Raw genomic sequence first — 51,561 nt, forward strand, 5'->3', positions numbered from 1 at the left:
ATTAATAGTAGCTATTTATCATATATAAATTGACTAACAAAGGAAAAAACTGTAAGTAGTAATTAAATTAACTTTAAATAATATAAAGCTGACTAATAGTAACTTCATTGCAGCTTTATATTATTTAAAGTTAACTGTATTATTAGACATACTTTCTACTATTGCTAAGGATTGAAGTTCTACACCACATTCCTCTATCATTTTTCTTCCACCTTGAAATGACTTTTCAATTACAATTCCCATACCAGAGACTTCTGCCCCAGATTGTCTTACTATATTAATCAAACCCAGTGCTGCACTTCCGCTAGCAAGAAAATCATCAATAATAAGAACTTTATCATCACTATTTATGTATTTCTTTGAAATCCTTATTTTATAAGTTTTTTCTTTAGTAAAAGAATATACTTCTGCTTCATAGGTATCTTTATCAAGATTTGTTGCATTATGTTTCTTTGCGAATATAACAGGAATATTATTAAAATGCTGTGCTGCTATACAAGCTATACCTATACCTGATGCTTCCACTGTAAGTATTTTAGTTATTTCTTTATCTCTAAATCTATTTCTAAACTCTTTTCCCATTTCATTAAAAAGTGGTATATCCATTTGATGATTTAAAAAACTGTCCACCTTCAAAATTCTGTCTTCAATTACAACTCCATCTTGTAATATTCTCTTCTTTAAAAGTTCCATTTAATCTAATCCCTTCTTTAATATAATATAAAAAATCTATAAGTTTAACACAGTTACCTAATAATTTTGTTTATTTCAACACTTCAAATTGCATATTGTAAAGTCCTGCATATATGCCGTTTTTCGCAATTAATTCCTTATGATTTCCCTTTTCCTGTATTCCCTCATCTGTAAGAACTATTATTTCATCTGCATTTCTTATGGTACTTAATCTGTGTGCAATGACAATAGTTGTCCTATCTTTTGAAAGTTCCTCTAAAGACTTTTGAATAAACTTTTCACTCTCATTATCAAGAGCTGAAGTAGCCTCATCTAATATTAGCATTGGAGGATTCTTAAGAAATACTCTAGCTATAGATAATCTTTGCTTTTGACCACCAGAAAGTTTAACGCCTCTTTCTCCCACAAAAGTATTATAGCCATATTCTAGAGTCAAAATAAAATCATGTATATTTGCTTTCTTAGCAGCTTCTATTATTTCTTCCTCTGAAGCATCCTGTTTACCATAAGCTATATTTTCTTTTATAGTTCCACCAAACATGTATACATCCTGCTGCACTAATCCTATAGAATTTCTCAATGAACTTAATTTTATATCCTTTATATCAATTCCATCTACAGTTATCCTACCCTTAGTTGCTTCATAAAATCTTGGTATAAGATTACAAAATGTAGTTTTACCTCCTCCAGAAGGACCTACCAGGGCAATATTTTTACCAGCTGTTATATCTAAATTTATATCATCTAAAATAATAGTTTTAGCATCATATCCAAAAGAAACATGTTCAAATTTAATATTACCTTTTGGATTATCAATTTCCACTGCATCCTCTTTATCTATAATAGTTGGCTTTGTATTAATGATTTGTAAAAACCTATCAAAGCCTGTAATTCCCCTTTGAAATTGTTCAGTGAAATTTACTAATTTATCAATAGGATTTAAAAATATATTTATGTATAAGATGTAAACTACGAGATCTGATATACTTAATAGAGATTTACTTATAAATATTCCACCTGCAAGTATAGCTGCAAGATATAATATTCCTTGAAAAAAACCATTCCCACTATAGTATTTACCCATTATAAAATAGCTTTCTTCTTTAGTCTTTAAAAACTCTTTATTACCTTTTTTGAATTTCTTTGCTTCAACTTTCTCATTGGCAAAAGACTTTACAACTCTTATGCCTGAAAGACTATCCTGTACAACAGAATTTACATCCGCAATTGTCTCTCTGTTTCTCATGAATACATCTTTCATTCTATTGTTATAGAAAATAGAAAAATAAACCATTAATAATGTAATAAATAAAAGAATAAGCGTTATTGGAACATTAACATTTAAAAGTATAATAAAAGATCCTGTTATCTTTAAAATAGAAATAAATAAATCCTCTGGTCCATGGTGAGCTAATTCAGATATATCAAAAAGATCTGTTATTATTCTAGACATAAGTGTCCCAGTGTTATTATTATCGTAATATGAAAATGGTAATTTTTGAAAGTGATCAAAAAGATCCCTCCTCATATTTGCTTCCATCTTAGCTCCCATAATGTGTCCCCAAGATGTTATAAAATACTGACAAAAATATCTTATAATATACATTATTAATAAAGCTAAACCTATTATTAAGACATATCTTAGTATCTTATTTGCGTCTTTTAAAACATATACATTATTTAATAAAAATCTTACTATAATAGGGAAAACAAGATCTATTGCAGACAAAATCAATGCACAAAACATATCTGCAAAAAATAACCTTTTATAAGGTTTATAGTATTGAAAGAACTTATTCAAACTCTTCATTTTTATCCTCCTTGACTAATTTGTATATAAATATCTCCTATTTAATAATTACAACAACTATTTCTGCCATAGAAATTCTTTTTGGAGATTAATTCTATTATTAAATATTTGCATATATTATGAAATGCTTTAATAAAGCCATAGTAAATAAGTTAACATTTTATAAAAAAATAATCAACAGAATTTAAATTATTTTTTATAAGTCTAAATTTACAGCTTGGATATATTTCCTTTGTACCCTCCAATTTCCTTGAATATCATTATCTAAATTACACAATATACTATTGTAACACAAACAATTAATCAAAAGGAGATGGAACACATGTCAAATAGAAGTAATAGAGTTTTGGTACCCGAAGCAAAGGAAGCTTTAAACAAATTTAAATTGGAAGCAGCTCACGAAGTTGGAACTCCTTTATCAGAAGGATACAATGGAGATCTTACTTCAAGACAAAATGGTTCTGTTGGTGGTCAAATGGTTAAAAAGATGGTTCAGGATTATGAAAACAAATTAAGTGGCAAATAATCTTATAATCTTTTTAACAAACTTTAGACACGTAGATTAATCTACGTGTCTATTATTTTTAATAGATTCAAATACTTAAAAAAGCTATAAATATTTTAATTTATAAATACTTCTTAACTGTATTTAAACAACTCATATATAAGTATTTTATTAACCTTTTTGTTAGATTTTCATAAAATAAAAAATATACATTTGTAGAATTTATGATTTGTAATATACTATAAATATAGAGGGGGTGTAAAATATGAATTTAAGACATTTAATTAGTCCTTTAGGAATATTAACTGGTATAAGTTTCATATTTGCTTTACTTAATTTTTATAAAATTTATTAATAAAAATTATATTAACAAATTATGTAAAGATAAAAAACAGTTTACTACCTATTATAGAAAAATAATGAAAGTTATAGTTAAAAATCACAAGTTAGCTGGTATTATCACATTTATCTTTCTAGTATTACATTTTTCTATTTCCTACATATCAAACAGAATTAAAATAACTGGACTAATAGCAGCAACAATTATGCTCATAATAGTAATTTTAGGTATATACGCTAAATTAAATAAGAAAGTAAAAGGTACTTGGCTTACTGTGCATAGAACTTTAGCTTTTATTTTAATAGTAGCAATAATATTTCACATTCTATAAATATAAGCAAAAGGGTCTGTATATCTCTCGAAAACAATTTTTGAGATATACAGACCTTTATTTCAAGTTAAAAATACATACTATGCTTGTTCTAGAGCCTGATTTAAATCATAAATTAAATCATCTACACCTTCAACACCAATTGAAAGTCTTATAAGATCTGGAGTAACTCCAGCAGCTTTTTGCTCTTCTGCATTAAGTTCTGCATGTGTTGTACTTGAAGGGTGAATTACAAGTGATTTTGCATCTGCTACATTTGCAAGTAAAGAGAATAATTTAACGCTATTTATAAATTTCTTTCCAGCTTCAAGTCCGCCTTTTATACCAAAAGTGAATATTGAACCTGCACCTTTTGGCAAGTATTTTTCAGCTAGGCCCTTGTATGGACTATCTGGTAATTCAGGATAATTTACCCATGAAACTTTTGGATGTTTGCTTAAGAAATCTACTATCTTTCTTGTATTTGATACATGTCTTTCTACTCTCAATGATAGTGATTCTAATCCTTGAAGGAACAAGAATGCACTTTGAGGAGCAAGGGTTGCACCAGTATTTCTTAAAAGTTGTACTCTAGCCTTTAAAGCAAAAGCAGGAGCTCCTAAATCTGCGTATACAAGTCCATTATAGCTCTTATCTGGTGTTGTGAAATCTGGAAATTTGCCACTTGCTTTCCAATCAAATTTACCACCATCAACTATAATTCCACCAATTGTAGTTCCGTGTCCACCAATAAATTTAGTTGCAGAGTGTACAACTACGTCAGCTCCAAATTCTATTGGTCTTACAAGGTATGGAGTCCCAAATGTATTATCTATGATTAATGGTATTTTATTTTCATGTGCGATATTCGCTACTGCTTCTATATCCAATACATTAATTCTTGGATTTCCTATTGTTTCAGCATAAACTGCTTTTGTTTTAGGAGTAATAGCTTTTCTTATATTTTCAGTATCATCTGGATCAACAAATACTACTTTTATGCCAAGCTTCTTTAAAGTTACTGAAAATAGTTCATAAGTCCCACCATATAATGTACTTACTGATACTATTTCATCGCCTGAATTAGCTACATTAAGTATAGCATATGTTATTGCTGCAAGACCTGATGCTGTTGCAAGACCAGCAACTCCACCTTCAAGTTCTGCTACTCTTTTTTCAAAAACATCAGTAGTTGGATTCATTATTCTTCCATAAACATTACCTGATTCTTTTAACTGAAACAGATTTGCTGCATTATCTGCATCTTTAAATACAAATGATGTTGTTTGATAAATGGGAACTGCTCTTGACCTTGTTGTTGGATCTACTTCTTGACCTGCATGTACTTGTAATGTTTCAAAACTATACTTTCTCTCTTCACTCATTTTTAATTACTCCTTTTATATTATATTTTATATATTTTTCATAAACGCAATTCTTAAATTCAACCTTAATTTTTATTATGTATGAATCCTACAAATCACTGTCAATGAAAATATATAATTATTTTTATTATAAGATTTTATCTAAATCATAAGGTGTTTCTTGATATACATAGTAGTTTAACCAATTGGAAAACAAAAGGTTAGAATGTCCTCTCCATTTAACTATTGGAGTCTTTTTAGGATCATCTTCCGGAAAATAATTTTTCGGTATTTGAATTTTTTCATTATTAGAAACATCTCTGTCATATTCAGCCTTTAAGGTCAAAGGATCATATTCTGAATGCCCCATAACAAAAATCTGACGACCATGCTTTGCTGCTACTATATATATACCTGCATCTTCGGATTCAGATAAAATTTTTAAAGATTTAATTTTTTCAATGTCTTTTCTTCTTACTTCCGTATGTCTAGAATGTGGAGCGAAGAATTCATCATCAAATCCTTTTAATAGATTCACATTTTTTTCAGTTATTTTATGTGAAAAAACTCCAAACATTTTTTCAGCAAGAGGATATTTTCTTATGTTGTAATGATAATATAGCCCTGCTTGTGCTCCCCAACATATATGAAACGTTGAGTAGACATTGCTTAGACTCCACTCCATAATTTCAACTAATTCATTCCAATAATCTACCTCTTTAAAATCAATCTGCTCTACAGGAGCCCCTGTAATTATCATACCATCAAACTTTTTATACTTTATATCATCAAAGGTTTCATAATATTTAAACAGATATTCTTCTGAAGTATTTTTTGAAAAATGGGTTTTAGGATATATCAAAGTTACATCCACTTGTAAAGGTGAATTACTTAGAAGTCTCAATATTTGAGTCTCAGTTGTAATTTTAATTGGCATTAAATTTAGTATTACTATACTAAGTGGTCTTATATCCTGCTTATTAGCACGATTTTCATCCATTGCAAATATATTTTCATCATTTAAAACTTTGGCAGCTGGAAGATTATCTGGTATATTTATAGGCAACTACTCACCCCCCCATAAAAATGAATACTACAATTTAATCATATTCTCGTTTTCACATTTGTTTAATAGGTTATTATAGAGAATATATTGCAAAATTACAATACAAACCATAACATTATAAATTTATTAGATTAATAGCATAATCCTATAAAAAATTTATAATTTCCTATGAATTAAAAAAGTTGTTTTTCTATAAGAAAAACAACTTAGCTAGCTAAAATAGTTTTTCTTATCTTTCAGAAACAATCTGCTGGAATTAACACCATGCATTAAAATAAAAAATGCTGGTTGTCGGGTTTCAACGGGCCAGTCCCTCTACCTCTCTCGATAAGATTTTATTTGATTTACTTTATAATAAATCAAAATATATATTTTGTCAATAATCATTTTAAATATAAAAATAATTTTTTAATTTATTCCTTTACTTCCAGATATCTTTAGTTAATTCTTTAATTTCAGCTTTTCTCTTTAAGGTTTCTGCTAGATCTATAGAAATTATTTTCCCTTTTATTTGAAGTACATCTCCTTCTTTTAATTCTTTAGGCAACTTTGACATTTTGATATTTACCATAGTTCTATCATTCTTTTCACATACAGCATACTTACCTTCAAATCTATCTACAACAACTTTCATTATATCCCCTCTATTATTTTACTAATTTTATACAATTAATTTTACAAATAATTGTATCACACTTCTAATCTATCATATTATAACCTTTTCCATTACTATAATAGAGTTAAGCACAAAAAATAATTGAATTTTCAGTGTTTAACTCTATTTTTTTGTAATTCAATAAGAAATTCTTAATTGAAAACTATTTTAATATAATATTTTTTCTAAGTAACTGTTGTACTCTATCTTCCTAAATATCCCCCATCTATAGGAATAACCGTACCATTTAGATAATCAGAAGCCTTAGAAGCTAAAAATATAGTTATTCCCTTTATATCTTCAGAAGTTCCCCATCTTCCCTGTGGTATTCTTGAAAGGATCTCATGATTTCTACCTTCATCATTTATTAGCTTTGTATTCATAGTAGTATCCATATATCCTGGTGCAATGGCATTTATGTTAATTCCTCTACCAGCCCATTCATTTGAAAATGCCTTAGTAAGCTGAGCTACTCCACCTTTGCTTGCAGCATAAGCTGGTACAGTATACCCACCAAAGAAGCTTAGCATAGATGCAATATTTATAATCTTCCCACTACCTTTTTCAAGCATTTTTATGCCAGCAAGCTTACACAATTGAAAAGTAGCTGTAAGATTTACGTTAATAACATCATCCCAATCCTCCATTGTAAATTCTTCACATTTATTTCTTCTTTGTATACCAGCACTATTTACCATTATATCTAAATTACCACCTAATTTATCTAAGCAGTAATTAAATAATTCTTCTAATCCATATCTATCGCCTATATCTCCTTTTACTGCATGGACTTTATATCCTAATTTTTTTAACTGTTCAGAAGTTCTATAGCATCTATCCGAAACACCTACAATAACCACCTCTGCTCCAGCCTCTAATAGTCCTTCAGCCATTCCCTTTCCAAGGCCACTGCTGCCTCCTGTAACGATAGCTTTTTTACCTTTTAAATCAAAATAATTCATATGTAGCTCATCTCCTAAATATAAGGCACATTCAAATAAATAACTAGTCAGTATGCTAGCCTATTTATTTTCATATGCCTAATTCTTTATTTATCATAAATTTTATCACTAAAAATGAGAAAGAAGAATCTTTATCTATTCCTCTTTCCCATTTTTAATAGTTTGAAATTAATCATTGCAAACTACTATTTATATATAACAAGTAATTAAAATACTATATAGATTTAACTATTACATATTCTTTATTTTTCCCCAAACATCTTCATCTACTGGTATTCCCTGTTCCAAGTTTCTCTCTCTAGTATTTAATGTTCTTTCTCCAGGATAGAATATTTCATTATTCTCATCAACTCTCTCAGAAGCTTTTACATCATTTAATACTTCATTTACTGCTGATTTCAAGAATTCATTTCCTGCTATCTTTTCAGCATCAATAGCTATGAATATCTGTGACAATTGATACTCTGATGAACCATCTATCTTTCCTATTTTAGTAACAGAATTACCTCCTGATAATACTGTAGCTATAAGGTCTAACAATATTGATAACCCTGATCCTTTCCAATAACCTATAGGTAGAACTCTACCAGTTTTCTCAATTTCTCCTGGATCTGTAGTTATATTTCCCTTTGAATCATAGCCTCCAGGTATTGGTAATTGCTCATTGTTTAATTTAGTTACTTCAATTTTACCATAGGAAAATTGAGCCATTGCCAAATCTACTACTACATGGTGTCCGCCTTCTCTTGGCACAGATAATATAAGTGGATTATTACCTATTCTACTATCTTTTGCACCCCAAGCCGGCATATTTGTAAAGGTATTAGTCCAGCAAATACCGATACATCCTGCATCTGCTGCCTGCCAACCATAACTGCCGCCTCTCATCCAATGATTAGTATTTTTTAATGCAATACAACCTATTGTATTTGTTTTTGCTAGTTCTATAGTTCTATCCATACAAAATTTAGCATTTAAATTTCCCATACCTATATTTCCATCCCATTTTTCAAATGCTCCCATTCCTTCCACTTTAGTTGGAACAGCATTTACATCTATAAGTCCTTTATCTATATATTCTATTACCCTTGGAAATCTAACATATCCATGAGAATAAACCCCATCACAGCTAGTCTCGGTAAATAATTGTGCTGATGTCTCTGCTCTTTCTTCACTAAATCCTTTTTTTATCAATATTCTTTTAAATTCACTTTTCATTTCTTCAAAAGAAACTCTCATAACGGTATCTCCCCTTTATATAAATAAATATTTTTTATATTATTAAATTAATGCTCTATTTATCTTTACATTAATTTTTCTAACTTTACATGGTTTATTATAAGAACACCAAGGTCTATGAACATCCTCTGGGAAAAATACAGCAAAACTACCTGGATTCATTATCAAATCGGTTTCATTTTCCACATCGGTAAAAAATATAGAATCTTTTTCTTCTAATAGTTCTTCAGTTACAATATTATTTCCAGTATCTCTAGCATAACCTATTATTTCATTACCCCCTACTGAAAATTGGATTTCCACATATTTTCTGTGTACTTCAGCTTTTGCATCACATTTTTCTTTTGTTGTTTTGTCTACCACCTGCGCAAATATGTCATCTCCCATGATACTATATACTCCAGCTTTCATATTAGCAAAATCGTTATCTTTTAAATAGTTAATCGCTTTCATTATGGGTTTTGGACAAATCTTTTCAATATCCACAATATTATCTATATTTCCAAATATCATTATTGCACCTCACAAAATTAAATTTCAAATCATAAAATTGAATTAGACTTATTGTAAATATCAAAAACTATAATAAGCAAATATATGAAAGGGCTTTCAATAAGAATTAACTTTATTATAATATATTTAAAACAACATTTCAATGTCTAATTAATTTTAGTAACATTTCTCTCTTATTTCTTCACACTAATTTCAATAATAATTTTACTTATATTTTTAAATTTGATGTGCTTAAGATTTAACAACAACATTTGATTTTATCGCATCTGTTGGTACCGTCTGATGAGCACAGTCATTTTTCTCCTTTGGTAGGGTAAGCGTAATTAAAATAGCAAATACTAAAGACAATACTAAACTGTATATACTCATATTATAGCTAAATGTTTGCATAAGTAGTCCAACTAGAAAAGGTCCTATGAATCCACCAAGATTACCCAATGCATTTATGATTCCAGTGGCACCACCGGCTACATCTGCACTAAATACTGCTGGTGGAATTGTCATAAATACAGCTGAAGCTGCCTGTAAAAATAATCCACAACCAATTAGCATTGCAAAAGATACCCATATTGATTGTTGAAGTCCTACTGATAAATATAGGCATATTGCGAATCCAATAAGAGGTAATATAACATATTTTTTTCTCTTCATAGTTTTATCTGAAAGAGCTGGGATGACAAGTAAACCAACTATAGTTGCTATATATGGAAAAATAGATAAAATTCCTACCTGGCCCATTCCTGTCTTAGTTAAATTTTTAAGAATTGTTGGAAGCCATAACGTATATCCATATACACCTGTCTGATAAAAGAAGAATATAAGTATTAATTTCCATAAAGTACTGTTAAATAATATTTCCTTTAAGGATACTTTTTTTCGTTGAGTTGTATCTAAGCACTTCTGTTCTGCTTCCAATCTTTCAACAAGATAATCTCTCTCTTCTTTACTAATCCACTTAGCAGTTTCTGGTCTATCACTGATTAATGGTAACCAAACTAAAATTAATGCTAATGATATTATTCCTTCTATTATGAATACATAGTGCCAAGTAAATTTAGTTAATATAAGTCCTGAAAGTGGTCCGGTTATAATTGAAGCTATAGGATTATTCATTATAACAAAAGCAGTTGCTCTGCCACGTTCTTCACTTGGAAACCAATGACGAACTATTGTAAGTACTGCTGGCATAACGCCACCTTCTGCAACCCCTAGTAAAAATCTAAGAATAAGCAATTGAGTTGTGGTTCTTGCAAGTCCAGACATAATGGCAAGAATACCCCAAACTACTATAGTACCCGCTATGAACTTTTTAGCACTTCCATGCTCTGCGATTTGGCCTCCTGGAACTTGAAGAAATAAATAACCCACAAAGAATATGCCTGCTGCTATTCCCGAAATACTAGCAGTCATCCCAAGTTCTTTACTCATACCTCCTGCCATGGCAAAACCTATATTAGTACGATCCATAAAAGCTACTATATATACTAAAAGAATTGGTGGAATTATGTGTATCCAACGTTTATTTGGAATTTTTACTGCTGAACTTATATTTTCACTCATATTTATACACTCCTATTTTATATTATTTTGAGCATTGATTTTGAAAGCGTTTACCTTTTGTTAAAAAATAAACATTTTACAGTAATATACCTATGAAATATGACGTAAATATTTAGATTATATTGAACTAACTGTGCTTATTTAGATATGCGTAATTCTTAAATATGACTTTAACTCTTTTTATGACTAGCTACTTTCTTTAAATTAAACTATTGAACTTATATATTAACTTTTTAAAGAACATTTTTAACTAAAATAGCTCTTTTAGAATGATTACTATTAAAAGCTTCTATTCCAAATGGAATAGAGCTTTTATCTTTTCATATTTTTGATTTGTGTTTTTCATATGACTTAAATTATACACCTGAATAAGCTGAAAATCCTCCATCTACTGGAACGACTACCCCATTTACAAAACCAGATGCTTTATTATCTATAAGCCAAAATAATGTTCCAAGTAATTCTTCACACTCACCAAATCTATCCATTGGCGTTGCACTTAATATTTTTTTAGATCTTTCAGTATAGCTTCCATCTTCATTTAAAAGCATAGCTCTATTTTGATTAGTTACAAGAAAACCTGGTGCTATTGCATTTACTCTTATTCCTACCTTTGAGAAATGTACTGCAAGCCACTGAGTAAAGTTAGAAACCGCAGCTTTTGCACCACTATATGCTGGAATTTTTGTAAGTGGAGTAAATGCGTTCATAGAAGATATGTTAACTATAGCTGCATCCTTTTTATCTATCATATCCTTTGCAAATACTTGAGTTGGAAGTAATGTACCTAAAAAATTTAAATTAAAAACAAATTCTATTCCCTTTTGGTCTAAATCAAAGAAAGTTATTTCGCCCTCTTTTTTATTTTCTATATCCTCTTTAAACAAATATTCTTTTGTGGTAGTTCCCTTTGGATTATTTCCACCTGCACCATTTAATAAAACATCACAGCTTCCCAATTTTTCATTTATTATACTCTTAGCCTTTTTAAGACTTTCAATATCAAGCACATCAGTTACAACACTTATTGCAACTCCTCCATTAGAATTTATTTCTTCTGCAACAGCACTTGCCCTCTCTTCATTTCTATCCAATACTGCTATTTTTCCACCACACTGACCTAGTGCTTTAGCAAATGTACCACATATAACTCCACCAGCACCAGTAACTACTACAACTTTATTTTTTAAATCTATTTGAAATGGTAATTTCATAATTAATCCCCCTATATATTTTTTATATTTTTCATGATTACTGTATCCATATACATTCCTATAACTGTCATATAGCATACATAATTATTAGTTTCTAATATTCACTGTAAATAAAAACATATCTGAATCTTTTAATTCTATTTAGATTGCTTTTCTAAAGTTTCCCATATACCATTTAGGTATACCGCTCCTAAAGCTCTATCATAAAGTCCATATCCTGGTCTTCCAGTCTCTCCCCAAATCATTCTTCCATGGTCTGGTCTCATTGGTCCATCAAATCCTACATCATGATAAGCTTTCATAATTTCAACCATATCCAAAGAGCCATCCGCACTTCTATGAGCTGATTCTTCAAAACTCTTATTCCCAGTAATCTTAACATTTCTTGTATGTGCAAAATGTATTCTACCTTTACTCCCAAAATAACGAATCATATCTGGTATATCATTATCTGGATTAGGTCCTAGTGAACCTGAGCACAGAGTTATTCCATTACTTGGACTATCAACTAAGTGTATAAGTCTGTCAAGGTTTTTCTTACCTGTTATTATTCTTGGAAGTCCAAATATTGACCAAGGTGGATCATCTGGATGTATTGCCATCTTAATACCTACCTCTTCTGCTACAGGAATAATTTTTTTAAGGAAATACCCCAAGTTATTCCAAAGATCTTCTTCAGTAATCTCCTTATACTTATTTAATAAATCCTTAAGTCCTTCTTTTGTATAACTTGAATCCCATCCTGGAAGGGATAATTCTCCTGTTGAAGGATCCATCTTTTCTACAGTTTCCTGCCTGTATATTAGAGCTGTTGATCCATCTTCTAATTCATAATCTAAATCAGATCTAGTCCAGTCAAATACCGGCATAAAATTATAACAAACTACTTTTATCCCCACTTTAGATAAATTCCTTAAAGTTTCACAATAGTTTGATATAAGTTTATCTCTAGTAGGTAGTCCTCTCTTTATGTCTTCATGAACTGGCACACTCTCTATGGTATCTAAACTTAAGCCCTGACCTTCTATTTTCTTTTTTAAAGCTGTTATTTTTTCTATAGGCCATACTTCACCTACTGGCACATCATAAATTGCGGATACTATTCCTGTTACCCCTGGTATTTGCTTTATCTGTTCTAAAGTTACCTTGTCATCATCGCCATACCATCTAAACGTCATCTGCATAATTTCTTCTCCTCTCTTCTCTTAAAATTAATTTTTAAATATTTATATTGAATTTAACAATTCTATTTACAAAACTGCATTGATTTTTAGATATTTTTCTGGATGTTCTGATAAATCTCTTACTGCTTCTGGTATTCCATCTAGATTAACAACCTTACTAATTATTGGTTTTACGTCTATAATTCCATCTGATATTAGTTTTAATGCTTCTGGAAACTCACCAGCACTAGTTCTTGAACCCCTAATATCAATTTCTTTTTTAGTAAATAATCCTGTTGGAAGAATTGTGTCTTCTTTAGGCCATCCTGTAAGTGCTATTCTTCCAGCATAAGAAACAAAATCAATGGTATTTCTTATTGCTACATTAGCTCCTGAAGCTTCAATTACAGCCTCTGCCATTCTACCATTTGTAATCTGTTTTATGGCTTCTTCTGCATTTTGTTCTTTTGAGTTAACGGTATATTTTATACCTAATTTATTTGCAAATTCTAGTCTTTCCCCTACAATATCTACAAGTATTGGAGTTGCTTCATATGCTATAGCAACTAAAGCAGCTAAAAGGCCTATAGGACCTGCCCCAATTATAGCTACATGTTCTCCTTTTTTCACCTCAGTTCTATGGATAGCATGAAGTGCTATTGTTAATGGTTCTGCTACAGGTACTTGTTCCCAAGGAATATTATTTGGAACTTTATTTAGTAATTTAATGGGATGAGAAAATAATTCTGTCATACCCCCATCAATATGAACTCCCAAAACCTTTAAATCTTCACAGCAATTTGTTCTATTTAAGCTACATGGATAACATTTTCCACAGTAAACATAAGGATCAATAATAACTCTATCATTAGGTTTTATTCCATCATTATTCTCTTCTATATCTATTACTTCACCAGCTATTTCATGTCCTATAATTCTTGGATAACTTACTAAAGGATTAGTACCACGATATGCTCCTATGTCAGAACCGCATATGCCTATAGATTTTACTTTTATTAAGGCTTCACCAGTTTTTCTATTTGGATTTTTAACCTCTTTAACTCCTATTTTTCCTGGAGCTTCTAGATAAATAGCTTTCATTATAATTCCACCTCTTTATTCAACTCTTCTCACTATGAAAAACATATTTAAATAAATTCTTTAAAACCTTTTTCTACTCTATACTCTCTTAATATTTCATCTGCTACTTTACTTGGTCTTGCAGCACTTTCTAAATTTCCAGGACAGGTTCCTTTTCCTATTAACTCGTTTACAACACTCTGAATAAAAGGTTGCTGAACGTGTTTAGGATTATCATACTGATATTCAACCAACTCTCCTTCAGTCTTTACATATATAGGCTTTTCACTGAAAAACTCAAAGTATATTTTCCCTTTATCTCCCACAATTTCAATATTGTCATAGTTTTCAAAAGCTGTAAAACACCATATTCCTGTACCATGTATGCCATTTTTAAATTTCCAATTAGCTGTAACTATATCTTCAACTTCATACAAACCACCTTGATTTGATGCCTTTCCTTGAACCTCATCAAAAGATCCAAACATAAAATCTAAGATATCAATTGTATGGACTCCCATATCAAGGAATTTACCTCCACCCGCAATTTTAGGTATTAATCTCCATGGAAGATTATCTCTGTTATAGTCTTCTTTAGCAGCTTTTTGGTATAAAGCTACATTTACAAACCTTACATCTCCAATAATTTTACTATCAACAATTTCTTTAATCTTCTTGAAACGTTCCATAGCTCTTCTATAATAGGCTACAAAAGCAAGAGTATTAGTTTTCTTACATTCCTCTATTACTTCTAAACATTCTTTATAAGTCTGCGCCATAGGTTTTTCAATATAGACTGCCTTTCTCGCCTTAGCACATTTTATAGCATATTCTTTATGAAAAACTGGAGGAGTTGCAATATATATAGCATCTATACTTGGATCACTTATCAATTTATCAACATTTTCATATATTTTCGGTACGTTGTGACGTTTAGCATAATCTTTAGCTCTTTCAATTCTTAAGCTAGTTACAGCCTGCAATATTGAATTTTCAGCTTTATAAAATCCAGGACCACTCTTAACTTCTGTCACATCACCGCAACCAATCATTCCCCAATGTATAGTTTTCATTATTAGTTCCCCTTCTAAAGCAATTCAGTATTTACCTTTACAATTACTTTTCTTATGTTTGATGGTTTTCCTACTGAACAGGCCGGTCTATGGACATCATTTGGGAAAAGTACAGCAAAATTTCCTGGTTTCATTATTAAATCTATTTCATTCTCAGCATTTTCATAAAACTTGATATCCTTTTCATTAAGTAGGTCTTCTGAAACCTTATTATTACCAGTATCTCTAGCAAAACCTATTTTTTCCTTACCCTCTACAGAAAATTGTACGTCAATGTATTTTTTATGGACTTCAGGTTTTGCATCACTTTTTTCTTTTGTTGTGGCATCTATTACCTGTGCATATATATCTTTTCCGTCAATCTCATAAACTCCTGCCTTCATATTAAGGAAGTCATTATTTTTTAAATAATTAATCGTTTTCAAAATCGGTTCAGGAAGACTTTTTTCCATATCACCAAGATTACTTACATCACCAAATATCATATTTATACCCCCAAAACTTTTATTAAATAAAAATTTATACCCCCTATAAAAACATTAAACATTTCATTTGTGAAAGGGCTTTCATTTCAATGTCTTAATTATATTACACATGAAAAAATATTTCAACACTTATTTTAAAATATTTTATATAAGCTATCTTTTTTCTTTCTTTACTAAAACTTATATTATTACTCTAGATAATAAATATCAGTGTAATTAATTGTAATTATACCAGTATTAATGGGCATTTAAAGATATTCTTACTTAAATTTGACATTATCTCTATTAATAAATATAATTAGTTTAACTCAATTGTGAACAATATTAAAATTTATAAATTTTAATAACCATAAACTAATTTTAATAAATATTTTAATTGATTATTTTTACCAATATTAGTAATCAATCAAGATAATATATAATAAATTTATAAGCGCTTTCAAAACTTTCTAGATTTTACGGGGGGACTTAATTATGAATATATATGATATTGCTAAAGAAGCTGGTGTTTCAATAACTACCGTATCAAGAGTTCTCAATAATAAAGATAATATTAGTAAAAAAACTAAAGAAAAGGTTGAATATATATTAAAGAAATATAATTACACTCCAAACGCTATAGCACGAGGATTAGTTTCAAAATCTATGAAGTCTATAGGTGTAGTAACCACTGATATTACAGATATACACCATGCTAATACAGCATATATAATTGAACGTGAATTTAATAAATTAGGCTATAATGTTATCCTTTGTAATACAGGAGGTGAAACTACAGAAAGCATAAATTACATTAAAATGTTATCAGAAAGAAATATAGATGGCATTATTTTAATGGGATCAGTATTTAATAATGATGACATAAAATCTTCAATCTCTTCCTATGTTAACAACATTCCCCTAGTACTTATAAATGGTTTCTTGAATATAGAGAATACCTATTCAGTATTAGTAGATGATGCTTATGGTATTAGCCTTTGTGTAGACCATTTATTTGCAAAAGGTCACTCAGAAATTGTATATGTAAAAGATTTAGATACTTATAGTGCCAATCAAAAAAAGGAAGGCTTTATAAGTGGAATGAATAAACATGGACTAACCATAGATAATAACTCTATAATAACAGTAAAAAAAGGGTTAGATGGTGGATATGAAGCAGTAGACAAATTTATAAAATTAAATAAAAAGTTTTCAGCTATAATATTTGGTGAAGATATTACTGCAATTGGTGGACTAAAAAAGCTGAGGGAATTAGGGCTTAACGTACCAAAAGATGTTGCTGTTACAGGCTTTAACAACTCTACTTTTGCTAAATGCTGTTATCCTGAATTAACCTCTGTTGATAATAAAGTAGAAACTACTAGTTCTTTAAGTGTTAAACTTCTAACGGATCTTATAGAAAATAAAAATGTAACCTCAAATATATTAGTACGACCAGATTTAGTTGTTAGGGAGAGTAGTTAAAAGTCACTAAATATACATACAATAACTGTACACAACTAAAAATATAGGATGAGGACACCAAATTAGCTTTAAAGCCCCCATTCTATATATATGTAAAACTATATCTATGAATCTATTTAGACTTTAGGCATATTCAAATAAATAACTAGTCAGTATGCTAGTCTATTTTGAATCCTACTACGTCAACAGAGCCCTCAGATAGCTCACTATCCTGGTCACCCATTTCCTTGTAGACTCCAAAATATCCGTCACATCTTTGACTTACTATTTATTTTCATATGCCTTATACAAAAATATGGTTTAGAACTAAAAATAATTTTTATTTTTAGTTCTAAACCATATTTTAAAGTTCTCTGTTCTCCATCCAGGTTAAACCTATTTTACCACACCTTTTATAATTCCTAAGTTTATAGTTATGAACTTGAAAATCTATATCTATATTATATCCGCTATCCTCAAGATATTTTAATATCTGAATACAATCTTGAATTACGTATAATGTTTGAGAAGATACTAGTTGTTTATCTTCTACAAATTCTAACTTTGTCAATTCATCAAGCTTACTACAGTGTGTATATACATTTTTTATTAAGTCCTTTATATCCGCTTTTCTATAATCTACCTTAGAGTTTCTCACTAATATAGGAATCTCCACTATTTAACCACTCCTTATAAATAAATGTTATTTAATAAAATTTTTATTCTATTTTAATTGTATAGCTATTAAACAAAAGGCTGCTGTTATATATTATTTTATTTACACAGCAGCTAAACCAAAAATAAGTTGTCCACTTATTTTACATTATTTACAAGTTATTTTTTTCTATACATAAAATTTGAAATTATATAATAAAAAATAAGCACTGACAAAATGTCAGTGCTAGATATACGTATACATGTCTATTTAGTGAGTTTTCATAAAATGCTCAAATCTCTTTCTTAATTAACTTTTGCTTTTATCATTAATTACTATTTCTCCATCTTTAATATCTATTATTGCAGTGCCTCCATTAGATAAACTTCCAAAAAGAACTTCATCTACAAAATAAGGCTTAATTTTTTGCTGTACTACTCTGAGTATCTCCCTTGCTCCATAAATTGAAGAATATCCTTTTTCCGCAATCCATTTATAACAATTATCTGTAACCTTTAATTTTATATTTTTTGCCAAGAGTTTTTCTTCAAATTCTCTTATAGCTTTCTTTGCTATAAGAAGAGACATAGACTCATCCATATTATTAAAGAGAACAACATCATCCAGCCTATTTCTAAATTCTGGTGAAAATACTCTTTCAACTTCTTTTTTAATTTCTTCGCCTTCAAGTTTTCTTTCACCAAATCCAATTATAGATTTTCCAACCTTTGAAGCTCCTGCATTAGATGTCATTATTAGAATAACATTTCTAAAATCTGCTTTTTTACCTGTATTATCTGTAAGTGTAGCATAATCCATTAACTGTAGTAAAACATTTAAAACATCTGGATGAACCTTTTCTATCTCATCTAGAAGAAGTACACAATAAGGAGTTTTTCTTATCGCATCAGTTAAAAGTCCGCCTTCCTCATAACCTACATATCCTGGAGGAGACCCTATAAGCTTAGCTACAGAATGCTTTTCCTGATATTCACTCATATCAAACCTTATAAGTGGAATTCCTAGAGATTCTGCTAATTTTTTTGAAATCTCAGTTTTTCCAACTCCAGTAGGTCCCACAAAAAGTAGATTAGCAACAGTTCTATCATCATCGTTAAAACCTGCTCTAGAACGTTTTATAGCTCTAACTACAGTTTCTATGGCTTTATCCTGAGAATATATTTCTTTCTTTATAGTACTTTCAAGATTTCTTAACTTATCAACTTCATTAGTTGAAACATTTTGTTCTGGAATCTTTGCTATGGAAGAAACAATTTTTTGAACATCCTCTTCATTAATTATACTAATATCCTTTTCATTAGTTTTGTGTATCTTAACATAAGCTCCTACCTCATCAATAACATCAATGGCCTTGTCTGGCAGGAATCTATCATTTATATATTTTGCAGATAATTCCGCTGCAGCCCTTAATGCATCATCAGTATATTTAACCTCATGAAATTTTTCATAATTTTCGCGAAGCCCAAGTAAAATGGCATAGGTATCTTCCACTGAAGGCTCTAATATTTCTATTTTTTGGAACCTTCTAGATAATGCTCTATCCTTTTCAAAAAGTTTCTTGTATTCATCGTAAGTAGTTGCCCCTATAAATTTTATTCTTCCATCTAGTAAAAATGGTTTAAGAATATTTGAGGCATCCATAGATCCACCCGAAACTGCTCCAGCTCCAACTATATTATGAATTTCATCAATGTAAACAATAGTATTTTTTTTATTCCTAAGCTTATTTAATATCTTTTTAATTCTTTCTTCAAAATCTCCTCTATACCTAGTTCCCGCAAGTATACTCCCCATATCTAGATAGTAGACACTACTTCCCCTAAGCACTTTAGGAACTTTGTTTTTAACAATTAAATTTGCTAATCCTTCCATTATCGCCGTTTTTCCAACTCCAGGTTCACCCACATGAACAGGATTATTTTTAAACCTTCTTGCTAATACTTGAATAGTCTTTTCTAAAATATCTTCTCTTCCTATAAGAGGGTCAATCTTGCCACTTCTTGCCTTTTCAGTTAGATCAACAGTGAATTTACTTATAAAGCTTTCTCTCTTTTCAATTTCACTAACTTGATCATCCTCATATCTTTCGCTACTTATTTCACTGCGTTCTTCATTATCTTTATCTTCTAAATTAGATATACCATGAGTAATATACTTTAAAATATCAAGTCTTTCTATACCTTGTTTTCTTAAAAAGTATCCTCCAAAGGATTCTTCCTCCTCATACATTGCTACAATTATATCACCTAACTTAATATTATCCTTTCCTGCCGCTAATATATGCTGTGCTGCGTTATTTAAAACGCTCTGCATAGCTTCTGTTTGAACAGGTTCACTATTTTCCACAATAGATATATTGTCTTTAAAGTAAGCCTTTAGGTCACCTTTTAGTACCTCTACATCTCCACCACAATTTTCTATTAGTCTTTTTCCTTCATTAAAAAACAGTGAGGCATAAAGAATATGCTCGGGTGTAAGATATTCATGATTTTTATCTTTAGCTTCGCTATATGCTGCAGTAATAATTTCATTTAATAAATTATCTATTTTCATACACTATTCCTCTTCCATACTTAATTTAAAGGGAAACCCACCTTTTTCTGCCATATTCATAGCCTGATTCATCTTAGTTCTTGCTATATCATATGTATATATACCAGCAATGCCAATACCTTTCTTATGCACATCATACATAATCTTCGTTGCTTCAATAGCACTTTTATTAAATATTCCCGTGAGTATCTGAATAACAAACTCCATAGTCGTATAATCATCATTATGCATAATTACCTTATACATCTTGGGCTTTCTTATACTTATCTTATGTTCTTCCTTTATAATAGTTTTTTCTGACACTATATCACTTCCTAACAATACAGTTAATTCAGTTGTATTATATTTATATGTCAATAATATCATAAACTTTAAATAATATTTATAGTTTTATATATAATATTTCTAAAATAAATAAAAAAGCCCTATAAAGAGCTTTTTTATTTTAATCATATTATCTCTGAACACTAAGTATTTGACCTGTATTGTCACCATTTTAACTTATAAGATTTATCTTATAGCTTTAACTTTCACAATATTTTGATATAGTGATAAAAGAGGGACTCCAAAACCATAGGTTTTAATTTCATATCTTCTATTAATTCTAAGTCCTCCATATATATCAGCAGAATCGAATTTAAATTCTAATAGGCTATCCGTATTTTCAAATACTTTTGTATTTCCATCTTGCATCTCTGTATAAATCAAGTACTTATTGCTATTGCTCTCTCTTTTTATTTGCTTATTTGCAATAGTTACTATATAAGTGCTTCTAAAAAAAGTGTGGAAAATATGAAAATAAACCAAATATTATAACAACAGCAATTAACACTACTCCAAACCTAAACTTTAGTTTTTTATTAAGTTTAAATCTATAGGCATTACTTTTAAATCTATGAAAATTATTTTTTCTCATAAAATCCCCTCAATTTTAATAATACATTCTACTTTATTCTTATTATTTTTTTTCAAAGATTATTATATAGAAATAAATGTTTTCAAATTAATACTTTATTTAAAGTAAAAAATACCAGTGTTTAAGCTATGCTTAAAATCAATATTTTCCCTTTAAACTAGAAGAGCACTCTAATAAGAATGCTCTCCTGGTTCTTTTTACAATAAATTATCTACTTCTAATTAATAATTCATTGTATTTGTTTAGTAACTTGTCTAAATTCTGACTTAAATCTACTAACTCTGGATCAGTTAATTCTACTTTTTCATTCATTAACTGATACATTAAACTTCTAAGATCTTCAATTTTTTCTGCTATTTTTTCTATTTGTAACATAATATCCCTCCTTCCATTACCATATAGTAACAAAATTCAGGAATATTTGCATAAATTTATGTAAATATTAATTTACTTTTTTAGGCATAAAAAATACACACTAGCATTTTTACTAATGTGTAAAGATTTTTAATAATCATATATATTTTTTTAATATTTTCAATTGTAATTTAATACATAATCAAATAAAATTTCAATGACCACTTCACATTCATACAGCTATTTTTATATATAATATGAAATATATAAAATAAATGGATTATGTTTGTAATTATTCACCCAAGATGTGATTTTTTGAACTATATGAAGTATGTAGTATTTGTTCAGCTAATGGGCTTAATGGTTTCTCAAAAAATCCCTCATATACTTTTATGATATCAGGATTTTCATGGGCAAGCCTCTGTGTAACATTTTGATCTTTATTATAAAGTCCTGCAATTCTCTTTTTGCGAACCTTATCTGCCATAGGTATTTTAACTTTAGGTTGTCCACCACCACCAATGCAACCTCCTCGACAAGTCATTACTTCAACAAAATCGTATTTTTTTTCTCCACTTTTTACTTTTTCAATGAGCTTTCTTGCATTAGCTGTTCCATGTACAATGGCAATATTAACAGTATAATTACCCATTGTAACCTGTGCTTCTCTAATGCCATCCATATCCCCTACAACCTCTAAGTTGTATAAATCCTTAGGTGGATTTTCTCCAGTTACATAATAATATGCTGTTCTAATAGCGGATTCCATAACTCCACCTGTAATCCCGAAGATTATACCACCACCTGAACCTCTAGATAATAATGAATCATATTTTGAACCTTGAATAGCTTGAAAATCTATATTACTTTCCTTAATCCAATTTGCCAACTCTCTTACAGTAATAACATAATCCATATCACGCATAGTCTCATCATTATAATATTTACCAGAATCATTTTTTTCAGCACGGGTAATTTCATATTTTTTTGCAGTGCATGGTGTTAAAGCAACATTCACAATTTTTTTAGGATCTATACCTGCTTGCTTAGCAAAATAAGTTTTTATGGTTGGACCCTGCATAAGTATAGGGCTTTTGGATGATGATAAATTATTAATGAGTTCAGGATAATATATTTCAACGAATTCCACCCAGGCTGGACAGCAGCTTGTAAATTGTGGCAAAGGATTTTTACCACTTGTAATTCTCTTAACTAATTCTGAAGCTTCTTCAGTTATAGTCAAGTCTGCTCCAAAGGTAGTGTCAAAAACATAATCTGCTCCAAGACTTTTTAATACAGCAACCATTTTATCTTCCACATAAGTTCCCGGTTCCATACCAAAAGCTTCTCCAAGTGATACACGTACGGAAGGAGAAGTCTGAAATACAACAATTTTGTCTGGATCATTAATTGCATCTTTTACTTCTTTAACGTTAGAAACCTCTGTAATTGAATAAACAGGACAAATATTAGCACACTGACCACAATAGATACATATAGCTTTATCTCCCGTCTTTTCTAAATCATAGTGTCCATATACAGAAATTTCTTCAGTACAGACTTTTTTACATAATTTGCATTTAATACAAAGTTCCTCATGTCTCATAATTGATGGATTATCTTTTTCAATAGGAACTCTAATATCTGTAAATTGATGTTTATCACTCATTTATACATCCTCCTTAGACATTTTATCGAATATTTTTATTACATTATAATTTTTACATATTTTTTCATTGATTACAAGTATACTCCATTAATTTTTATTTTTAACTAATAATATTTATTTTTCCTTTTAAACTATAGATATTTTATATAATTCTTTATTCTCTCAGTTACATATACCTATACAAATATATTATTTAGCAGAGAAATGAAAAAGTACAAATGTTATTAGTCATAATTATATTTAGATGACTAATAATATTTGTACTTTTTATAATTAAAGGAAAATTTATTCCAAACTATGTATTTTTACTCCTTTATTAATGTTTCCAATATAAAAACATAACTTTTTTCTCTATCATAATCCCAAAGCCAACAATCAATTGCATCAAGTTCTAATTTTTTATTTATTATACGATCCCATATATCTTCTGCTGCCTGGGCCGCCCCCGATACCGGGCATTTCATCGCTATTCTAATTACACCCTCAATATCGCTTTTTAATAATGCACCTTCAATTTCCTCATAGAACTTCTCTGTACCCTTTTTTGATGATAATTCCATTAAATCAAATCCTATAAATAATAAATCAATTGAATGATTTATTATGGATTGGTTGAAATCTTTTTCTGCTTCTTTTTTACAAATTCTAAATATTTTAATTAAATCCTCAATATCACTTTTATCATAAAAATTTTGTGCATAAAGCAATATTATATTTATAGCTACTAATATTTGACTATGAACTCCTAAACAAACACTAATATTATATTTGCCTAAATCCTGGTTCATATCATCACTTTTTATAATTCCATTTTTTAAATTCTCTAAGTATGCTTTTAGTTCCTTTATGCTATGTCTATTTTCAACTAATTCAAAAAAGTCTTTATATATTTTATCTGTATTATTCATAAAATCAACTTTTTTAATTATAATATTACTTTCGTTAGTAACCTGCTGCATTTTCAAAGCATCTTTCATACAATCTTCATTTATGTCCAGCAATATGACCTTTTCAAAATTATCACTTAAATAATTTAGATCAATGTCATAACATTTTCCCGCTCCCCATATGGCGATGGTTTTATCTTTACCTAACCTTAGCTCCTTGACACTTTTATCAATCATATCTCTTATGATTTTCCTGTGCTCATACCAATTTTCAAATTTTGAATCATCTTTGTCATATATACTTTTTATTAAATCATTAAATTCCAAAATAATCACCTCCTTTTTGTATAATATTCTGCAAAATAGGACAATACCCTTTATATTTCATTCTATTAATTCTCTTCATTATCAAAATCTTTTATCTTGTCCTGATTAATTAGAATTTCATATCTATATCTTGTATTAATTTTACCAGCCTCTTTATAAGAAACAACAAAAACAGAAACCGTATTTGTCTTTCCTAAGTTATTTTTAAATATATCCATTGATTGTTTTGAAATAGATTTATTGATACTTTTTAATATAGACTCCTTTTCCTCATTTGTATAATTATTTTTTATAGTTACATATTCATCAGTAATATCTACATTATCGGATAAAGTTTCCGATTTATCTATAGGTTCCGTTTGAAAAATATATTCCATTTTATCATTGTCATTAGTTCCTTTAGCTAAGTAATATCCATCTGTAGAATGCAATGTATAAGTTCCTATATAGGACTCACTTATAATCTTTTCCCTATATACTATAAATAAGGTAACCATCGCTATTATTACTACCATTACTGATAAACCTAGAATAATTTTAATTTTTCTTTTTTTCATTTCCACACCACCTAATCAACATATATGGGAATATATATACAATTTTCTTTAGTAATTAAACTACCTAATCTACAATACATTCCGATAAATTCATTTTTACTATAAAAACATCCTAATATAGGAAATAAATTTTTTCTTTTTTTATCATAGGTTGAATTTGATATATACCTTAAAGTCTTTATATTTATTCTCTCCTGAAAAATATAGTTATCTAAATTATCTATAGATGACAATTGACCTCTTGTATATACTCCTAGTCCCTCTCTTTCCAATATAGGTTTACAAATATAATCTATAGTTTTCATGGATTTATTACTTATATCTGTATAGGGAATATATTTTAATACTAGATTTTTTTCATAGGATGTAAAGAACTTCGTACTAAGCAACTCATATATAACTGCAAATAGTGATTTACTTTGTGCTATCAATGTTACAGGCTGATTTATGCAATTTTTATTGTTTATCCAATTGCCAACAGCCTTCATATTAAATTTTTCAAACCAATTCAGTGGAAAATATCTATAGATCATATCAATTACTTCATCAAAATAATATAATTTATGATTTTCTACTCTCAAATTATAAACATTACCTTTTATTACTTTTATATTATATTTACTACTAATTTTTTCTACCATATTAAAGATAATATCTATATTATAATAATCCTCATAATAACAAGTACTAAATATTCCTATAGTTTTAGGGGTATATTTTAATATGTATTCCTCTATATTCCTACCAAGTATTTCTTCAAAATTTCTATTTGGATTTTCTATATTCCGTTTGTATCGTTTTATAAGATAATCATTTAGAGCAGTAGCTTCATATAAACCAGCGGGAGTTTCATTATTGAGCTCCATTAACTTCAAATTATTATCTATATCTAAAGCCCAATCCATTCTACCTAAAATACTTAAATATTTAAAATCTTTTGTCGAATATATACTTTCATTTATACTGGTTATACCTAAAACATCATCAAGCCAGCCCTTATTTTCATATACAAACTCAGAAACTTTATTGAATAATTTTAATATTTCAGATGAAGCATTCTTCAATTCTTCAAATTTATCTTTACTTAAAATGACTTGGTCTAAAGAAATATATTCCCTTGCATTATTATAAGCACCCAGAAAGCCTTGTTCCACAAGATCCAAATTTACACTTTTAAATTCTTTATCTTTTATATTTTCATTATATTTAATATGTAATTTAGTATCCTTTATTCCTATTGGAGTAACAAATGTTGTTTCATTATCTGTAAGATAATCATAATTCCATCTTGAACATATTCCAGTGATTCCATTACAGGACAAATAAACCCCAAAATTGCAGAAGGCATCAATATTATGAGCATATCCTCTTTTTAATTCCACTATGTTATCTTTTCTTATTTGTCTAAACTCTTGAAGAATATAATATTGTGTACAATATTTAATATCATCTATAATTAACTTCCACTCTTCTTCAGAATATGAACTGCCTATAAATACATCTTCACTATATCGTCCTAATATTGGCTTTATTACATATTTATTTTTATTTCCTCTAGCCTTATTTATATTCTCTTTAGATAATAATTCTGTACATGGAATACATTCTTTTACTATTTTTGCAGTATAGTCATCCAATCTATCTTCGCTTAATAATTTATGAAAGTAGGCGAATATACCCTTACTTTGAAGAATTATTATTCTAGGATCATTTAATATTAATACTTTATTTTTTTCATATAATTTCAAAATGGCTTCTATATCATTGATCTCATATAAATTTTCAGTTGGAAACTGCCTCAATATAATATCAATGGATTTATCAAAGCAATATACTTTTTCATCTTTAACATGTACATTATTGCTTCCACCTAAAATTATATTCATTTTGCTATCTTCAAGCCACTCTCTATATAGCATTGATAAATGAACTTCTTCATAATGGCAGGGATCTGCTAATATAAGCACATTAATTTTTCTATTGCCGTAATATTTTTCAGCTATAAAATTGAATTTATTTTTAAAGTTTTCTACAAACTCTTTATTTACATTATTATCACAGTTAAAATACTCACCTATTGCTAATTCTCTTTGAGCACAGGGCTTATCATAATTGCCTTCACTAAAAAATATTTTATCTTTATCTTCAATGAAGCAATCGTATCTTGTCCAAAAAACATCAGATATTTCTCTATTTAAGTTTAGAATTTCGCTTTTAAGAGGAAAATCAGGAATCATTTCTTTATAATCTCTGTATTTAGTATTAATGTTATTCAATATGTCCAAAGATAGTCGGTGAATTGTAGTTGTATAATCTTTGATTTTCCTATACTCTGATTGAGTCAAATAAAAGGGATAGGGAGAATAAATATCTCCTTTCCTTTTGCAATGTATAGCATAATAATCAAAAAGCAATTTATCTACAACATTATTGTATTTCATATTTAAATATTTCCTCTCCTTTTTATCCTGCTGCACTACCCCCATGAACACCACTATAGCTAGAACCACTTCCTATGTGGTCTGATGATGAAGAAACTCCACCATTACTTCCTTTGATACTACTTGAGCTTGTATTTGTATTTGTATATGGACTGCTTACCCCTTTTGTTGGAGTAGTCCAGCTATGCCATCCATAAAAATCCACATTGGATCTAACTCCATTATTTACACTATATCCTTGAAAAAAAGAATATGGATAATACACAAATGGAGCAGTATATGTTGATTGCTGCTGCTGTGCTTCCTCTTTATCTTTATCAGTTATATTATTCTGAGTACAACCATACAAAGGACTGCTAACCAGCATAGAAACAACTAATCCTAATGCTATTTTCTTTTTGTCCATATAATTGTTAACCCCTCTCTTGCATATTCAATTCTTTAATACATTTTTAAATAATCAGTACTTATTATTTAAAGATGTCTAATATTAATATTTACTTTATTAGCTTTAAGATAATTTAAATATTCTCCTATATCTTCTTTTATCTTCTTATCGTATATATACGAAATATTATTTAATTTTAATAATTTTATCATTTCTAATTCCGGTAAATCTTCCTCTGTAATTTCATATTGATTGTTGTATTCATTTATATTATCTATTTCAATATCTTTGTAACGATTACTATCTAATATAATCATATATTTATCATTATTTTTTAAATCTATATCAGAGAATAAAGTCAGATTCCTTAATATAGGATTACTTTTAACTATACCAAAATCATGACACACCATATTAAAATTAGGTATTATAGTATATTTGTCTTTATACTTATAAGCATACTCAAGTCCAACATTAGCCGGTATGTCCAATATTATCAAATCATCTTCATTTTCAAAAGATTTAATTTTTGAAATATCTATTTGCACATTTTCATTTATACTCAAATTACTCATATTTACAACAGAAACAAAGATGAGAGATTTAACAAAGCATGACATTATACCTGCATTTACGTAAAATTCTTTATATAAATTGTAATAATACTGTTTGATGTTATTATTTATCAATATTTGCTGCTCCCCTCAGGCTCAACTACTAAAGAAAAGCACTTATCTACATTAATACGATGAATAATTTTTTGTTCATCTCTTATGTCTATAAAATTTCCATCTACTTTTTCAAGAGTTACTCCCTCCAATACAACATCAGACTTTTCCTTGTTATAAGCCTCAGCCGTAGTATAAATATATATTTTCACCTTAGAATATAAGTAACTTTCTAATCCATTCATTTATAAATTTCCCCCTTGCTAATTTTATTTTATAATTACCAACAAAATTAAGTACTCTTTTTATAGAGCACTTGCTACTAGTCCTTATTAATTTATATATTATTATACCTTGCCTTAACTTATATTTCTAGATTATACCTTAATTATTTGTAAATATTTATATCTATATATTAAAAACTGTTATACAGTTAATTTTGCATTATAAAAAATTTATCCTATGTATATTCATAATTTCATACAAAAAAAGAGCCCTATTATGAGCTCACTAATATCTTCCTAAATATTCTTTTATCCTACTAGTATAATCTCCAACTTTATTAATTGCATTTATCAATTCTTCCTCTGTACAACTTAACTCTTCGCACCACCAATTCACTTCTTCTTGTTGGATTAGATTTATTTCTGAATAATTTGATGGTGCTTTCTTTTTTATTTCTCTTTTAAATTTAAGATTAAGCATAACATCATCTCCTTAATCATAATTTGGAACCATTGTTTTTATTTTTAATGGTTCCAAATTATTTTATATTTTATAGGGGGTAATTCATACATTATCTATATAATAATACATAAGTATTATTCTGTAAATAGTATTTATTAGTTTTTAATAATCGTTATCATATATAAAACACCTTGTATTCACACGTATCAAATAATAATTTTACTTATTTGCATTATATATGATATCAATCTAGATAAAAAATCCCATAAAGTTTCCATAATCACTTGATATTTGTTTGACTATTTATGTCTATAATATCAACTATAGATACACAATACTTATATATGAGGTATATTAATATGAATTTTAAAAACCAAAGGGATTATTATTTTGATAATATAAAACTACTTCTAATTACTCTAGTAGTAATTGGACATGTTATAGAACCATTAATTAATACGTATTCAAATTTCAGACTGCTGTATTTCTTTATCTACGCTTTTCATATGCCTCTTTTTGCTTTTATTTCAGGATATTTTTTAAAAAACGCTAATAATAAAAAAAATATATTGCCTAAAATCAGCAATATATTTATTCCATATATAATCTTTCAGTTTTTTTTACTCTGTATTTAATATTTATGTATTAAAAGTACAAAATTTTAAATTAACTTTTGTTTATCCTTATTGGATTACTTGGTACCTTCTTTCTCTTTTTACCTGGAATATTATAATACCATATTTCTCCAAAATTAAACATTGCATTATAATATCAATTTTAATTTCTGTATTATCTGGATATGATAATAATATTGGATATTATTTAAGTTTATCAAGAACAATAACATTTTTTCCTTATTTCCTAATAGGTTATTTATTTAAAAAACATTATATTGATATTTTTAAACACTATATTACGAGATCAGGTTCCGTTATAGCTCTATTTTTTATTTTATTCTTTATAAATTTCATCAGCTATAAAATTGATTACAAATGGTTTTATGGAAGTTTTTCTTATTCACAATTAGATAGCTTTGGTCTTCCCAAATATGCAATACGTATATTTACATATCTACTTGCTATATTTATATCTGTTTTTGTACTAGTTTTAATACCAAAGACAAAATTCTTTTTTACCCAGCTAGGTTCTAGAACTATGACAGTATATTTATTTCATGGATTTATAATTAAATTATTTATTAAATATAACATTTTTACTTGTTTCAATAATATTTTTATAAGGGAACTATTAATTATATCGCTTTCTCTACTTATAGTTATATTACTTTCTTCTAAAATTATTAATAGAGTATATAAAGCTATATTTAAAGCAGAATTACTAATACAAATGAAATGATTAAATAGATTATATCCTATATTCCTTATCAGGCTTATTTGAAAAACATAATATTTTTTAATGATTCATTTAGTAAATGTTAAAAATAGCTTAGAACTATTTTTTTAATAATTCTAAGCTGTTTTTTTTATAGATAATTAACTAATCTTCATTTAATTCAGTTACATCTACTGTGAATTCTCTATTTGTCTTTAAATCTTTAACACTAACTTCATTAGTTTCTTCATTAATACCTTCTATCCAAACTGAATATCCTCTATAATTTACATCAACTACACCTAATGATTCAACTATCTCATTAGCTTTCTTTATATCCATATGATTTTCTCCTTTTTAATTTTAATAGTTATATTTTGTACTACAAAAATTAAAAAATTCATGGAGATAATTTCTATACTTACTTCCTTTTATTTTAATTCTAGCCAATACTCTTTATTTGCTTCAAATTCCATTTTATACCTTATTTTTCTTTTTGCACGAGCTGTTACAGTTTCATATTTATAAAGATTTAAGTATTTCATTTTTCATTTAAATTTCAAAGTATTCTTTTAACTTTCTTACATTATTTCTGCTTATAGGTATTTCCGATTTTTGTTCATCATTCATAACTAGTTTGTAAGTTCCATTAAACCAGGAATAAAACTCTTTTATATTATCCATATTTACAAGATAGCTTCTATGGCACCTAAAAAAATTAGTTTTTTCTTCTAAATGACATAAATTGTATCCAACTATATGTTTATCATTTTTAGTCTTTACATATGTTTTATCATCTTGTATATAACAATAATAGATATCTTTTACATTTACTAATACTATTTTACCATTTTTTTCGCAAGGAATCTTTTTAAGCAATTTTTTATCCTTATCTATCTTATCTATTATCTTATTTAGCATATTAGGTATTTTTTCAACTTCATTTTTTGCTTTATGCCACTTATTTATAAGTCTATTTATAGTAATATTTATTCTATCATCAACAAAGGGCTTAAGCACATAATCAAGAGCATAAATTTCATAAGCTGTTACTGCATATTTTTCATAGGCAGTAACAAATATTATATCGATGGAATCATTGAATTCCTTTACAACCTCTGCTACTTCAATACCATTTTTTACTGGCATATTTATATCTAAGAAAACGGCATTAGGCTTTTTCCTCTTTATAATTTCTATACCACTTTTGCCATCATAGGCAATTCCAACTACATTTATACTTTCATGTTTGGATATTATATAACTTAATTCTTCAGCAGCAGGTATCTCATCTTCTATAATAACACAGTTTATCTTATCCATTTAATGATGAATCCTCCTTCATTGGTATAATAAAACTAACTTTAGTTCCACTATTTAAAGATGTTTTTATATTTAATCCATGTTCTTTTCCATATAGTAATTTTAATTTTTCATTTACATTTTTTAGTCCTATTCCTGGCCAATTAACTAGTACATCATTCAACTTTTCTTCATTCATTCCTATACCTGTATCTTCTATAGAAAATCTCATTTCATTATTTTTAGAAAGTACTTTTATATATATGCTTCCTCCTTCTGCCTTAGGCAATATTCCATGTTTTACTGAATTTTCTACAATAGGTTGAAGTATAAATGAAGGCACTTTTATATTCATAATCATATTTGGTATGTCAATAGTGAGTTTCAATCTATTTCCAAACCTAGCCTTTTCAATAGAGAAATATGATTGAATAAACTCTACTTCATCTTTTAGATATACAAAATCTTCATGCCTTTTTAAAGTTTTTCTAAAATAATTGGATAAATCTATTATAAGTTCTTTAGCTTTTAAAGGGTTTGTCCTACAAAATGAAGATATAGTATTTAATGCATTGAATAAAAAATGTGGTTCTATTTGAGCTTGTAGAGCTCTGAATTTTGCTGTAGATACTTCTTCTGCCAGCTTGTTTAATCTATATAATTCTATTTGATTTGATAAAAGTTCACTAAGCTCCTCCACAAATTGTGTAAAATATATAGTAATATTCTTTTTAGATTTCATTCCAAGACCAAGTACCCCTTCAAATCCTGAATTGGATATATTAAATGGGGCACATATAAAAAACATAGTATCTACTTCTATAATTTTATATTTAGGTGACTTATAATATTCATTTAAAAAATTCTCTATATTCTTTTCATGTATATCCTCACCTAAACATGTTAAAAAGCCATCTTTATTTCCTATAAATATTCCATCTATATTTGTTATCTTATATATTATTTCAGAAATATTTTTTGCGGTTTCAATGTTAAGTCCCTTCCTCATATATTTTAAAGTTTTCTTAGCTATATTTAAAGCTTTCTGTGCTTCTATTGCTCCAATTCTATCACATTCTTCTTTAGAACTTTTTATGATACTTATAAAAATAATTGTACCTAGTGAATTTATAAGTATCATGGGTACAGCTACAATTTTAACTAATCGAAATGCAGCTGAAAATGGATTAGAGAATATTAGGATTATAATCATTTGAATACATTCTGCAATCACCGCTGCAACACATGCATATTTTATATTTAAATTTGTATTTTTAAATTTCTTTCCTACAATACCACCTATGAGTCCTTCTATTACAGTAGAAATTCCACAGGCTAGTGCTGTAAAACCACCTAAAAAATATCTATGTGTCCCTGAAATAAGTCCAACCATAATTCCTACCACAGGCCCATAAATAAATCCAGATACTATGGAAGCTATTGGCCTTGCATTAGCTATAGCATCATACCTTCCTAAATACCTTGAGGATATATTAATTTCATTCATTGAATAAGGACCTATACTTACCCCTGTATAGTTACCTATAATTCCCAAAGCACTAAAGAATATCACTATTAAAATTTGATTTCTAATTTTAAAATTGTTTTGAATTAATCTTTTAAAAAAATTTGATTGATTATAAATATATGCAAATAATGCAATAAGCGCCATATTTTCTATCAGTTGAACGTATATCAAATTTATCACTCCTCAAATTATATTCAATAAATATTAAATCACATAATTTACTTAATAAGTAAATTATATAACATTATCTAATTTTTTGTTAACGTTTTTTAATGTTAATTAGATATCAATTTCTACTGTTCATTGTGCTTTTTTACCACTTCGCTGGATTTAAGTATTAAAATCAATCAATTAAAATTATAATGAAGTTGAGTTATTTTAATCGTTTACAAATACATGAATAACTTAATTTCATTATAATTTAATTTTAAAAGGAGGCTTTTATATGAATTCTATAGTACTTGTAATCATAGGAGCTTTAGTATTAGCTCTAGGTTACAGATTTTATGGATGCTGGATAGCAACAAAAGTTCTGGTTCTAGATGAAACACGAGAAGTTCCAGCTAAAAAACTTGAAGATGGACATGACTATTTACCAACAAACAAATGGGTACTACTTGGCCAGCATTTTGCTGCAATTGCTGGGGCAGGACCACTTATAGGACCTGTCTTAGCCGCTCAATTCGGATATCTTCCAGGTACTCTTTGGATTTTAATTGGTGGCGTACTAGCTGGTGGAGTCCATGATATGGTTATATTATTTGCTTCTGTTAGACAAGATGGTCAGACCATTGCTGAAATTGCAAAAAAAAATCTTGGTGGACGAATGGGCTTAATCACCTCAGTTTCGGTTATATTTATATTGATAATAACCATGGCTGGACTTGGACTTCCGATAGTAAACTCTCTTGCCAGTAGTCCTTGGGGAAGTTTTACTGTTGGCTTTACTATTCCTGCTTCAATATTCATAGGTATTTATCTTAAATTTATACGACCTGGTAAAATTGGAGAAGCTACTATAATAGGTATGGCACTTATAATGCTAGGAGTTATTCTTGGTCCAACTATACAAAATTCAGCCATTGCTCCATTTTTTACTTTCAATGTAAAGCAGATATCACTGATACTGGCTATATATGGTTTTTGTGGAGCTGTTCTACCTGTATGGCTGTTATTATTACCAAGAGGTTATTTGAGCACTTATATGAAGGTAGGTGTTATGTTAATACTTGTACTTGGAATCGTATTAGTAAGACCAACTCTTCAAATGCCTGCTATGACTCAATTTGTACACGGAGGAGGACCTATAGTTCCCGGTAAAGTATTTCCATTTATATTTATAACCATAGCCTGTGGTGCATTATCTGGCTTTCATTCACTAATAAGTACAGGTACTTCACCTAAACTTATCGCAAATGAAAAGCATATACTTCCTGTTGGATATGGTTCCATGGTTATAGAATCTTTTATAGCGTTAATAGCATTAATAGCAGCAACCTGTCTTCCCACTGCCGATTACTTTGCCATAAATTCTACACCAGCTCTATTTGCAAAACTTGGCATGGTGCCAAAAGAACTTCCTATGCTTTCACAGCTTGTTGGAGAACAATTGGTAGGAAGACCTGGTGGATCAGTATCTCTTGCAGTAGGTATGTCCTACGTATTTTATAAAATTCCGGGTTTAAAAGCATTAATGTCCTATTGGTATCACTTCTGCATAATGTTTGAAGCATTATTTATACTCACAACTATAGATTCAGGTACAAGGATAGGCAGATACCTATTTCAAGATTTATTTGGCAAAATTTATAAACCTTTTAAAAAGCAGGATTCCTGGTTTAATATAATATTCTTCAGTCTGCTAATGACCTTCTGTTGGGGATATTTACTATATACAGGCAATATATCCACCATTTGGCCGCTATTTGGTGTAGCAAACCAAAGCCTAGCAGCTATAACCTTTGCCGTAGGTACTTCAGTGCTTATACGAATGGGCAAGAAAAAATATATACCTATTACCATATTACCTATGATACTCATAAGTGTAGCTACTTTAACAGCTTCAATTGAAAATATAACAGGTAATTATATACCAAATCACAAAACTACACTTACAGTATTATCCTTAATACTTATAGTTATACTTGTAGTTATACTTTATGAAAGTATTAAACACTGGATTTCAGATTTGAAATCAAAGAATTATAGCAAAACAAAAGAAAATGATTATAGTATTTAGGATCATACTCAAATTAAAAAACAAGAATTAAAAATTAAGAGGGATGCCTAACAAGATGATCTTTAAAATCATTTTTAGACATGCCCTTTATCTTTTTTATACTGGATAAATTATCCAAACTTAGTGCTAGTCCAAACTCACACTAAGTAGGATTCATTGATATTCATGTCTTCTATTATATTAAAAAAAGACTATAATACTATACATTTTCATCTAGTAGCTTACTCCACGTTACAGTTCCAACAATTCCATCCGAAGTTAGACCATGTTTTGCTTGCCAGTTTTGTACCGATACTTTTGTGCCATTCCCAAATATTCCATCTGGTGTAATACCCATTCGGTGTTGAATATATCTAGTTGCATATTCATAATGTGGATATGGCACCCCATCTTCCGGTATAGAATAAATTTCTTCTACTGCCGCTACTGTTTTAGGTCCCCATATTCCATCTTGTGAAAGTCCCATAATACCTTGAAACTCTTTTATAGCTGTTGTAGTTAGTGGGCCGTTAATACCATCTACAACTAATCCTTTTTTAAGCAAAGTATTTAATTGCTGCTGAATTATCATAACAGTAGGGTCACCATTCTGTTGTATTTGTGGTGATCCTTCTAAAATAACATTATTACTATCAATTAAAATATCTCTACTGAATAAATTAATATCTGCATTACCTTGTAATCCTGCGACTCTTCCAGTCCAGGTATATTGTATACCTGCATAACCGTTTGTATCTGCTGGCCTTGTATTAGGTTCTGCAATCCATATCTTGTTTTTAGGAACATTGGATCTATCAGCTACATTATGAGCTGCATAAAGTAATAAATTGGCGTTCTGAGCCATGAATTGCGACACAAAACTCATATCTGGATTAGAAACTTCATAATCCAGAACAGGCTTTAAATCCTGTTGATATTTACCAATAATATTCATAAAGTGAGCATATTCTTCTATAGGGCTATTTCTAGCTGCAAAATGGTAGAATCCAACCTTTAATCCTTGTGCCTTTGCATTTCTATATTGAGTATCCATCAAAGGATTTACATAGGTCTTCCCTTCTGTAGCCTTAATATAAACTGCTTCAACTCCATCATTTTTAACTGCACTCCAGTCTGTAATAATAGTACCACTATATATATCTATTCCTTTCATTACCATACTAATCATTCCCCTCATATTTAAAAGTTAGTACAAGCATTATTATTAGTATATGTAATATCAGATAAATTTGCTCATGGTGCTAGTTAACTACTAATAAGATTTGCAAATATAAAAATTATATATCTAAAGTACTAAAAAGGTACACATATACACGTGTACCTTTTTACTATAGTCTCATATTCTATTAACTGCTCTTTTTATTTTTTCTAAAATAACTGCTTTGACGACTCTTCCCAGCATATGCTTTCTTTCTAACATCCTTATTTTTCACTGCACTTGAAGTACTTGTAATGGAGCTTAAATTACTTATAATATAAGGGTGATCTTCAACCACTGGTATTGACTTTGATATAACCTTTTCAATATCTGTAAGCAATTCTCTTTCTTCAGCATCACAAAATGAAAGTGCAACACCTTCTGCTCCAGCCCTTCCAGTACGTCCAATTCTATGGACATAGGTTTCCGGTACATCAGGTAAGTCAAAGTTTATTACATGAGATAACTTATCTACATCAATACCCCTTGCAGCTATATCCGTTGCTACCAAAACTCTTATTTTCTTTTCCTTAAAGTTGCTTAACGCAAGTTGTCTTGCACTTTGTGACTTATTACCATGAATAGCTTGAGCCTCTATTCCAGCTTTAACAAGATCTCCAGTTATTTTATTTGCACCATGCTTTGTTCTAGAAAATACAAGAACAGATTCAAAGGATTTATCCTTTAGCAAATGAATAAGCAAAGCCTTCTTATTTCTTTTTTCAACAAAATAAACTTTCTGATTAATGGTATCAATAGTAGATGATACCGGAGTTACTTCTACCTTTATGGGTTTTACAAGAATTGAATCCATTAACCTTGAAATTTTATGAGGCATAGTAGCAGAAAATAACATATTCTGCCTATTCTTTGGAAGTTTTGCTATAATTCTTTTTACATCATGTCCAAGTCCCATATCAAGCATTCGATCTGCCTCATCAAGCACAAAAAATTCTATATGCTGTAGACTTATATATTTTTGTTGCATTAAATCTAAAAGTCTACCAGGTGTTGCAATTAAAATATCTACTCCTGCCTTTAACGCCTCTGTCTGAGGTCTTTGTGAAACTCCACCAAAGATAACAGTATTCTTTAGACCAGTATATTTTCCATAGGAGGTAAAGCTTTCTTCAATCTGAATAGCTAATTCTCTAGTTGGTGCTAACACCAAAGCTTTAATAACTATAGGTGCTTTTTCAACTCTTTTTTTACCATAAAGAAGCTGCAGTGTAGGTATAGCAAAAGCTGCTGTTTTACCGGTACCTGTCTGAGCGCATCCTTCTAAATCATTTCCTTCAAGTATAGCTGGAATAGATTGTTCCTGTATAGGCGTAGGACTAGTATACCCTTCGTCTTTTAGAGCTTTCAAAATAGGGTCAATAATATTTAAATTTTCAAATAACATTTTTCTCCTCTATAAGTGTGGCCAATATTGTACCTTATTGAATCTAATCAAACTGACCGACTTGTTTATTATTTTTACGTATTTTTTATTTTTGTTTTGTCTTATAATCTAATTATAGGCAACTAAAAAACCCCTCAAATAGACTGACTATTCAAGGGGTTAAAATACCTGCTAATTAAAGAACAGTGATATTTTCTGCTTGAGGTCCTTTTGGTCCTTTAACTACGTCATAAGAAACTTTTTGACCTTCTTCAAGTGATTTGTAACCATCTGAATTTATTTGAGAAAAATGTGCAAAAACATCTTTTTCATCTTCTCCTGTAATAAATCCAAATCCCTTTTCTCCATTAAACCATTTTACTGTACCATTCATATAAATGTATACCTCCGAAATTTTATTTTCTTAAACTCATGGCAATAACTCACTAATAAAATCTCGATATCAACATACTATATTATTAAGTACTAATTGAAATATATTTCGTGGTTCATTATTAACTATTAATTTAAGTTCTTACTAAGAATAACACAGTTTATTATATAAAGCAAGTTTTTATTTTCATTAGTTGAAGTAATGATTATATGAAGCAAATACGAATATTTAAGAAGAGAAATGAAAATCACATAAATTGAACATAATTATTTTATATTTCTTCCGTATTCTACTGTTATTATTTAAACATACCCCTTATGAACATAAATAAAATAAATTGATAAGAAGTTTTTGACTTAATAAACCTTTTGTTCCCCCTTAAGGTTTATTTCTTTTTTTGTATGTTCATTGTATTAAATACTGGAATATCATATTTATGTACTTCATAATACCGTTTTTCTTCAATTTCATTCTTATCTTAACAATAAAGAAAAAAGTGGGTTCGTTAGTCCTAATGCATCATATACAACAAAATTTTCATTATTTTAAACAAAATTAAAAGCCTCATGAGTTTATCATTCATAAGGCTTTAGTGGTGCACCCAGTGAGAGTCGAACTCACGACCTCCAGATTCGAAGTCTGTAACTCTATCCAACTGAGCTATGGGTGCATATCCTATTGAGTTTAATCAAAAAGCAAAACAGATATCAGTTTATTAACAACTGATATCTAGCTTATCTTTTGGAGCGGGTGAAGGGAATCGAACCCTCGTAATCAGCTTGGAAGGCTGACACTCTACCATTGAGTTACACCCGCATAGTGGTCGGGGTGACAGGGATTGAACCTGCGACCTCATGGTCCCAAACCACGCGCGCTCCCATCTGCGCCACACCCCGAAATTAAAATGGTGCGTCTTCAGGGATTCGAACCCTGGACACCCTGATTAAGAGTCAGGTGCTCTACCAACTGAGCTAAAAACGCATATTTAAATAATATCTAGACAAAAACATCTTTAATTAATTGGTGCAGGTGAAGGGACTTGAACCCCCATGCCGTAGGCGCTAGATCCTAAGTCTAGTGCGTCTGCCAATTCCGCCACACCTGCATCATTGGTGGCTTACCGGGGAATCGAACCCCGGACAACATGATTAAAAGTCATGTGCTCTACCAACTGAGCTAGTAAACCATATTTAATTGGCTGGGATGGCAGGATTCGAACCTACGAATGCAGCAGTCAAAGTGCTGTGTCTTACCGCTTGACGACATCCCAATATTAAGTGGGGTGAATAAAGGGACTCGAACCCTCGACAACCAGTACCACAAACTGGCGCTCTACCAACTGAACTATATTCACCATATGGTGCGTCTTAAGGGATTCGAACCCCCGGCCCACGCCTTAGAAGGGCGTTGCTCTATCCAGCTGAGCTAAAGACGCATTTTTTGGAGCGGGTGAAGGGAATCGAACCCTCGTAACCAGCTTGGAAGGCTGACACTCTACCATTGAGTTACACCCGCATGTTTGGAGCGGAAGACGAGATTCGAACTCGCGACGTTCACCTTGGCAAGGTGACGCTCTACCACTGAGCCACTCCCGCAAAACATACTATATAAACAATAACTGTAATTCACTTTTTAATAAACAAAATTAAATATTGGTGCAGGTGAAGGGACTTGAACCCCCATGCCGTAGGCGCTAGATCCTAAGTCTAGTGCGTCTGCCAATTCCGCCACACCTGCATCATTGGTGGCTTACCGGGGAATCGAACCCCGGACAACATGATTAAAAGTCATGTGCTCTACCAACTGAGCTAGTAAACCATATTTAATTGGCTGGGATGGCAGGATTCGAACCTACGAATGCAGCAGTCAAAGTGCTGTGTCTTACCGCTTGACGACATCCCAATATTAAGTGGGGTGAATAAAGGGACTCGAACCCTCGACAACCAGTACCACAAACTGGCGCTCTACCAACTGAACTATATTCACCATATGGTGCGCCTTCAGGGATTCGAACCCTGGGCACCCTGATTAAGAGTCAGGTGCTCTACCAACTGAGCTAAAAGCGCTTATTATTTTTTAATGGTGCGTCTTAAGGGATTCGAACCCCCGGCCCACGCCTTAGAAGGGCGTTGCTCTATCCAGCTGAGCTAAAGACGCATCTTTGGAGCGGGTGAAGGGAATCGAACCCTCGTAATCAGCTTGGAAGGCTGACACTCTACCATTGAGTTACACCCGCATAATGGTCGGGGTGACAGGGATTGAACCTGCGACCTCATGGTCCCAAACCACGCGCGCTCCCATCTGCGCCACACCCCGACGACTTAAATGCCTATTATTGCTTTGTTTTCATTTTGTTTGCCATCGTTTGACGACAAAAATTATTCTACACTAAGATCTCTTATTCGTCAATACTTTTTTTCAATTTTTTTATAATGTTTTTATATTAGCATGTATGTTGCCATCAATAATTTCTATGAAAGCTATACTATTTTGCCCATTTCTTGGCATTGAAACACTACCTGGATTAATAAATAATATCCCTTCATCTTCTACAATTTTAGCTACATGAGTATGACCAAATAATACTATATCTGCACCTATTTCAAGTGCCTTGTATTTAAGATTTACTAAGCTATTTTTCACATTATACTCATGTCCATGAGTAATAAAAAGCTTCTTATTTTCTATTATTTCTATTCTCTCCTTTGGCACTTTATCTGTGTAATCACAATTCCCACTAACCTTTATAATCTTTCCCTTATAATACTTTTTTATTTCCTCTACATCTTCTATATTATCCCCTAGATGTATTAGTAGATTACAATCTTTTACGTATTCACAAGCTTTTTTTATATATCCATTAATCCTATGAGTATCACTCAATATTCCTATTATCATATAATTATCTCCTATAAGGCATATTCAAATAAATAATTAGTCAGTATGCTAGCCTATTTTGAATCCTACTACGTCAGCAGAACCCTCAGATAGCCCACTATCCTCGGAACCTGCTTCCTTGTTGGATTGAAAATATTCGTCGCATCTTTGACTTACTGTTTATTTTCACATGCCTAATTCTTCTTTTAGTCTATTCTTTAATAAATTTAAAGCTTTTCCCCTGTGACTTATACTGTTTTTTTCTATACTACTCATTTGTGCAAAAGTCTTTTTTAATTTTGGTACATAAAATAGAGGATCATATCCAAATCCATCTTCTCCTATAGCTTCTTTAATTATTTCTCCTTTTACGCTTCCCTCTACATTAATTTTTCTATTATCGTCTATAATAAGTACTAATGAACATACAAATTTAGCACTTCTTTCCTCTTCACTTTTATTCTTAAGCATTTCTAACAATTTTTTATTATTTTTTACATCATTGCCATATTCTCCTGCAAATCTTGCAGAAAACACTCCTGGTGCTCCGTTTAAAGCATCAACCATAAGCCCAGAGTCGTCCGCTAACACCATATATCCCTCTGTCACATCATATACTTCCTTAGCTTTCTTATAGGCGTTCTCTATGAAGGTATTTCCATCTTCTACTACATCTATGTCTATATTTAAATCTTTCAAAGATAATACTTTTAAATTAAAATCTTTTAAGATTTCTTTTATTTCCCTTATCTTTCCTTTATTGTTGCTTGCCACTATAAGTTTTTTCATTTTTCTCTCCTGTTCCAATCCAAAGCCCATCTGTTTTTAGGCTGCGTTTTTCTATATCAATTATCTTATTTATACCCATTTCAGCTAAATCCATTAACTCATTCAAGTCTTTCCTTGAAAAAGGTTTTTCTTCTCCAGTACCCTGTATTTCTACAAATTCACCATCATCTGTCATTACAAAATTCATGTCAACCTGTGCATTAGAATCCTCTGCATAACATAAATCTAAAAGCTTTTCATTATTTACTATACCAACGCTTATAGCACTCAAATATTTTCTTATGGGATATATATCAAAGGCTCTTCTCCTATGCAATTTATTCATAGCATCTACCATAGCTATAAAAGCACCAGTAATAGACGTTGTACGTGTACCTCCATCTGCTTGAATTACGTCACAATCAATCCATAGTGTCTTTTCTCCAAGTGCTTTTAAATCCACCACAGACCTCAAAGTCCTACCTATAAGCCTTTGTATTTCCATAGACCTGCCATCTATCTTTCCCTTTGTTATATCCCTTATTTTACGTACCTGAGTGGCTCTAGGCAACATATTGTATTCACAGGTAATCCACCCTTCCCCTTTACCTCTTAAAAATATAGGTACTTTATCCTCAATAGATACATTACATATAATTTTAGTATCTCCTAATTCAATATAAACTGAACCTTCAGCATATTTAGTATAATTTCTTATTACATTAACATGTCTTATCTGATCAAATTTTCTTCCGTCAAATCGCATGGAATCCTCCTAAAATTTAATGTTATGTAGCTTTATTTTATGATTTTAAATAATTCATCACTGCCTGGTGGTATAACTTCCTCTTCCATATCATCTTTTACAATTATGGATTTTTCATTAGTAATATTTCCAATTATTGTAGCTTGTATATTGTTTTCTTTAAGCTTATTTATAACTTTATTTCCATCTCTACAAGTTATAAGCATACTACCTGAAGATATAAATCTTAGAGGATCTATTTTAAATTCACTGCAAACCTTTTTAGTAACTTCACTTATAGGCATAGCATTATAGTTTACTCTAAACCCACACCCACTAGCACTAGACACTTCCCAAAGAGCACCTAAAACTCCTCCTTCAGTTATATCGTGCATACTATTAACTCCTAGTTCTCCACATACCTTTCCTTCATTTACTACACTTATATTGTTTATATAGCCTCTTGCTTCTAATATTTCTTCTTTACTAAGTAATTTACTAAGTTTTTCGAATCTATCATTTATGGCTATAAAAGTACCCTCCATACATAGCTTTTTTGTGACTATTATATCATCACCAGCTTTAGCATTAGCTGTTGAAACAGAAGAATTCTTTCTTCCCTTTCCTATGGCAGTACAGGAAACTATCATTCTATTTACTGCATTAGTTACCTCTGTATGACCTCCTAATATTTCTACATTTAGCTTCTTACATTCTTCACTTATTTCCTGCATAACATTTTTTATATCAGTGAGAGTAGAACTCTCAGGAGCCATTATAGTTACGAGTATTCCTAAAGGTTCCACTCCACAAGAAGCAATGTCATTACAATTAATATGAACTGCCAATCTTCCCATACCATTCTCAGAACCAGTTATAGGATCAGTAGATACCACGCATTCAAAATCACCAAATTCTATAACACTGCAATCCTCTCCAATGCCGCCTCTAATTCTTACATCATGCCTTTTTATTCCTCTGTTATTATCAATTATTTTTTCCAATTCAAAAGAATCGAGTTTTCCAACCTTCATAAAAATCTTCCTTTCTAAAACTAATTATATACACAATTATTTCTATAACTTCATATAATGCTATATAGGATTACTTTTAGGCGGTGTTTATTTTGAGATATATAGGACCATTTTTAAAAATTAATTGCTTAAGCAAAAAAAATATAGAAAATCAATTGTTTCACCTGGGGAAAGAAGGTGAAAAATTAATTGTATTGTATTCTAAATTTGGTGTCTCAACTTATACTAGAGAATTCAAGCACAAAATTATTCCTAATAATGATATTAGCACATTTACTCCATTTTCTCCACTTTTATGTGTATACAAAAAAGGTGATTGTGAACTTGAATCCTCCGACAATAGATTGAGTTGGCAAGATGAAAAATTCAAGAAAGAAATACCTATATCTAGTAATGCTTATATGACTTTAGGCTTACTGGAATTATCTAATTATTACAGAGCTTTAGAAACTGTACATTCTGAAAAATCTAATTTAAGTTCAATTTATACTTCTCTTGCTCAGAAGCAACTAGAATTTTATGCTACTAACCTTAGAAACTTTGAAGGAGTTTTTATAGATAAAAAGAATGTATCTGATTCTTCTAGTTCAAACTTAGAATTTGAAGAAAAATCTGCAAAATTTAAGTTTTCTGATCAAGCACTACTTATGGCTGCTTTCTATAGATGTTCTCAGCTATGCAATCATAAAGATGCTATTCAGTTTAAAAACTTTTCCTTTGACATATTAAATATGCTTAGAGACTACAAAGACAGCCTATACGATTTATCATCTGATGAAATTTCAAAAACTTGTTTAGCTTTGAATATATTCTATGACTATACAAGAGATGAAAGTTCACTTTCACTGCTTCTAGACTTAAATGATTATTTATCAGAAAATATGGACTCTGAATCTGATGATGATATAGATACACGTTGCTTATCCTGCATAAATTCAATGCTTATATATAGAAATACAGGACTGCTTAACTATAAAGAGGATTCACATAAAGCTTTCAATAAAATTAAGAAAACTTATGATCCAGAAAATCAAATGTTTATAAAAGATGGAGATAAAAAGGAAATAGATTATACCTCAGAGGAAATATTATTGTATCTTGCAAGTACACTTGTATCTTCTGATGAAGATGATAATTCCAATATGATTTCTAACATATTCAAACATCAGATTATTGAATCAGGAATTATTGGAAGCTGGCCTGATGTTCCAAATCTAGGTAATCCAGAGAGATATGAAAATTTTTCATTGCGCTCTGAAGATTTATTAGATGAACAGAATTTTAAAATGCCATCTATTCCAACTCCTGAAGCTTCAGAAGTTGCACCAGTATTTCTAAAATCTATAACATACAATAAAAAGAAAAACACCTTTGACAAGTCAAAAAATAGCTTCTATAGTACTCAAAATATGTTTTTATTCTTTTTATTTATATATCTTTTTAAGCCCAGTTATAATATTGAGTTACTGAGAAATGCTAAGGGAAAATCCAATAAAAATAAATCTGATTTAGCAGATAATCAGAATGAAAAGATAGAAAACATTAATACAGAAAATAATAAAAATACTTCTGTTGATAAACACAATTCTAAAAAGAATAAATATGATAAAAAAGATGAGAAAATAGAAGTTGTTAACAAAGATTATATTAAAAGCAATGATGAAGATAAACATAAAAACAAGAAAGATGCTTATAATGAAAAAACTACTAATATAATTAAGGAGAAGTCCAAGGATACTCATAATTAATGTATAATATAAAACTGTTTATTAAATATATAAAAGCTGCTTCAGAATTTAGAGCGGCTTTTATATATTTAATAACTATCTCTTTATATCTAAATTTTCTATTAAAAGATTACCAAATTTATTTAATTTCAAGCCTTCTATAGATTCCTTTGAGCAAACTATAGTATTCTTTGAATACAAAGGTATAACCGGCATATCACTCATTAATTCATCAATACATTTATTATATATATCATTTTTCTTACTTAAATCTTTAGTAATATCTCCAGTAAACATAAGATCATCATATTGAATATCCTTAAACCCATATTTGTTGTAAGGCGATTTTGAACTCCAAAACTCTAAAAAAGACATGGGATTATTATAATTTATATTGTATTCACCTAGGAACATATCATATTTATTGCTTTTAATAACTTCATTTATATCACTGCTACTATAGCCCTCAAGTTGAAATTTTATACTTTTAGCTGCCTCATCTTTATTATTTTTAGCCATAGTTTCATTTATCATCTTAATAATATTTTCACATATTTTCCTATTATTATCTTTATCCACATATATAAATTTAATCACACTACCGCTTTTATAATTACTATCATTAAAATATTTTAAAGCCTCTTCCTGTGAATTGCTAGCAATATTTATATTTTTTATCTGTGAAGAATTCATATTTTCAGGAAAATACGATGATATAGTTTTCCCATAATATGCCATTATATTGTTTTGTAGGCTATTTTTATCAATAGATAAACTAATACCCTTTCTAAAATTATAATTTGAAACTGAATTGTTACTATTAAAGTTAAAAAATATCCCTTTAACTGAAAGTGTTGGAAAAACAGTAGCTTCCTTTTTATCTTTTAATCTTTCCACTTCTGTGGAGGGTGGATTTAAAAAAATATCCACATTATTATAGGTTTCAAAGTCAGCTAAGGAATAGGCACTACCATTTTTATTGGTAGCTAGTATAATATTATTGCTCTTAACTAGATTCTTAAAAACATAGTTACTATTTTTACTTAAAAGTATGTTACCATTACTCTCTACTTTTTTAATATAGAAAGCTCCTGAGTAATCCATCTTTTCATAATTACTTTTCCATTTAGTAATGTTATTATCAATCTTTCTGAGTCCATACATTGGTTGAGATAATAGCTGTAAAAAATATGGTGAAGGATAGTTTAACCTTATTTGAAGTACATTTTTTTCTGGTGCTGTAATAGCTACAGCTGAAAAATCCTTACTACCAGATGTAAAATCTGATACTCCATTAATACATTTCAACTCATATCTATATACACTATTATAATTTTGTGATAACACACCCTTAAAAAAATTAACAAAATCATTAGCTGTAATATCAGTTCCATTACTCCATTTTACATTGTCTTTCAATGTAAATGTATATACCAACCCATCTTTTGAGATATCACAGTTCTTTGCCAGTGCATAATCTATACTACTGCTTCCATTATTATCTTCCTTTTCATAAACTAATCCTTGAAATAGCACTCTTTCTAAATCTTTAACTCTTGAGGAATCCAGGTCTGTTTTACTCAAATCATCCGGTAAACTTCCGATATCATACATAAGATAGCTATTATTCTGTTTTACTGTACTTACATCTTCCTTTTTCTCTACACATCCTGAAAAAGCTATTAATATACTAATAACAATTAGAATTATACTTAGATACTTCTTCATAATCTTCATAACCACATACCCCTACTAAAATATACTTAAAATTTTAATCACAGTAAGTATTATTAACATTTATTACTTATAGTAAACAAATTTCTAGATATAAACTAGCCTTTTATATTTTAAAGAAGATATTTTACTTTCATAGGAACATAAAAATAGCACCAAGAATTCATTTATATATGAATTCTTGGTGCTATTTTTTTCTTTAATTCATAAAGTACATTTTGTTTATTTTAATATAATATCTTAATATTAAAGCTTCATCTGTTCCAAATTCAAACTCTATTAATTATAATTCGTACATTACATTATTTATTAATAACTTAATACTTTTTTATTTCTTCATTTACAAGCTTATTAACAATTTTAGGATTTGCTTTACCCTTAGTTTCTTTCATGATAAGACCTACAATAAATCCTAACACTCTCTTTTTACCATTCTTATAGTCTTCTATAGATTTTTCATTGTTGTCTAGTATATTTTTAACTACTGCAAGTATTTCATCCTCATTACTATTTTGAATCAAGCCCTTTTCTTCAATAATATCTTTAGGATTTTTACCTGTGTTAAACATATCTACTATAACTTTTTTACCTATAGCATTGGATATAGTTCCTGAATTTATAAGTTTTATAAGTTCTGCTAACTGATCCGGAGTAAATTTCAAGTCTTCTACCCATACAGCATTTTCCTTCATTATCTTTGATATATCACCCATAATCCAATTTGAAGCAGCTTTGGCATCACCACTTGCTACAGCTGACTTTTCAAAGAAATCTGCCATAGACATAGTAAGAGTAAGAACTCCAGCATCGTATTTTGGAATTTTAAATTGTTCTACAAACCTAATCTCTTTTTCATATGGAAGCTCTGGTATTGTCTTTCTAATGTCTTCAATCCAATGATCTTCTATATTTAAAGTTACAAGATCGCCCTCTGGAAAATATCTATAGTCATTGGCGAATTCCTTACTTCTCATTATTGTGGTTATACTGTTACTATCATCCCATCTTCTTGTATCTTGAGTAAGCTTCTCTCCATTCTCTAAAGCAGTTATCTGCCTTTCTGTTTCGTAGTTTAAAGCTTTTTCTAGTGCCTTAAAGGAGTTCATGTTTTTTATTTCTGTTCTTATACCAAATTTATCCGAACCCTTTTCCATAACGGAAATATTGGCATCACATCTAAGTGATCCCTCTTCCATCTTGCAGTCTGAAACTCCTATACAGGAAAGTATACTCTTTAACTTCTCAAGATATTGCACCGCCTCTTTAGGACTTCTAAGATCTGGCCTTGATACTATTTCTGCTAGTGGCACTCCTGATCTGTTAAAGTCAACTAATGTTCCTACACCTGTATGTAAAAGCTTACCTGCATCTTCTTCTATGTGTATTCTTTCAATCCCTATCTTCTTAGTACTTCCATCTTCTAATTCCACTTCAATATATCCATCTGTACAAAGTGGTAATTCATCCTGGCTAATTTGATAATTTTTAGGACAATCAGGATAAAAATAATTTTTTCTATCCATTCTTCCATACTTTGTTATTGAACAATTTAATGCAAGTCCCGCCTTAATAGCATATTCCACAACTTTCTTGTTTAAATGTGGAAGTGCACCTGGAAGGCCTAAACACACTGGACAAACATGAGAATTTGGCTGACCTCCAAACTCTGTTGTACATCCACAAAATATTTTGGTCTTTGTTGAAAGTTCAGTATGAACTTCAAGTCCTATTACAACTTCATATTCCATTTTCTTCACCATCCTTAGTCAACTATCGCTGTTTTCTTATGCCAATCAGTAGATGTCTCATAACTATAAGCTAAGTTGAATAAAACATCTTCTCTGAAATAATCTCCTATAAACTGTAGGCCCACAGGCAAATCATCTACAAAGCCACAAGGCACAGATATAGCTGGAACTCCCGCAATATTAACTGGTACTGTATAAACATCTGACATATACATAGAAACTACATCCTTTGTTTTTTCTCCAAACTTAAATGCAGTTGTAGGTGATGTAGGTGAAACCAATACGTCAAATTCCTTAAATATCTTTTGGAAATCCTGTTTTATAAGATTTCTAACCTTTAATGCCTTTTTATAATAAGCATCATAATAACCTGCAGATAAAGCATATGTACCTAGCATTATTCTTCTTTTAACTTCTTTTCCAAAGCCTTCACTTCTTGATTTAAAATAGATATCTATGGCATCTGTAGCCTCCTTAGTTCTATGACCAAATCTTATTCCATCAAATCTAGCAAGATTTGATGAAGCTTCTGCAGAAGATATTATGTAATAAGCTGCTAGTGCATATTCGGTTAATGGTAGTGAACATTTTTTTACTTCAGCACCGTTATCTTCAAGTACCTTTATAGCTTCTTCTATATTCTTCCTTACTCTATCATCAAGCCCATCTCCAAAGTATTCTTCAGGGATGCCTATTTTCTTTCCTTTTATATCTTTAACTAAACTCTTTTTATAATCTTGAACCTGTATATTAACCGTAGTAAAGTCCATTTTATCAATACCTGCAATATTTTGAGTCAAAAGCGCACAATCTTCTACATCTCTTCCTATTGTTCCAACTTGATCTAGTGTTGATCCAAAAGCTACGACTCCATATCTCGATATTCTTCCATAAGTAGGTTTAAGGCCTACTACACCACAGAAGGATGAAGGCTGTCTTACTGATCCACCAGTTTCAGTTCCAAGAGATAGAGGTGCTTCAAAAGACGCAACTGAAGCTGCTGAAGCTCCTGATGAGCCTCCTGGAACAAACTCTTTATTCCAAGGATTTATTACTTTTTTATATCCACTATTTTCATTAGAAGATCCCATAGCAAACTCATCCATATTAAGTTTCCCAAGTATTATACCATTATTATCTTTAATCCTTTGTGTAACCGTAGCATCATAGGGCGAAATATAATCTTCTAATATTTTAGAAGCACAGGTATTTTGCATTCCCTTTACACTTATATTATCTTTTACTGCAACAGGTACTCCACCTAATCCTTCTAAAACCTCTCCCTTAGAAATTTTTTCATCTAGTTTTTTAGCTTCTTCTATGGATTCCTCTTGAGCCTTATATAAATAAGCTCCTATTTCTTTATCCGTTTTATCTATTCTATTTAAAAAAGCATTGGTTACTTCTTCTACCTTAATCTCTTTATCTTTTATTAAATCCTTTAGTTCATGAGCTTTAAGCTTATGTAATTCCATTTTTCTACCTCCATTATTATCTTTAGGCACATTCAAATAAATAACTAGTCAGTATGCTAGTCTATTTTGACTTACTATTTATTTTCATATGCCTTAAATCAGTTCATAAGGCTTATTCTATTATTTTAGGTACCATTATATATTCTTCTAATTTTTGAGGCGCATTATCTAGAACTGATTTAAGACCCATTGAAGGTTCTATCTCATCTTCTCTGAATTTGTTTTCAATATAATAAGGATTAACAATTATATCTGTATCATCTGTATCAAGTTCATCTAATTTTTCTATATATCCTAAAACCTTATTAAGATCGTCTATTAGTTCTTCCTTTTCTTCTTCATTAAAACTGAGTCTTGCAAGTTCTGCAACATATTCAACGTCTTTTTTTGAAACTGACATACTATCCCTCTCTTCCTTAAGTGCTTTTTAAAATTCATCTGAAATAAAAACTAAACTTTAATATAAAAATTCTATTTA

At 29.7% G+C, this 51,561-nt stretch carries 48 protein-coding genes, 19 tRNA genes and 1 riboswitch; of the genes, 6 read left to right on the top strand and 61 right to left on the bottom strand.

Going from position 1 to position 51,561, the window contains the following annotated elements:
* Positions 1-120: 120 nt before the first annotated feature.
* Both RH99_RS04170 and RH99_RS04175 read right to left on the bottom strand, forming a co-directional pair.
* The gene (locus RH99_RS04170) at positions 121-693 is read right to left on the bottom strand and encodes a xanthine phosphoribosyltransferase (protein ID WP_010234387.1); all 573 of its coding nucleotides are present in this window, start codon (positions 691-693) and stop codon (positions 121-123) included.
* A 70-nt stretch (positions 694-763) separates the two neighbouring features.
* On the bottom strand, positions 764-2,503 hold the full coding sequence (locus tag RH99_RS04175) for an ABC transporter ATP-binding protein (protein WP_010234390.1): 1,740 nt from the start codon (positions 2,501-2,503) through the stop codon (positions 764-766).
* Between the two features lie 322 nt (positions 2,504-2,825).
* On the opposite strand from RH99_RS04175, the gene RH99_RS04180 reads away from it, so the two are divergent.
* Entirely contained in the window at positions 2,826-3,029 is a 204-nt protein-coding gene (locus tag RH99_RS04180; RefSeq protein WP_010234393.1) for an alpha/beta-type small acid-soluble spore protein, read from the top strand.
* 398 nt (positions 3,030-3,427) lie between these two features.
* Positions 3,428-3,679, top strand: coding sequence for a hypothetical protein (locus RH99_RS19615; RefSeq protein ID WP_243441447.1), 252 nt, complete (start codon positions 3,428-3,430; stop codon positions 3,677-3,679).
* Positions 3,680-3,759: 80 nt separating this feature from the next.
* Here RH99_RS19615 and RH99_RS04190 read toward each other — a convergent pair whose 3' ends face one another.
* The 12 genes from RH99_RS04190 to RH99_RS04245 all read right to left on the bottom strand — a co-directional run bounded on the left by RH99_RS04190 (position 3,760) and on the right by RH99_RS04245 (position 16,032).
* Complete coding sequence (locus RH99_RS04190; protein WP_010234397.1) at positions 3,760-5,043, bottom strand: O-acetylhomoserine aminocarboxypropyltransferase/cysteine synthase family protein; 1,284 nt, start codon at positions 5,041-5,043, stop codon at positions 3,760-3,762.
* Positions 5,044-5,170: 127 nt separating this feature from the next.
* Entirely contained in the window at positions 5,171-6,088 is a 918-nt protein-coding gene (metA, locus tag RH99_RS04195) for a homoserine O-acetyltransferase MetA (protein WP_010234399.1), read from the bottom strand.
* 226 nt (positions 6,089-6,314) lie between these two features.
* Positions 6,315-6,422: riboswitch (SAM riboswitch) on the bottom strand.
* 87 nt (positions 6,423-6,509) lie between these two features.
* Positions 6,510-6,722 (bottom strand): DUF3006 domain-containing protein, encoded by a 213-nt coding sequence (locus RH99_RS04200; protein WP_010234401.1) that lies wholly within the window; start codon positions 6,720-6,722, stop codon positions 6,510-6,512.
* Positions 6,723-6,946: 224 nt separating this feature from the next.
* Complete coding sequence (locus RH99_RS04205) at positions 6,947-7,705, bottom strand: SDR family NAD(P)-dependent oxidoreductase (protein ID WP_010234402.1); 759 nt, start codon at positions 7,703-7,705, stop codon at positions 6,947-6,949.
* Positions 7,706-7,936: 231 nt separating this feature from the next.
* Positions 7,937-8,944: a 3-dehydro-L-gulonate 2-dehydrogenase gene (gene yiaK, locus RH99_RS04210; RefSeq protein WP_010234405.1), complete on the bottom strand. Its 1,008-nt coding sequence runs from the start codon at positions 8,942-8,944 to the stop codon at positions 7,937-7,939.
* A gap of 42 nt (positions 8,945-8,986) precedes the next feature.
* Positions 8,987-9,457: a NanQ anomerase/TabA/YiaL family protein gene (locus tag RH99_RS04215; RefSeq protein WP_010234407.1), complete on the bottom strand. Its 471-nt coding sequence runs from the start codon at positions 9,455-9,457 to the stop codon at positions 8,987-8,989.
* Positions 9,458-9,688: 231 nt separating this feature from the next.
* A complete protein-coding gene (locus RH99_RS04220) occupies positions 9,689-11,017 on the bottom strand; it encodes an MFS transporter (RefSeq protein WP_010234409.1) in 1,329 nt (442 codons plus the stop codon).
* Between the two features lie 356 nt (positions 11,018-11,373).
* The gene (locus tag RH99_RS04225; protein ID WP_010234412.1) at positions 11,374-12,231 is read right to left on the bottom strand and encodes an SDR family oxidoreductase; all 858 of its coding nucleotides are present in this window, start codon (positions 12,229-12,231) and stop codon (positions 11,374-11,376) included.
* A 137-nt stretch (positions 12,232-12,368) separates the two neighbouring features.
* Complete coding sequence (uxuA, locus tag RH99_RS04230) at positions 12,369-13,415, bottom strand: mannonate dehydratase (protein WP_010234415.1); 1,047 nt, start codon at positions 13,413-13,415, stop codon at positions 12,369-12,371.
* Between the two features lie 66 nt (positions 13,416-13,481).
* Complete coding sequence (locus RH99_RS04235; protein ID WP_010234418.1) at positions 13,482-14,495, bottom strand: zinc-binding alcohol dehydrogenase family protein; 1,014 nt, start codon at positions 14,493-14,495, stop codon at positions 13,482-13,484.
* A gap of 47 nt (positions 14,496-14,542) precedes the next feature.
* Positions 14,543-15,547, bottom strand: coding sequence for a Gfo/Idh/MocA family protein (locus RH99_RS04240; protein WP_010234421.1), 1,005 nt, complete (start codon positions 15,545-15,547; stop codon positions 14,543-14,545).
* A gap of 14 nt (positions 15,548-15,561) precedes the next feature.
* Complete coding sequence (locus RH99_RS04245; RefSeq protein WP_010234424.1) at positions 15,562-16,032, bottom strand: NanQ anomerase/TabA/YiaL family protein; 471 nt, start codon at positions 16,030-16,032, stop codon at positions 15,562-15,564.
* 474 nt (positions 16,033-16,506) lie between these two features.
* Between RH99_RS04245 and RH99_RS04250 the strand changes: the two genes are divergently transcribed.
* Positions 16,507-17,496, top strand: coding sequence for a LacI family DNA-binding transcriptional regulator (locus tag RH99_RS04250; RefSeq protein WP_010234426.1), 990 nt, complete (start codon positions 16,507-16,509; stop codon positions 17,494-17,496).
* Positions 17,497-17,839: 343 nt separating this feature from the next.
* Here the strand turns inward: RH99_RS04250 and RH99_RS04255 are convergent, their stop codons facing one another.
* The 14 genes from RH99_RS04255 to RH99_RS04315 form a co-directional block, all read right to left on the bottom strand.
* Complete coding sequence (locus tag RH99_RS04255) at positions 17,840-18,151, bottom strand: hypothetical protein (protein WP_010234428.1); 312 nt, start codon at positions 18,149-18,151, stop codon at positions 17,840-17,842.
* A gap of 288 nt (positions 18,152-18,439) precedes the next feature.
* On the bottom strand, positions 18,440-20,704 hold the full coding sequence (clpA, locus tag RH99_RS04260; RefSeq protein WP_010234430.1) for an ATP-dependent Clp protease ATP-binding subunit ClpA: 2,265 nt from the start codon (positions 20,702-20,704) through the stop codon (positions 18,440-18,442).
* Between the two features lie 3 nt (positions 20,705-20,707).
* Complete coding sequence (locus RH99_RS04265; protein WP_010234432.1) at positions 20,708-21,007, bottom strand: ATP-dependent Clp protease adaptor ClpS; 300 nt, start codon at positions 21,005-21,007, stop codon at positions 20,708-20,710.
* 207 nt (positions 21,008-21,214) lie between these two features.
* Complete coding sequence (locus tag RH99_RS19620) at positions 21,215-21,511, bottom strand: DUF1523 family protein (protein ID WP_306301449.1); 297 nt, start codon at positions 21,509-21,511, stop codon at positions 21,215-21,217.
* Positions 21,477-21,620 (bottom strand): hypothetical protein, encoded by a 144-nt coding sequence (locus tag RH99_RS19625; RefSeq protein ID WP_010234436.1) that lies wholly within the window; start codon positions 21,618-21,620, stop codon positions 21,477-21,479. Before RH99_RS19625 ends, RH99_RS19620 begins: the two co-directional genes overlap by 35 nt.
* Before the next feature lie 207 nt (positions 21,621-21,827).
* The gene (locus RH99_RS04275; protein ID WP_010234439.1) at positions 21,828-21,995 is read right to left on the bottom strand and encodes an aspartyl-phosphate phosphatase Spo0E family protein; all 168 of its coding nucleotides are present in this window, start codon (positions 21,993-21,995) and stop codon (positions 21,828-21,830) included.
* Positions 21,996-22,266: 271 nt separating this feature from the next.
* A complete protein-coding gene (locus RH99_RS04280) occupies positions 22,267-23,643 on the bottom strand; it encodes a [FeFe] hydrogenase, group A (RefSeq protein ID WP_010234442.1) in 1,377 nt (458 codons plus the stop codon).
* Positions 23,644-23,948: 305 nt separating this feature from the next.
* Positions 23,949-24,857: a hypothetical protein gene (locus tag RH99_RS04285; protein ID WP_010234444.1), complete on the bottom strand. Its 909-nt coding sequence runs from the start codon at positions 24,855-24,857 to the stop codon at positions 23,949-23,951.
* Positions 24,858-24,922: 65 nt separating this feature from the next.
* Positions 24,923-25,414 carry a hypothetical protein gene (locus RH99_RS04290; RefSeq protein ID WP_010234448.1) on the bottom strand — a complete coding sequence of 164 codons (492 nt, stop codon included), beginning with the start codon at positions 25,412-25,414 and terminating at the stop codon, positions 24,923-24,925.
* A gap of 11 nt (positions 25,415-25,425) precedes the next feature.
* Positions 25,426-27,855, bottom strand: coding sequence for a glutathionylspermidine synthase family protein (locus RH99_RS04295; RefSeq protein WP_026038395.1), 2,430 nt, complete (start codon positions 27,853-27,855; stop codon positions 25,426-25,428).
* Positions 27,856-27,877: 22 nt separating this feature from the next.
* The gene (locus RH99_RS04300) at positions 27,878-28,261 is read right to left on the bottom strand and encodes a hypothetical protein (RefSeq protein WP_010234452.1); all 384 of its coding nucleotides are present in this window, start codon (positions 28,259-28,261) and stop codon (positions 27,878-27,880) included.
* Between the two features lie 68 nt (positions 28,262-28,329).
* Positions 28,330-28,932: a hypothetical protein gene (locus RH99_RS04305; RefSeq protein ID WP_010234453.1), complete on the bottom strand. Its 603-nt coding sequence runs from the start codon at positions 28,930-28,932 to the stop codon at positions 28,330-28,332.
* Positions 28,929-29,156: a hypothetical protein gene (locus tag RH99_RS04310; protein WP_010234455.1), complete on the bottom strand. Its 228-nt coding sequence runs from the start codon at positions 29,154-29,156 to the stop codon at positions 28,929-28,931. The genes RH99_RS04305 and RH99_RS04310 overlap by 4 nt, the downstream gene beginning before the upstream one ends.
* Positions 29,157-29,421: 265 nt before the next feature.
* The gene (locus tag RH99_RS04315; protein WP_010234457.1) at positions 29,422-29,616 is read right to left on the bottom strand and encodes a DUF3606 domain-containing protein; all 195 of its coding nucleotides are present in this window, start codon (positions 29,614-29,616) and stop codon (positions 29,422-29,424) included.
* A gap of 341 nt (positions 29,617-29,957) precedes the next feature.
* On the opposite strand from RH99_RS04315, the gene RH99_RS19630 reads away from it, so the two are divergent.
* Complete coding sequence (locus RH99_RS19630; RefSeq protein WP_010234461.1) at positions 29,958-30,233, top strand: acyltransferase family protein; 276 nt, start codon at positions 29,958-29,960, stop codon at positions 30,231-30,233.
* 862 nt (positions 30,234-31,095) lie between these two features.
* Here RH99_RS19630 and RH99_RS04325 read toward each other — a convergent pair.
* The 3 genes from RH99_RS04325 to RH99_RS04335 all read right to left on the bottom strand — a co-directional run bounded on the left by RH99_RS04325 (position 31,096) and on the right by RH99_RS04335 (position 33,931).
* A complete protein-coding gene (locus RH99_RS04325; protein WP_010234464.1) occupies positions 31,096-31,272 on the bottom strand; it encodes an H-type small acid-soluble spore protein in 177 nt (58 codons plus the stop codon).
* A gap of 210 nt (positions 31,273-31,482) precedes the next feature.
* A complete protein-coding gene (locus tag RH99_RS04330; RefSeq protein ID WP_010234466.1) occupies positions 31,483-32,253 on the bottom strand; it encodes a LytR/AlgR family response regulator transcription factor in 771 nt (256 codons plus the stop codon).
* Positions 32,246-33,931: a LytS/YhcK type 5TM receptor domain-containing protein gene (locus tag RH99_RS04335; protein ID WP_010234469.1), complete on the bottom strand. Its 1,686-nt coding sequence runs from the start codon at positions 33,929-33,931 to the stop codon at positions 32,246-32,248. The genes RH99_RS04330 and RH99_RS04335 overlap by 8 nt, the downstream gene beginning before the upstream one ends.
* Before the next feature lie 274 nt (positions 33,932-34,205).
* Between RH99_RS04335 and RH99_RS04340 the strand changes: the two genes are divergently transcribed.
* On the top strand, positions 34,206-35,999 hold the full coding sequence (locus RH99_RS04340; RefSeq protein WP_010234472.1) for a carbon starvation CstA family protein: 1,794 nt from the start codon (positions 34,206-34,208) through the stop codon (positions 35,997-35,999).
* 199 nt (positions 36,000-36,198) lie between these two features.
* On the opposite strand, the gene RH99_RS04345 is transcribed toward RH99_RS04340, so the two are convergent.
* From RH99_RS04345 to RH99_RS04470, 26 genes are all read right to left on the bottom strand, one after another.
* Positions 36,199-37,152 carry a GH25 family lysozyme gene (locus RH99_RS04345; RefSeq protein ID WP_026038396.1) on the bottom strand — a complete coding sequence of 318 codons (954 nt, stop codon included), beginning with the start codon at positions 37,150-37,152 and terminating at the stop codon, positions 36,199-36,201.
* A 193-nt stretch (positions 37,153-37,345) separates the two neighbouring features.
* Positions 37,346-38,602: a DEAD/DEAH box helicase gene (locus RH99_RS04350; RefSeq protein WP_010234478.1), complete on the bottom strand. Its 1,257-nt coding sequence runs from the start codon at positions 38,600-38,602 to the stop codon at positions 37,346-37,348.
* Between the two features lie 175 nt (positions 38,603-38,777).
* Complete coding sequence (locus RH99_RS04355) at positions 38,778-38,975, bottom strand: cold-shock protein (protein WP_010234481.1); 198 nt, start codon at positions 38,973-38,975, stop codon at positions 38,778-38,780.
* A gap of 593 nt (positions 38,976-39,568) precedes the next feature.
* Positions 39,569-39,645: transfer RNA gene (locus RH99_RS04360), tRNA-Arg, on the bottom strand.
* A 72-nt stretch (positions 39,646-39,717) separates the two neighbouring features.
* Positions 39,718-39,791, bottom strand: a tRNA-Gly gene (locus RH99_RS04365).
* 4 nt (positions 39,792-39,795) lie between these two features.
* Positions 39,796-39,871, bottom strand: a tRNA-Pro gene (locus RH99_RS04370).
* A 9-nt stretch (positions 39,872-39,880) separates the two neighbouring features.
* Positions 39,881-39,956, bottom strand: a tRNA-Lys gene (locus RH99_RS04375).
* Between the two features lie 40 nt (positions 39,957-39,996).
* Positions 39,997-40,080 (bottom strand) — tRNA-Leu (locus RH99_RS04380).
* A gap of 5 nt (positions 40,081-40,085) precedes the next feature.
* A tRNA-Lys gene (locus RH99_RS04385) sits at positions 40,086-40,161 on the bottom strand.
* A gap of 9 nt (positions 40,162-40,170) precedes the next feature.
* Positions 40,171-40,245: transfer RNA gene (locus RH99_RS04390), tRNA-Gln, on the bottom strand.
* 8 nt (positions 40,246-40,253) lie between these two features.
* A tRNA-His gene (locus RH99_RS04395) sits at positions 40,254-40,329 on the bottom strand.
* A 4-nt stretch (positions 40,330-40,333) separates the two neighbouring features.
* Positions 40,334-40,410, bottom strand: a tRNA-Arg gene (locus tag RH99_RS04400).
* Positions 40,411-40,416: 6 nt separating this feature from the next.
* Positions 40,417-40,490, bottom strand: a tRNA-Gly gene (locus RH99_RS04405).
* A 5-nt stretch (positions 40,491-40,495) separates the two neighbouring features.
* Positions 40,496-40,570 (bottom strand) — tRNA-Gly (locus tag RH99_RS04410).
* Positions 40,571-40,628: 58 nt separating this feature from the next.
* Positions 40,629-40,712: transfer RNA gene (locus tag RH99_RS04415), tRNA-Leu, on the bottom strand.
* Positions 40,713-40,717: 5 nt separating this feature from the next.
* A tRNA-Lys gene (locus RH99_RS04420) sits at positions 40,718-40,793 on the bottom strand.
* A 9-nt stretch (positions 40,794-40,802) separates the two neighbouring features.
* Positions 40,803-40,877, bottom strand: a tRNA-Gln gene (locus RH99_RS04425).
* An 8-nt stretch (positions 40,878-40,885) separates the two neighbouring features.
* Positions 40,886-40,961 (bottom strand) — tRNA-His (locus tag RH99_RS04430).
* A 4-nt stretch (positions 40,962-40,965) separates the two neighbouring features.
* Positions 40,966-41,041, bottom strand: a tRNA-Lys gene (locus tag RH99_RS04435).
* A 14-nt stretch (positions 41,042-41,055) separates the two neighbouring features.
* Positions 41,056-41,132: transfer RNA gene (locus tag RH99_RS04440), tRNA-Arg, on the bottom strand.
* Between the two features lie 5 nt (positions 41,133-41,137).
* Positions 41,138-41,211, bottom strand: a tRNA-Gly gene (locus RH99_RS04445).
* Positions 41,212-41,215: 4 nt separating this feature from the next.
* Positions 41,216-41,291 (bottom strand) — tRNA-Pro (locus RH99_RS04450).
* A 111-nt stretch (positions 41,292-41,402) separates the two neighbouring features.
* Positions 41,403-41,873, bottom strand: a complete 471-nt coding sequence (locus tag RH99_RS04455) for a YfcE family phosphodiesterase (protein WP_010234483.1) — start codon at positions 41,871-41,873, stop codon at positions 41,403-41,405.
* 165 nt (positions 41,874-42,038) lie between these two features.
* Entirely contained in the window at positions 42,039-42,641 is a 603-nt protein-coding gene (locus RH99_RS04460; protein ID WP_010234486.1) for an XTP/dITP diphosphatase, read from the bottom strand.
* Positions 42,610-43,386: a ribonuclease PH gene (gene rph / locus RH99_RS04465; RefSeq protein ID WP_010234488.1), complete on the bottom strand. Its 777-nt coding sequence runs from the start codon at positions 43,384-43,386 to the stop codon at positions 42,610-42,612. Before rph ends, RH99_RS04460 begins: the two co-directional genes overlap by 32 nt.
* A gap of 32 nt (positions 43,387-43,418) precedes the next feature.
* Positions 43,419-44,399 carry an AIR synthase family protein gene (locus tag RH99_RS04470; protein WP_010234490.1) on the bottom strand — a complete coding sequence of 327 codons (981 nt, stop codon included), beginning with the start codon at positions 44,397-44,399 and terminating at the stop codon, positions 43,419-43,421.
* An 83-nt stretch (positions 44,400-44,482) separates the two neighbouring features.
* Here RH99_RS04470 and RH99_RS04475 point away from each other — a divergent pair, with 83 nt between their 5' ends.
* Positions 44,483-46,147 (top strand): hypothetical protein, encoded by a 1,665-nt coding sequence (locus RH99_RS04475; RefSeq protein ID WP_373854699.1) that lies wholly within the window; start codon positions 44,483-44,485, stop codon positions 46,145-46,147.
* Positions 46,148-46,222: 75 nt separating this feature from the next.
* Here RH99_RS04475 and RH99_RS04480 read toward each other — a convergent pair whose 3' ends face one another.
* From RH99_RS04480 to gatC, 4 genes are all read right to left on the bottom strand, one after another.
* The gene (locus RH99_RS04480) at positions 46,223-47,863 is read right to left on the bottom strand and encodes an ABC transporter substrate-binding protein (protein ID WP_010234495.1); all 1,641 of its coding nucleotides are present in this window, start codon (positions 47,861-47,863) and stop codon (positions 46,223-46,225) included.
* A gap of 314 nt (positions 47,864-48,177) precedes the next feature.
* Positions 48,178-49,608: an Asp-tRNA(Asn)/Glu-tRNA(Gln) amidotransferase subunit GatB gene (gatB, locus tag RH99_RS04485; RefSeq protein ID WP_010234498.1), complete on the bottom strand. Its 1,431-nt coding sequence runs from the start codon at positions 49,606-49,608 to the stop codon at positions 48,178-48,180.
* 14 nt (positions 49,609-49,622) lie between these two features.
* Positions 49,623-51,083 carry an Asp-tRNA(Asn)/Glu-tRNA(Gln) amidotransferase subunit GatA gene (gene gatA, locus RH99_RS04490; protein ID WP_010234501.1) on the bottom strand — a complete coding sequence of 487 codons (1,461 nt, stop codon included), beginning with the start codon at positions 51,081-51,083 and terminating at the stop codon, positions 49,623-49,625.
* A 112-nt stretch (positions 51,084-51,195) separates the two neighbouring features.
* A complete protein-coding gene (gene gatC, locus RH99_RS04495) occupies positions 51,196-51,483 on the bottom strand; it encodes an Asp-tRNA(Asn)/Glu-tRNA(Gln) amidotransferase subunit GatC (RefSeq protein WP_010234503.1) in 288 nt (95 codons plus the stop codon).
* Positions 51,484-51,561: the final 78 nt, after the last annotated feature.

This window comes from Clostridium arbusti SL206 (genome assembly GCF_000246895.1).
GTDB classification, from domain to species: Bacteria; Bacillota; Clostridia; order Clostridiales; family Clostridiaceae; genus Clostridium_I; species Clostridium_I arbusti.

What these genes read in the sequence shown, in the direction of transcription:
- RH99_RS04220 (WP_010234409.1), bottom strand. Translation starts at nt 11,017, where the DNA reads ATGAGTGAAAATATAAGTTCAGCAGTAAAAATTCCAAATAAACGTTGG.
- RH99_RS04280 (WP_010234442.1), bottom strand. Translation starts at nt 23,643, where the DNA reads ATGAGTGATAAACATCAATTTACAGATATTAGAGTTCCTATTGAAAAA.
- RH99_RS04275 (WP_010234439.1), bottom strand. Translation starts at nt 21,995, where the DNA reads ATGTTACAAATAGAAAAAATAGCAGAAAAAATTGAAGATCTTAGAAGT.
- RH99_RS04330 (WP_010234466.1), bottom strand. Translation starts at nt 32,253, where the DNA reads ATGGATAAGATAAACTGTGTTATTATAGAAGATGAGATACCTGCTGCT.
- RH99_RS04250 (WP_010234426.1), top strand. Translation starts at nt 16,507, where the DNA reads ATGAATATATATGATATTGCTAAAGAAGCTGGTGTTTCAATAACTACC.
- RH99_RS04190 (WP_010234397.1), bottom strand. Translation starts at nt 5,043, where the DNA reads ATGAGTGAAGAGAGAAAGTATAGTTTTGAAACATTACAAGTACATGCA.
- RH99_RS04170 (WP_010234387.1), bottom strand. Translation starts at nt 693, where the DNA reads ATGGAACTTTTAAAGAAGAGAATATTACAAGATGGAGTTGTAATTGAA.
- RH99_RS04175 (WP_010234390.1), bottom strand. Translation starts at nt 2,503, where the DNA reads ATGAAGAGTTTGAATAAGTTCTTTCAATACTATAAACCTTATAAAAGG.
- RH99_RS04290 (WP_010234448.1), bottom strand. Translation starts at nt 25,414, where the DNA reads ATGAAAAAAAGAAAAATTAAAATTATTCTAGGTTTATCAGTAATGGTA.
- RH99_RS04295 (WP_026038395.1), bottom strand. Translation starts at nt 27,855, where the DNA reads ATGAAATACAATAATGTTGTAGATAAATTGCTTTTTGATTATTATGCT.
- RH99_RS04340 (WP_010234472.1), top strand. Translation starts at nt 34,206, where the DNA reads ATGAATTCTATAGTACTTGTAATCATAGGAGCTTTAGTATTAGCTCTA.
- uxuA (WP_010234415.1), bottom strand. Translation starts at nt 13,415, where the DNA reads ATGCAGATGACGTTTAGATGGTATGGCGATGATGACAAGGTAACTTTA.
- RH99_RS04460 (WP_010234486.1), bottom strand. Translation starts at nt 42,641, where the DNA reads ATGAAAAAACTTATAGTGGCAAGCAACAATAAAGGAAAGATAAGGGAA.
- gatB (WP_010234498.1), bottom strand. Translation starts at nt 49,608, where the DNA reads ATGGAATATGAAGTTGTAATAGGACTTGAAGTTCATACTGAACTTTCA.
- RH99_RS04355 (WP_010234481.1), bottom strand. Translation starts at nt 38,975, where the DNA reads ATGAATGGTACAGTAAAATGGTTTAATGGAGAAAAGGGATTTGGATTT.
- RH99_RS04325 (WP_010234464.1), bottom strand. Translation starts at nt 31,272, where the DNA reads ATGGATATAAAGAAAGCTAATGAGATAGTTGAATCATTAGGTGTAGTT.
- RH99_RS04215 (WP_010234407.1), bottom strand. Translation starts at nt 9,457, where the DNA reads ATGATATTTGGAAATATAGATAATATTGTGGATATTGAAAAGATTTGT.
- RH99_RS04310 (WP_010234455.1), bottom strand. Translation starts at nt 29,156, where the DNA reads ATGAATGGATTAGAAAGTTACTTATATTCTAAGGTGAAAATATATATT.
- clpA (WP_010234430.1), bottom strand. Translation starts at nt 20,704, where the DNA reads ATGAAAATAGATAATTTATTAAATGAAATTATTACTGCAGCATATAGC.
- RH99_RS04315 (WP_010234457.1), bottom strand. Translation starts at nt 29,616, where the DNA reads ATGCTTAATCTTAAATTTAAAAGAGAAATAAAAAAGAAAGCACCATCA.
- RH99_RS04235 (WP_010234418.1), bottom strand. Translation starts at nt 14,495, where the DNA reads ATGAAAGCTATTTATCTAGAAGCTCCAGGAAAAATAGGAGTTAAAGAG.
- RH99_RS04245 (WP_010234424.1), bottom strand. Translation starts at nt 16,032, where the DNA reads ATGATATTTGGTGATGTAAGTAATCTTGGTGATATGGAAAAAAGTCTT.
- RH99_RS04470 (WP_010234490.1), bottom strand. Translation starts at nt 44,399, where the DNA reads ATGAAGGTTGGAAAACTCGATTCTTTTGAATTGGAAAAAATAATTGAT.
- RH99_RS04205 (WP_010234402.1), bottom strand. Translation starts at nt 7,705, where the DNA reads ATGAATTATTTTGATTTAAAAGGTAAAAAAGCTATCGTTACAGGAGGC.
- RH99_RS04225 (WP_010234412.1), bottom strand. Translation starts at nt 12,231, where the DNA reads ATGAAATTACCATTTCAAATAGATTTAAAAAATAAAGTTGTAGTAGTT.
- gatA (WP_010234501.1), bottom strand. Translation starts at nt 51,083, where the DNA reads ATGGAATTACATAAGCTTAAAGCTCATGAACTAAAGGATTTAATAAAA.
- RH99_RS19625 (WP_010234436.1), bottom strand. Translation starts at nt 21,620, where the DNA reads ATGAGAAAAAATAATTTTCATAGATTTAAAAGTAATGCCTATAGATTT.
- rph (WP_010234488.1), bottom strand. Translation starts at nt 43,386, where the DNA reads ATGCGATTTGACGGAAGAAAATTTGATCAGATAAGACATGTTAATGTA.
- RH99_RS04455 (WP_010234483.1), bottom strand. Translation starts at nt 41,873, where the DNA reads ATGATAATAGGAATATTGAGTGATACTCATAGGATTAATGGATATATA.
- RH99_RS19615 (WP_243441447.1), top strand. Translation starts at nt 3,428, where the DNA reads ATGAAAGTTATAGTTAAAAATCACAAGTTAGCTGGTATTATCACATTT.
- RH99_RS04200 (WP_010234401.1), bottom strand. Translation starts at nt 6,722, where the DNA reads ATGAAAGTTGTTGTAGATAGATTTGAAGGTAAGTATGCTGTATGTGAA.
- RH99_RS04300 (WP_010234452.1), bottom strand. Translation starts at nt 28,261, where the DNA reads ATGGACAAAAAGAAAATAGCATTAGGATTAGTTGTTTCTATGCTGGTT.
- RH99_RS19630 (WP_010234461.1), top strand. Translation starts at nt 29,958, where the DNA reads ATGAATTTTAAAAACCAAAGGGATTATTATTTTGATAATATAAAACTA.
- yiaK (WP_010234405.1), bottom strand. Translation starts at nt 8,944, where the DNA reads ATGAGAGTTTCTTTTGAAGAAATGAAAAGTGAATTTAAAAGAATATTG.
- RH99_RS04345 (WP_026038396.1), bottom strand. Translation starts at nt 37,152, where the DNA reads ATGAAAGGAATAGATATATATAGTGGTACTATTATTACAGACTGGAGT.
- RH99_RS04350 (WP_010234478.1), bottom strand. Translation starts at nt 38,602, where the DNA reads ATGTTATTTGAAAATTTAAATATTATTGACCCTATTTTGAAAGCTCTA.
- RH99_RS04480 (WP_010234495.1), bottom strand. Translation starts at nt 47,863, where the DNA reads ATGAAGATTATGAAGAAGTATCTAAGTATAATTCTAATTGTTATTAGT.
- RH99_RS04240 (WP_010234421.1), bottom strand. Translation starts at nt 15,547, where the DNA reads ATGAAAACTATACATTGGGGAATGATTGGTTGCGGTGATGTGACAGAA.
- gatC (WP_010234503.1), bottom strand. Translation starts at nt 51,483, where the DNA reads ATGTCAGTTTCAAAAAAAGACGTTGAATATGTTGCAGAACTTGCAAGA.
- RH99_RS04180 (WP_010234393.1), top strand. Translation starts at nt 2,826, where the DNA reads ATGTCAAATAGAAGTAATAGAGTTTTGGTACCCGAAGCAAAGGAAGCT.